The organism is Burkholderia sp. Bp9031 (assembly GCF_003857965.1).
GTDB classification, from domain to species: domain Bacteria; phylum Pseudomonadota; class Gammaproteobacteria; order Burkholderiales; family Burkholderiaceae; genus Burkholderia; species Burkholderia ambifaria_A.
This window is the reverse complement of the sequence record NZ_QTPW01000033.1, coordinates 1-57671: the sequence shown is the minus strand read 5'-3', so window position 1 is coordinate 57671 and position 57671 is coordinate 1. Positions and strand designations below refer to the sequence as shown.

At 64.1% G+C, this 57671-nt stretch carries 46 protein-coding genes and 3 pseudogenes (1 of these 49 running past the window's edge); 33 read left to right on the top strand and 16 right to left on the bottom strand.

Annotated features, from left to right (window positions below):
* Positions 1–146: the 5' portion of a hypothetical protein gene (locus tag DIE15_RS37845; RefSeq protein WP_057924308.1), read on the bottom strand. It extends 106 nt beyond the left edge of the window; 146 of the gene's 252 nt are visible here — the first part of the coding sequence; the start codon lies at positions 144–146; its stop codon lies beyond the left edge, outside the window.
* A 201-nt stretch (positions 147–347) separates the two neighbouring features.
* A pseudogene (locus DIE15_RS30465) lies at positions 348–743 on the bottom strand (transposase); the annotation flags it as partial.
* 430 nt (positions 744–1173) lie between these two features.
* Between DIE15_RS30465 and DIE15_RS30460 the strand changes: the two are divergent.
* From DIE15_RS30460 to truB, 9 genes are all read left to right on the top strand, one after another.
* Positions 1174–2076, top strand: coding sequence for a LysR family transcriptional regulator (locus tag DIE15_RS30460; RefSeq protein WP_124835098.1), 903 nt, complete (start codon positions 1174–1176; stop codon positions 2074–2076).
* 64 nt (positions 2077–2140) lie between these two features.
* Positions 2141–3343, top strand: a complete 1203-nt coding sequence (locus DIE15_RS30455) for a pyridoxal phosphate-dependent aminotransferase (protein ID WP_124835097.1) — start codon at positions 2141–2143, stop codon at positions 3341–3343.
* A 272-nt stretch (positions 3344–3615) separates the two neighbouring features.
* A complete protein-coding gene (gene scpB, locus DIE15_RS30450; RefSeq protein WP_124835096.1) occupies positions 3616–4626 on the top strand; it encodes an SMC-Scp complex subunit ScpB in 1011 nt (336 codons plus the stop codon).
* Positions 4627–4686: 60 nt separating this feature from the next.
* A complete protein-coding gene (gene rluB / locus DIE15_RS30445) occupies positions 4687–6399 on the top strand; it encodes a 23S rRNA pseudouridine(2605) synthase RluB (protein WP_057924312.1) in 1713 nt (570 codons plus the stop codon).
* Positions 6400–6830: 431 nt separating this feature from the next.
* Positions 6831–7289 carry a ribosome maturation factor RimP gene (gene rimP / locus DIE15_RS30440; RefSeq protein WP_014897219.1) on the top strand — a complete coding sequence of 153 codons (459 nt, stop codon included), beginning with the start codon at positions 6831–6833 and terminating at the stop codon, positions 7287–7289.
* Positions 7289–8764, top strand: a complete 1476-nt coding sequence (gene nusA, locus DIE15_RS30435; RefSeq protein WP_057924313.1) for a transcription termination factor NusA — start codon at positions 7289–7291, stop codon at positions 8762–8764. Before rimP ends, nusA begins: the two co-directional genes overlap by 1 nt.
* A gap of 91 nt (positions 8765–8855) precedes the next feature.
* Positions 8856–11777, top strand: a complete 2922-nt coding sequence (gene infB / locus DIE15_RS30430; protein WP_057924314.1) for a translation initiation factor IF-2 — start codon at positions 8856–8858, stop codon at positions 11775–11777.
* A gap of 113 nt (positions 11778–11890) precedes the next feature.
* Positions 11891–12289 (top strand): 30S ribosome-binding factor RbfA, encoded by a 399-nt coding sequence (gene rbfA / locus DIE15_RS30425; protein WP_006495346.1) that lies wholly within the window; start codon positions 11891–11893, stop codon positions 12287–12289.
* Positions 12290–12302: 13 nt separating this feature from the next.
* Positions 12303–13235: a tRNA pseudouridine(55) synthase TruB gene (gene truB / locus DIE15_RS30420; protein WP_124835095.1), complete on the top strand. Its 933-nt coding sequence runs from the start codon at positions 12303–12305 to the stop codon at positions 13233–13235.
* Between the two features lie 92 nt (positions 13236–13327).
* On the opposite strand, the gene DIE15_RS30415 is transcribed toward truB, so the two are convergent.
* The 4 genes from DIE15_RS30415 to DIE15_RS30400 form a co-directional block, all read right to left on the bottom strand.
* A complete protein-coding gene (locus DIE15_RS30415; RefSeq protein ID WP_057924316.1) occupies positions 13328–14887 on the bottom strand; it encodes a DHA2 family efflux MFS transporter permease subunit in 1560 nt (519 codons plus the stop codon).
* Between the two features lie 28 nt (positions 14888–14915).
* Positions 14916–16133, bottom strand: coding sequence for an efflux RND transporter periplasmic adaptor subunit (locus tag DIE15_RS30410; protein WP_057924317.1), 1218 nt, complete (start codon positions 16131–16133; stop codon positions 14916–14918).
* A gap of 52 nt (positions 16134–16185) precedes the next feature.
* A complete protein-coding gene (locus DIE15_RS30405; RefSeq protein WP_057924318.1) occupies positions 16186–17682 on the bottom strand; it encodes an efflux transporter outer membrane subunit in 1497 nt (498 codons plus the stop codon).
* A gap of 87 nt (positions 17683–17769) precedes the next feature.
* The gene (locus DIE15_RS30400; protein ID WP_124835094.1) at positions 17770–18261 is read right to left on the bottom strand and encodes a MarR family winged helix-turn-helix transcriptional regulator; all 492 of its coding nucleotides are present in this window, start codon (positions 18259–18261) and stop codon (positions 17770–17772) included.
* Positions 18262–18585: 324 nt separating this feature from the next.
* On the opposite strand from DIE15_RS30400, the gene typA reads away from it, so the two are divergent.
* The 6 genes from typA (at position 18586) to DIE15_RS30365 (ending at position 28268) form a co-directional block, all read left to right on the top strand.
* Complete coding sequence (gene typA, locus DIE15_RS30390) at positions 18586–20412, top strand: translational GTPase TypA (protein WP_057924320.1); 1827 nt, start codon at positions 18586–18588, stop codon at positions 20410–20412.
* Positions 20413–20730: 318 nt separating this feature from the next.
* Positions 20731–23595: a 2-oxoglutarate dehydrogenase E1 component gene (locus DIE15_RS30385; protein ID WP_124835093.1), complete on the top strand. Its 2865-nt coding sequence runs from the start codon at positions 20731–20733 to the stop codon at positions 23593–23595.
* Between the two features lie 135 nt (positions 23596–23730).
* A complete protein-coding gene (gene odhB / locus DIE15_RS30380; RefSeq protein WP_057924322.1) occupies positions 23731–25005 on the top strand; it encodes a 2-oxoglutarate dehydrogenase complex dihydrolipoyllysine-residue succinyltransferase in 1275 nt (424 codons plus the stop codon).
* A gap of 81 nt (positions 25006–25086) precedes the next feature.
* On the top strand, positions 25087–26517 hold the full coding sequence (lpdA, locus tag DIE15_RS30375) for a dihydrolipoyl dehydrogenase (protein WP_057924323.1): 1431 nt from the start codon (positions 25087–25089) through the stop codon (positions 26515–26517).
* Between the two features lie 99 nt (positions 26518–26616).
* Positions 26617–27714 carry a cell division protein ZapE gene (gene zapE / locus DIE15_RS30370; protein ID WP_057924324.1) on the top strand — a complete coding sequence of 366 codons (1098 nt, stop codon included), beginning with the start codon at positions 26617–26619 and terminating at the stop codon, positions 27712–27714.
* Positions 27715–27857: 143 nt separating this feature from the next.
* Positions 27858–28268 (top strand): transposase, encoded by a 411-nt coding sequence (locus DIE15_RS30365; protein WP_185734573.1) that lies wholly within the window; start codon positions 27858–27860, stop codon positions 28266–28268.
* Between the two features lie 90 nt (positions 28269–28358).
* Here the strand turns inward: DIE15_RS30365 and DIE15_RS30360 are convergent, their stop codons facing one another.
* From DIE15_RS30360 to DIE15_RS30345, 4 genes are all read right to left on the bottom strand, one after another.
* Complete coding sequence (locus DIE15_RS30360; protein WP_057924326.1) at positions 28359–28820, bottom strand: DUF2147 domain-containing protein; 462 nt, start codon at positions 28818–28820, stop codon at positions 28359–28361.
* A 164-nt stretch (positions 28821–28984) separates the two neighbouring features.
* Entirely contained in the window at positions 28985–30670 is a 1686-nt protein-coding gene (locus DIE15_RS30355) for a ShlB/FhaC/HecB family hemolysin secretion/activation protein (protein ID WP_124835091.1), read from the bottom strand.
* 148 nt (positions 30671–30818) lie between these two features.
* Positions 30819–32246 carry a collagen-like triple helix repeat-containing protein gene (locus DIE15_RS30350; protein ID WP_124835090.1) on the bottom strand — a complete coding sequence of 476 codons (1428 nt, stop codon included), beginning with the start codon at positions 32244–32246 and terminating at the stop codon, positions 30819–30821.
* 40 nt (positions 32247–32286) lie between these two features.
* On the bottom strand, positions 32287–33663 hold the full coding sequence (locus DIE15_RS30345; RefSeq protein ID WP_124835089.1) for a collagen-like triple helix repeat-containing protein: 1377 nt from the start codon (positions 33661–33663) through the stop codon (positions 32287–32289).
* A 664-nt stretch (positions 33664–34327) separates the two neighbouring features.
* Between DIE15_RS30345 and DIE15_RS30335 the strand changes: the two genes are divergently transcribed.
* The 14 genes from DIE15_RS30335 to DIE15_RS30270 all read left to right on the top strand — a co-directional run bounded on the left by DIE15_RS30335 (position 34328) and on the right by DIE15_RS30270 (position 48031).
* Entirely contained in the window at positions 34328–34519 is a 192-nt protein-coding gene (locus DIE15_RS30335; protein WP_057924330.1) for a Flp family type IVb pilin, read from the top strand.
* Positions 34520–34611: 92 nt separating this feature from the next.
* Entirely contained in the window at positions 34612–35109 is a 498-nt protein-coding gene (locus tag DIE15_RS30330) for a prepilin peptidase (protein ID WP_124835108.1), read from the top strand.
* Entirely contained in the window at positions 35109–35639 is a 531-nt protein-coding gene (locus DIE15_RS30325) for a TadE/TadG family type IV pilus assembly protein (RefSeq protein ID WP_124835088.1), read from the top strand. Before DIE15_RS30330 ends, DIE15_RS30325 begins: the two co-directional genes overlap by 1 nt.
* 91 nt (positions 35640–35730) lie before the next feature.
* Positions 35731–36666 (top strand): Flp pilus assembly protein CpaB, encoded by a 936-nt coding sequence (gene cpaB, locus DIE15_RS30320; RefSeq protein ID WP_124835087.1) that lies wholly within the window; start codon positions 35731–35733, stop codon positions 36664–36666.
* Positions 36667–36730: 64 nt separating this feature from the next.
* The gene (locus DIE15_RS30315) at positions 36731–38062 is read left to right on the top strand and encodes a type II and III secretion system protein family protein (protein ID WP_124835086.1); all 1332 of its coding nucleotides are present in this window, start codon (positions 36731–36733) and stop codon (positions 38060–38062) included.
* A gap of 60 nt (positions 38063–38122) precedes the next feature.
* On the top strand, positions 38123–39397 hold the full coding sequence (locus DIE15_RS30310) for a fimbrial protein (protein WP_124835085.1): 1275 nt from the start codon (positions 38123–38125) through the stop codon (positions 39395–39397).
* Positions 39398–39400: 3 nt separating this feature from the next.
* Positions 39401–40768 (top strand): CpaF family protein, encoded by a 1368-nt coding sequence (locus tag DIE15_RS30305; RefSeq protein WP_124835084.1) that lies wholly within the window; start codon positions 39401–39403, stop codon positions 40766–40768.
* The gene (locus DIE15_RS30300) at positions 40761–41753 is read left to right on the top strand and encodes a type II secretion system F family protein (protein WP_124835083.1); all 993 of its coding nucleotides are present in this window, start codon (positions 40761–40763) and stop codon (positions 41751–41753) included. The genes DIE15_RS30305 and DIE15_RS30300 overlap by 8 nt, the downstream gene beginning before the upstream one ends.
* Before the next feature lie 4 nt (positions 41754–41757).
* Positions 41758–42750, top strand: a complete 993-nt coding sequence (locus DIE15_RS30295; RefSeq protein ID WP_124835082.1) for a type II secretion system F family protein — start codon at positions 41758–41760, stop codon at positions 42748–42750.
* 18 nt (positions 42751–42768) lie between these two features.
* On the top strand, positions 42769–43611 hold the full coding sequence (locus tag DIE15_RS30290) for a tetratricopeptide repeat protein (RefSeq protein WP_124835081.1): 843 nt from the start codon (positions 42769–42771) through the stop codon (positions 43609–43611).
* Between the two features lie 20 nt (positions 43612–43631).
* Positions 43632–43958 carry a DUF3613 domain-containing protein gene (locus tag DIE15_RS30285; RefSeq protein ID WP_057924339.1) on the top strand — a complete coding sequence of 109 codons (327 nt, stop codon included), beginning with the start codon at positions 43632–43634 and terminating at the stop codon, positions 43956–43958.
* 11 nt (positions 43959–43969) lie between these two features.
* On the top strand, positions 43970–45859 hold the full coding sequence (locus DIE15_RS30280; RefSeq protein ID WP_124835080.1) for a TadG family pilus assembly protein: 1890 nt from the start codon (positions 43970–43972) through the stop codon (positions 45857–45859).
* 15 nt (positions 45860–45874) lie between these two features.
* Positions 45875–47269: a sigma 54-interacting transcriptional regulator gene (locus DIE15_RS30275; protein WP_124835079.1), complete on the top strand. Its 1395-nt coding sequence runs from the start codon at positions 45875–45877 to the stop codon at positions 47267–47269.
* Positions 47270–47323: 54 nt separating this feature from the next.
* Positions 47324–48031: a DUF2968 domain-containing protein gene (locus DIE15_RS30270; RefSeq protein WP_124835078.1), complete on the top strand. Its 708-nt coding sequence runs from the start codon at positions 47324–47326 to the stop codon at positions 48029–48031.
* Positions 48032–48114: 83 nt separating this feature from the next.
* On the opposite strand, the gene hfq is transcribed toward DIE15_RS30270, so the two are convergent.
* Complete coding sequence (gene hfq, locus DIE15_RS30265) at positions 48115–48705, bottom strand: RNA chaperone Hfq (protein WP_057924342.1); 591 nt, start codon at positions 48703–48705, stop codon at positions 48115–48117.
* Positions 48706–49000: 295 nt separating this feature from the next.
* On the opposite strand from hfq, the gene DIE15_RS30260 reads away from it, so the two are divergent.
* Positions 49001–49279, top strand: a complete 279-nt coding sequence (locus tag DIE15_RS30260; protein ID WP_057924343.1) for a PXPV repeat protein — start codon at positions 49001–49003, stop codon at positions 49277–49279.
* A 27-nt stretch (positions 49280–49306) separates the two neighbouring features.
* On the opposite strand, the pseudogene DIE15_RS30255 reads toward DIE15_RS30260, so the two are convergent.
* The 4 genes and pseudogenes from DIE15_RS30255 to DIE15_RS30240 all read right to left on the bottom strand — a co-directional run.
* Positions 49307–49490 (bottom strand): annotated as a pseudogene (locus DIE15_RS30255) (DUF1571 domain-containing protein); the annotation flags it as partial.
* A 182-nt stretch (positions 49491–49672) separates the two neighbouring features.
* Positions 49673–51427 carry an AMP-binding protein gene (locus DIE15_RS30250; RefSeq protein WP_124835077.1) on the bottom strand — a complete coding sequence of 585 codons (1755 nt, stop codon included), beginning with the start codon at positions 51425–51427 and terminating at the stop codon, positions 49673–49675.
* Between the two features lie 282 nt (positions 51428–51709).
* A complete protein-coding gene (locus DIE15_RS30245) occupies positions 51710–52528 on the bottom strand; it encodes a TetR/AcrR family transcriptional regulator (RefSeq protein WP_057924345.1) in 819 nt (272 codons plus the stop codon).
* Positions 52529–52744: 216 nt separating this feature from the next.
* Complete coding sequence (locus DIE15_RS30240; protein ID WP_057924346.1) at positions 52745–53965, bottom strand: MFS transporter; 1221 nt, start codon at positions 53963–53965, stop codon at positions 52745–52747.
* Positions 53966–54246: 281 nt separating this feature from the next.
* Here DIE15_RS30240 and DIE15_RS30235 point away from each other — a divergent pair, with 281 nt between their 5' ends.
* From DIE15_RS30235 to DIE15_RS30225, 3 genes are all read left to right on the top strand, one after another.
* The gene (locus DIE15_RS30235) at positions 54247–54789 is read left to right on the top strand and encodes a GNAT family N-acetyltransferase (protein WP_124835076.1); all 543 of its coding nucleotides are present in this window, start codon (positions 54247–54249) and stop codon (positions 54787–54789) included.
* 134 nt (positions 54790–54923) lie between these two features.
* Positions 54924–55550 carry a ParB-like protein gene (locus DIE15_RS30230; RefSeq protein WP_057924347.1) on the top strand — a complete coding sequence of 209 codons (627 nt, stop codon included), beginning with the start codon at positions 54924–54926 and terminating at the stop codon, positions 55548–55550.
* Positions 55551–55574: 24 nt separating this feature from the next.
* Entirely contained in the window at positions 55575–57302 is a 1728-nt protein-coding gene (locus DIE15_RS30225; RefSeq protein WP_124835075.1) for a SulP family inorganic anion transporter, read from the top strand.
* Between the two features lie 235 nt (positions 57303–57537).
* Here the strand turns inward: DIE15_RS30225 and DIE15_RS30220 are convergent.
* Positions 57538–57671, bottom strand: a pseudogene (locus DIE15_RS30220) (ABC transporter); the annotation flags it as partial.

Genomic DNA, 57671 nt, shown 5'->3' with positions numbered 1-57671 from the left:
GACGTGACGGGCGGTTGCTGGCGAAGGGTGTTCCGGTGCTCTTGCTGGCGGTGAGGCGGCTTTGTGCGATCGTCGGCGCGAGCGGGGGCGGTCAGCGCCAGCGAAATGACAATGCCGCATGCGACGAGCAGTGACATTGGTTTCATGGCGGGGCTCCCTTCAAGCCGTCGGCGAGGCTTGTTGATATGTCGCTAAGGTAAGCGCGGGAGTGCAGGCTTGCTGTAAATAATAGTAAATAGATGTATCGCGGCACGACAGCGGTAATCGACGACGACGCGAGCGCCGCGCAACGGGCGTGGCGATGAAAGAAACCGGGCGGCCGAAGCCGCCCGATCGAGCATGCGTTACGCCATCTTCACGGGGGCGCGCCAGGATTCCGGATTGGTCCAGAAGGCGCCGCGCAGCCGATCGCGGCTCGGCGGTGCCGGCGGCTTCGTCGCGCTTGCCCCGATGCGACCGCGCAATGAGATCTGGCGGCCGCTCGTGCCGAGTCGCTTGACGATTTCGGCGAGCGTACCGTCTGCCTGCCATTCGTCGAAACGACGGCGGCAGGTCGGCGGCGACGGATAGCGGCCCGGCAGCTTCGACCAGCCTTCACCCGTCGACAGTACCCACAGCACGGCGTTGACTACCGAACGTGCTTCCACGCGCGGACGGCCGCGCCGTTCGCTCCGTGCGGGTTCCGAGCAAAACAGACCTTCGACCAGCGCCCACTCGTTATCTCTCAAATCGTCGAACAGCATCATGTCCTCACCTCAGCGAAGCTAACTCCGGTGCGCTGCCCTGCGCCGCGCACTCTTCAAGCACTCGAACGTCGAGTGCCGGGTGGGGGCGTCCGGTCGGCCGGCAGCGGCATCTCTGCCTTCCGTCCGACGAAAACCTGCGCCCTGTGCGTCAGGTAATGCACGATGTGTGCCATGTCGGAGGCGATCCCCTCGAGAGCCGCTTGGCAGCGGGCTAACGGCTAAGTCAGCTAGGGGCGTATAAGACGCCAAAATAACCCGCCAGCAAATCGGGACAATCACCAATCTTGTGCAATTCGCCCGTGCCACGTGCGTTTGCGCGAATATTGCACCGCAGCGAAACATGTGCGATCGATGCCGGATTCGCACATCGGGGCTGTTTCGCGCATTAAAATCGTGCATTGATGTCGACGATTGATGAGGTGAGGGGATGAACGTTACGCTGCGCCAGCTTCGCGTATTCATCGAAGTCGCGCGGCTCAGGAGCTTCAGTCGCGCGGGCGACGAGATCGGACTCACGCAGTCCGCGGTCAGCCGTTGCGTGCGTGAGCTCGAGGCCGAACTCGGGCTGAAGCTGATCGACCGGACGACGCGCGACGTACAGTTGACCGACGTCGGGGCGAACCTGATCGCGAGCGTGTCCCGACTGATCGACGATCTCGACGACACGTTGCGCGAGATTCGCGAGATCGGCGAGCAGCGGCGGGGGCGCGTGATCGTTGCCGCGAGCCCGACGATCGCGTGCCGGCTGATGCCGCGCGTCGTCGCGTCGTGCGAGCGCCAGTTCCCGTTCGTCACGCTCGGCCTGCGCGACGACGTGCAGAGCGACGTGCTGCGCAAGGTGAAGTCGAGCGAGGTCGATTTCGGCGTCGTCATCGGGCCGCTCGCCGTCGCCGATCTCGTGTGCGAACCGTTGATGACCGACTCGTTCTGCCTGGTCGCGCGCGCCGATCATCCGCTTGCGGCGCGGGCGGAGGTGCCATGGACGGCACTCGACGGCGAGCGTCTCGTGCTGCTCGATCATGCGTCCGGAAGCCGGCCGCTGATCGACGCTGCGCTGGCCGCCCATCGGGTGAATGCGACGGTCATGCAGGAACTCGGGCATTCGGCGACCGTATTCGGGCTCGTCGAGGCCGGTGTCGGCGTGAGCGTGCAGCCGTGGCTATCTCTGCCGCTGCCGGCCGGATCGACGCTGGTCGCGCGGCCACTGACGCCCCGTACCGAGCGTACCGTCGAACTGGTGCGCCGCCGCGACCGGTCTCTGTCGCCGGCCGCGCAGGCGATCTGGGAGCTTGTGCGCCAGATGCCGGCACGGGCGGAGGATCTCGACTGAGGGTGCGAATCCGCCGCGCACGCCGGTACACTAGGCGGACCGTGTTCCTCAGTGGCGATTCTCGATGAGGCATTTCGCAGAGGTCGGCCCGGCGACGGGCGAGCCGGCGGCACGCAGCGCAGTCCATGCGCTGCGTCCGTCACTGATCAGGGAAGTGGTGAACGCCGGCTTCGGCGTGCCCGACGTGCTGCCGTTCTGGTTCGGCGAATCCGATCGGGTGACGCCTACATTCATTCGTGACGCAGCCGCGGCGGCGCTGCGCGACGGCGCAACCTTCTATACGCACAACCTCGGCACGGTCCCGCTGCGCGACGCGATCGCGGACTACGTGAGCGTGCGGCACGGCGCGACGGCGGCCGAGACGATTGCCGTGACGAGTTCGGGCGTGAGCGCGCTGATGCTCGCTGCGCAACTACTGGTCGGTCCGGGCGATCGCGTCGTCGCGGTCACGCCGCTCTGGCCGAACCTCGTCGAAATTCCGAAGATCCTCGGTGCGCAGGTCGAATGCGTACCGCTCGGCCATGGCGACGCGGGCTGGCGGCTCGACGTCGACCGGCTGCTCGCGGCACTGACGCCCGACACGCGGATGCTGTTCGTCAACTCGCCGAACAATCCGACCGGCTGGACGATGTCCCGCGACGACCAGCAGGCCGTACTCGCGCATTGCCGACGTCACGGCATATGGGTGGTCGCCGACGAGGTGTACGAGCGGCTCGCGTTCGGCGCGGTCGGTGCGTCGTCGTTCCTCGACATCGCATCGCGCGACGAGCGGGTGATCGTCGTGAATTCGTTCTCGAAGGCCTGGGCGATGACGGGCTGGCGGCTCGGATGGCTGGTCGCGCCAGCGTCGGTCATGGGCGACCTGTCGAAGCTGGTCGAATACAACACGTCGTGCGCGCCGGGTTTCATCCAGTCCGCGGGCGAAGTCGCGCTGCGCGACGGCGAACCGTTCGTGCAGTCGTTTGTCACGGCGCTGCGCGGCGCGCGTGATCATCTGGTCGCCGCACTGCACACGCTGCCGGGCGTCGACGTGCCGCCTCCGCCGGGCGCGATGTACCTGTTCCTGCGCTTGCCGGGCGCGGACGACAGCTTCGCGTTCTGCAAGTCGCTGGTGCGCGAGGCAGGGCTGGGACTGGCGCCGGGGCGCGCGTTTGGCCCGGAGGGCGAAGGGTTCGTGCGCTGGTGCTACGCATGCGATCCGGTGCGGCTCGATGCGGGCGTCGAGCGCTTGCGCCATTTCCTCGCTCGCGGCGCGTGCCTGCGCTGAAGCGGGGACGGAGCGCCCGAGGCGTGCTGACGGCGAGCCGTTCGGCGAATCTTTACGCACCGGGCGATTTTGCGTAATATGGCGCTCAGTCACGCGGTTCCGTCGTTGAGCCGTGCTGTTCCGTCCGGTTTGGGCCTGGCTTGAAGTTGGTTCGCCGCCCCCGGTTCGTGCTCCCATCAATATGACCGATCAGAATCGGGCGAGCGCGTCTTCCGTTCCTTTCGTCTGTTTGTTGATCCGGTTCGTTTGACCACAGGGTCTGGCCTAGCTGCATGAATACCCAAGAGGCGAAGATCGTCCTCGAGACTGCTTTGATCTGCGCGCAGGAACCGCTGAAGCTCGGCGATTTGCGCAAGCTCTTTGCCGACGGCGTGTCGGCTGACACGGTCCGCACGTTGCTCGAAGATCTGAAACAGGATTGGTCCGGCCGCGGCGTCGAACTGGTGGCGCTGGCAACCGGATGGCGCTTTCAGAGCAAGCCGGCGATGCGTCACTTTCTGGATCGACTGCATCCCGAGAAGCCGCCGAAATATTCGCGCGCGGTGCTCGAAACGCTCGCGATCATCGCGTATCGGCAACCCGTCACGCGCGGCGACATCGAAGAGATTCGTGGCGTCACGGTCAATACGCAGGTGGTCAAGCAGCTCGAGGATCGAGGCTGGATCGAGGTGATCGGGCATCGCGACGTGCCGGGACGTCCGGCGCTGTACGCGACGACCAAGCAGTTCCTCGACGATCTCGGCCTGAAGGCGCTCGACGACCTGCCCGCGCTCGAGGAGCCCGCCGCGAACATCGAGGCCGCGCTGCTCGCGCAGCAGGCGATGGACTTCGACGGCGATGCGCCGGCGGCGGAAGCGGTGCCGGACGCTGGCGAAGCGGCGGCCGACGAGCCATACGAATTGCCGGGCGACGCAGCGACGGACATCGCGTCGACGCAGGAAATGCCGAACCGCGATACGCTGGAAGCTGATCGCGTTCAAGCCGAACAGGGCGGCGCCGAAGCAGCGCCGGCCGGCGGGCCATCCGAGCCGCTGCATGCGGAATGGAACGAGGAAGATCGCAAGCCGGCCGCCGACGCGGTTGCCGGAGACGGAGCGGAAGCGGCCGGCGAGATGCCGGGCGAGGCTGGCCAGGCCGACGCCTCACGCTCCCGTCCCGCGGACGGCGAGATGCTGGACGATACGTCTGACAGTCTTGCCGACGCCGTACGCAGTGCCAGCGCGCCCATCGGCGCCGACGCGCTGCCGGACGACGAAGCAGAACCCGAACAGCGCCGCGCCTGATCGCGGCCGACTTCTTGCCGCGCCCGCGCCGGGCGCGAGACCTGACATTTTGAGGTTGTTTTGACAGATATCCACGATATTGAATCGTCCGCGCCTGCCGTGCAGGCCGCGCGTGCCGACGATGCGCCGGAGCAGGACGCTCCGGCCGCGGGTGGTGACGAGCGTCCCCGCCGCGGCTTGCGGCGCGGCCCGCGCAGCCTGATCGCGCGTCGCCGCGCGGCGGCCAAGTCGAAGGGCGCCGATGGCGAGTCGCAGGGCGGCGAAGGCGCGGACGCGCAGCCGGCCGAGGCCGCGGAAGCGCAACCCACCGCACGCGCGCCACGCAAGGAAGGCGCGGCCAAGGGCGGCCGCAAGCCGGCCGGCAAGCGTGAAGGTACAGCCAAGGGTGCCCAGGGCGGGCAAGGCGGCCAGGGGCGGCGCGGTTCGCCGAAGGGTGAAGGCGGCGCGGCGAAGGCCGATGGCGATGCGGCATCGCAGGACGATCTGTTCGCCTATGTGACGTCGCCGGCCTTCGACGCGGACAACTCGGCGGGCGGCAGCGGCGTACGTGCGCCGATGTTGCGCCGCGGCCGCAGTCAGCCGACGAACAAGCGCGTGCTGTCGCCGGACGATGACGCGCCGAAGCTCCACAAGGTGCTCGCGGAAGCCGGCATGGGCTCGCGCCGCGAAATGGAAGAGCTGATCGTTGCCGGCCGTGTGTCGGTGAACGGCGAGCCTGCGCACATCGGCCAGCGCATCATGCCGACCGACCAGGTTCGTATCAACGGCAAGCCGGTCAAGCGCAAGCTGCCGAACAAGCCGCCGCGCGTGCTGCTGTACCACAAGCCGACGGGCGAAATCGTCAGCCATGCGGACCCGGAAGGTCGTCCGTCGGTGTTCGACCGCCTGCCGCCGATGAAGACGGCGAAATGGCTCGCGGTGGGCCGCCTCGACTTCAACACCGAAGGTCTGCTGATGCTGACCACGTCGGGCGATCTCGCAAACCGCTTCATGCATCCGCGTTACAGCGTCGAGCGCGAGTACGCGGTGCGCGTTGTCGGCGAGCTGTCCGAAGGGATGCGGCAGAAGCTGTTGCATGGCGTCGAGCTCGACGACGGCCCGGCGAACTTCCTGCGTATCCGCGACGGCGGCGGCGAAGGCACGAACCACTGGTATCACGTTGCGCTGGCCGAAGGCCGCAACCGCGAAGTGCGCCGGATGTTCGAGGCGGCCGGCCTGATGGTGAGTCGCTTGATCCGTACGCGCCACGGCCCGATCCCGCTGCCGCGCGGCCTGAAGCGCGGTCGTTGGGAGGAGCTCGACGAGGCGCAGGTGCGCAAGCTGATGGCGACGGTTGGCCTGAAGGCGCCGTCCGAGGAGAAGGGCAAGCGCGGTGGCGGTGGGCAGGCCGAGCGCCGCCAGCCGGATCCGATGCAGACGTCGATGGGTTTCATCGGTCGTGAGCCGGTGCTGACGACGCATGGCCAGCTCGACCAGCCGCGTCGCGGCGGTGGCCGGCGCGGTGCCCCTGGCCTGCCGGGCCTGAGCGGCTACGGCAGCCTGCCGGTTTCGCCGTCGGGCTATGGCAATCGTTCGGGCGGTCGCGATGTCGACGGCAATCGTGCGTCGTATGGCGCTGGTCCGAAGCGCGAAGGTGCTGCGGGCGGCAAGCGAGGTGGCAACAAGGGCGGCAACCGCAATCCCAACGGCAATCGCGCGGAAGGCGCCGGCAACGGCGGTGGTGGCGCACGCGGCGGCCAGCGTCCGCAACGCAATCGCTCGCGCGGCCGTTGAGCGTTTCTGGCGTACGGCGGTGCAAGCCGCCGGTGTGCCGACGAGACTGGCGTGAATCTGGTTGGGTCGGCATCTCGCCTTATGCGGTTTGCTTTCGACTGCATATTTTTGACTGCATATATATTGCGCTGCCGGATTGTGCCGCCAGGTCGGACAGTCCGGTTTCGCATTTTTGGTCGGTAAAGGCGGGCTGGACGCTGCTTTTACCGGCTGGCTTGGCGTTTGCGCCAAAAATCGCTATAATCGCGGAGTCGCTGGGCGTACGGATTCAATGTGCGGCTCAGGTGCGACCACCAGTAAGAAGATGGGCGTTCCGCCCATTTTTTTTTGCTGAAACGGTTAGGCATCTCGGGTAGCGCTTCCTGCGCCGGCTAAGGCGCGCGCCCGCGGGTGAATCGCGAGCGGCGGGCGCGAACACCTGAGAGGACACTGTGCAACTGACGGAACTGATAGAAACCACGGTCACCGGGCTCGGCTACGAGCTGGTGGATCTCGAGCGCACCGGGCGCGGCATGCTTTGCATCTATATCGATCAGCCTGCCGGCATCTCGCTCGAAGATTGCGAAAAGGTCACGCGTCAGCTCCAGCACGTCTTGACGGTCGAAAACATCGATTACGAACGGCTCGAAGTCTCGTCCCCGGGGCTCGACCGCCCGTTGAAGAAGCTGGCCGACTTCGAGCGCTTCGCCGGCAGCGAAGTTTCCGTGACCTTGAAAAAGCCGCTGGACGGGCGCAAGACGTACCGGGGCATTCTGCACGCGCCGAATGGCGAAACGATCGGTTTGGAATTTGAGAGGAAGAAGGGCGAGGCGGCCATGCTGGATTTCACGCTGGCCGATATCGACAAAGCCCGCCTGATTCCGCAAGTTGACTTTAGGAGCCGCAAATAATGAGTCGCGAAGTGTTGATGCTGGTGGATGCGCTGGCGCGCGAGAAAAACGTCGACAAGGATGTGGTGCTGGGCGCCCTCGAGGCTGCGCTCGCGTCCGCTTCCAAGAAGCTGTTCGACGAAGGCGCCGAAATCCGCGTCCATATCGATCGCGAAAGCGGCGAGCACGAAACCTTCCGTCGCTGGCTCGTCGTGCCCGATGAGGCGGGCTTGCAGGAGCCGGATCGCGAGATCCTGCTGTTCGAAGCACGTGAACAGAAGCCCGGCGTCGAAGTCGGCGAATTCATCGAGGAGCCGGTGCCGTCGATCGAGTTCGGCCGTATCGGCGCGCAGGCTGCCAAGCAGGTGATCCTGCAGAAGGTGCGCGATGCCGAGCGCGAACAGATCCTGAACGACTATCTCGAGCGCGGCGAAAAGATCATGACGGGCACGGTGAAGCGCCTCGACAAGGGCAACTTCATCGTCGAATCGGGCCGTGTCGAAGCGCTGCTGCGCCGCGACCAACTGATCCCGAAGGAAAACCTGCGCGTGGGCGATCGCGTGCGTGCGTACATCGCGAAGGTCGACCGCACCGCGCGCGGCCCGCAGATCGAGCTCTCGCGCACGGCGCCCGAGTTCCTGATGAAGCTGTTCGAGATGGAAGTGCCGGAAATCGAGCAGGGCCTGCTCGAAATCAAGGCAGCCGCTCGCGATCCGGGCGTGCGCGCGAAGATCGGCGTGATTGCCTACGACAAGCGGATCGATCCGATCGGCACCTGCGTCGGCATCCGCGGTTCCCGCGTGCAGGCCGTGCGCAACGAGCTCGGTGGCGAAAACATCGACATCGTGCTATGGTCGGAGGATCCCGCCCAGTTCGTGATCGGCGCGCTCGCGCCGGCAGCCGTCCAGTCGATCGTCGTCGATGAAGAAAAGCACTCGATGGACGTCGTCGTCGACGAGAACGAGCTGGCTGTCGCGATCGGCCGCAGCGGTCAGAACGTTCGCCTTGCCGGCGAACTGACCGGCTGGCAGATCAACATCATGACGCCGGACGAATCTGCCCTGAAGCAGGGTGAAGAGCGCGACCGACTGCGTGCGCTGTTCATGGCGCGTCTCGATGTCGACGAAGAAGTTGCCGACATCCTGATCGACGAAGGCTTCACGAGTCTTGAAGAAATCGCTTATGTGCCGCTCAACGAAATGCTCGAAATCGAGGCATTCGACGAGGATACCGTGCACGAGCTGCGCAACCGCGCCCGCGACGCATTGCTGACGATGGCGATCGCGAATGAAGAAAAGGTCGAGAATGCAGCGCTGGATTTGAAGGGCCTCGACGGCGTCACGCCGGAGTTGCTCGCGAAGCTGGCCGAACATGGCATGCAGACGCGCGACGATCTCGCCGAGCTGGCTGTGGATGAACTGGTCGACATGACCGGGATGGAAGAGGATGCCGCTAAGGCGTTGATCATGAAAGCACGTGAACATTGGTTCCAGTGAGAAATGACCATGGCGCACTGATTTGATGGCGGCCGTATGGCCTGACCCGATGCTAACAGCAAGGAATCGGTCCTTGCACTAAGAGGAATGAATGGCGAGTAACAACGTAGCCCAATTTGCCGCGGAACTGAAAATGCCTGCTGGTGTGCTGCTCGAGCAGCTGCAGGCAGCGGGCGTCCAGAAAGCGAGTGAAGACGATGCGCTGTCCGAAGCGGACAAGGCGCGTCTGCTCGATCATTTGCGCAAGTCGCATGGCGCAACCGACGGCGACAAGCGCAAGATCACGCTGACCCGCAAGCATACGTCGGAGATCAAGCAATCTGACGCGACGGGCAAGGCTCGCACCATTCAGGTCGAGGTCCGCAAGAAGCGCACGTTCGTCAAGCGCGACGAAGTGAGCGAGGGTGCGGAACAGGGTCAGGCGCAGGTCGCCGAAGCGGACGACGACGCAGAACTGAAGCGTCGCGAGGAAGAGGCGCGCCGCGAGGCCGAGCTGCTCGAGAAGCAGGCGCAGGAACTGCGCGAGCGTCAGGAGCGACTCGAGCGCGAAGAAGCAGAGCGTCGTGCTCGCGAGGAAGCGGCTGAAGCCGAGCGTCGTCGCGCCGAGGAAGAAGCTGCGGCGAAGCGCGTCGCGGCCGAAGCCGCCGCAGCTCAGCAGGCTGCTGCCCAGCAGGCCGCCGAGGCCAAGCAGGAAGCGGCAGGTGCGCAGTCCGCGCAGGATGAAGCACGCGCAGCCGCAGAACGTGCGGCACAGCGCGAAGCGGCGAAGAAGGCCGAAGACGCTGCCCGCGAGGCGGCGGACAAGGCGCGCGCCGAGCAGGAAGAGATCAGCAAGCGTCGCGCGGCGGCAGAAGCCGAAGCACGCGCGATTCGCGAAATGATGAACACGCCGCGCAAGGCAGTGGTCAAGGCAGTCGAGCCGCCGAAGCCGGTGGAACCGCCGAAGCCGGCTGAAGCGAAGGGCACGCTGCACAAGCCGGCGAAGCCGGCGGGTGCAGGCGCTCAAGCGCGTCCGGCCGTGAAGAAGCCGGCAGGTGCAGCGCCGGCGACGACGCAGGCTCCGGCAGGTGCGGGCGACCGCAACAAGAAGCCGGGCGGCGGCAAGGGCGGCTGGCAGGACGACGCGGCCAAGCGCCGCGGCATCAAGACGCGCGGCGATTCGAGCGGCGGCGTCGACCGCGGCTGGCGCGGCGGCCCGAAGGGTCGCGGCCGTCACCAGGACAGCGCATCGTCGTTCCAGGCGCCGACCGAGCCGATCGTCCGTGAAGTGCACGTGCCGGAAACCGTTTCGGTTGCCGATCTCGCGCACAAGATGTCGATCAAGGCCTCCGAAGTCATCAAGGTGATGATGAAGATGGGCCAGATGGTCACGATCAACCAGGTGCTGGACCAGGAAACGGCGATGATCGTCGTCGAGGAACTGGGCCACCGTGCGGTTGCCGCGAAGCTGGACGATCCGGAAGCGCTGCTGGTCGAAGGCGAGACCGGTACCGATGCGGAGCAGCTGCCGCGTCCGCCGGTCGTCACCGTGATGGGTCACGTCGACCACGGCAAGACCTCGCTGCTCGATCACATCCGCCGCGCGAAGGTTGCAGCGGGTGAAGCGGGCGGCATTACGCAGCACATCGGCGCTTATCACGTCGATACGCCGCGTGGCGTCATCACGTTCCTCGATACGCCGGGTCACGAAGCGTTCACGGCAATGCGTGCACGCGGCGCGAAGGCGACCGACATCGTGGTGCTGGTGGTGGCAGCTGACGACGGCGTGATGCCGCAGACGAAGGAAGCCATCGCCCACGCGAAGGCGGGTGGCGTGCCGATCGTCGTCGCGATCAACAAGATCGACAAGCCGGAAGCGAACCCGGACCGCGTCAAGCAGGAACTGGTCACCGAAGGCGTCGTGCCGGAAGAATACGGTGGCGATTCGCCGTTCGTGCCGGTGTCGGCCAAGACGGGTGTCGGTATCGACGACCTGCTCGAGAACGTGCTGCTGCAAGCCGAAGTGCTGGAACTGAAGGCACCGGTCGAAGCGCCGGCGAAGGGCATCGTGATTGAAGCGAAGCTCGACAAGGGCAAAGGCCCGGTCGCGACGATCCTGGTGCAGTCGGGTACGCTGAACCGCGGCGACATCGTGCTGGCAGGTACGGCTTATGGCCGCGTGCGTGCGATGCTCGACGAGAACGGCAAGCCGACGAAGGAAGCCGGGCCGTCGATCCCGGTCGAAATCCAGGGTCTGTCGGAAGTGCCGGGTGCTGGCGAGGAAGTGATCGTGCTGCCGGACGAACGCAAGGCACGCGAGATCGCGCTGTTCCGCCAGGGCAAGTTCCGCGACGTCAAGCTGGCGAAGCAGCAGGCCGCGAAGCTGGAAAGCATGCTCGAGCAGATGGGCGAAGGCGAAGTGCAGAACCTGCCGCTCATCATCAAGGCAGACGTGCAGGGTTCGCAGGAAGCGCTCGTGCAGTCGCTGCTCAAGCTGTCGACCGACGAAGTGCGCGTGCAGATCGTGCACAGCGCGGTGGGTGGCATCAGCGAAAACGACGTCAACCTGGCAACGGCATCGAAGGCGGTCATCATCGGCTTCAACACGCGTGCGGATGCACAGGCGCGCAAGCTGGCCGAAGCAAACGGTATCGACATCCGCTACTACAACATCATCTACGACGCAGTAGATGAGGTGAAGGCCGCGATGTCGGGCATGCTGGCGCCGGAGAAGCGCGAAGTTATAACCGGCATGGTCGAGGTACGCCAGGTGTTCAAGGTGCCGAAGGTCGGTACGGTTGCCGGATGTATGGTCACCGACGGTATCGTCAAGCGCTCGTCGTCGGTTCGCGTGCTGCGCAACAACGTCGTGATCTTCACGGGCGAACTCGAATCGCTGAAGCGCTTCAAGGACGACGTGAAGGAAGTCAAGCAAGGCTTCGAGTGCGGTATGTCGGTGAAGAACTTCAACGACGTCATCGAAGGCGACCAGTTCGAAGTCTTCGAAGTGACCGAAGTCGCACGTACGCTGTAATCATCGCGTATCGACTCATGGGGCGGGGCAGGCTTGGGCTTGTCCCGCCCATTTTCATGGCGGCGTGCTAACGGCTCGCCGCTTTATCCTGATAAACGGATCACGGATCGATCATGTCCAGGAAACGTACTTCCCCCAATCGCAACGTTCAGATTGCTGACCAGATTCAGCGCGATCTGTCCGAACTCATCATGCGCGAGGTCAAGGACCCGCGCATCGGCATCGTGACCATCCAGAGCGTGGAGCTCACGCCGGACTACGCACACGCGAAGGTTTATTTCACGGCGCTCACCGGCGATCCGGACAAGACGCAGGAAGCGCTGAATCACGCGTCGGGCCACCTGCACAACCTGCTGTTCAAGCGTCTGCACATTCATACGGTGCCGACGCTGCATTTCCATTACGACCAGACGATCGAGAAGGCCGTGGAGATGTCGCGCCTGATCAAGGAAGCCAACTCGACGCGCGCGAAGGACGACGACGAAGCAGACGCGCCCGCGAAGGACGATTGAGCGCGCGCGCCCTATGACGACTGCAGCTCCTCAGCGTCCACGCGTGCCGCGGCGCGCGCTGGACGGCGTCCTTCTGCTCGACAAGCCGGTCGGCTTGTCGAGCAACGACGCCCTGATTCGCGCGAAGCGCCTGCTTCTCGCGAAGAAAGCCGGCCATACCGGTACGCTCGATCCGCTGGCCTCGGGCCTGTTGCCGCTGTGTTTCGGCGAGGCGACGAAGTTCTCGCAGGACTTGCTGGAAGCGGACAAGACCTACGAAGCGACGATGCGTCTCGGTGTGCGCACGACCACCGGCGACGCGGAAGGCGACGTGCTCGACACGCGCGCCGTCGAATGCGACCGGGCGGCGGTGGAGGCGGCGCTCGCGCACTTTACCGGCGAGATCGTGCAGGTGCCGCCGATGTATTCGGCGCTCAAGCGTGACGGCAAGCCGTTGTACGAATATGCGCGCGCGGGCCAGACCGTCAAACGGGAAGGCCGCAATGTGACGATCCATGCACTCGAGCTGCTCGCCTGCGAGCTGCCGGACGTGACGTTTCGGGTGACCTGCAGCAAGGGCACGTATGTGCGCACGCTGGCCGAAGATCTCGGCGAAACGCTCGGTTGTGGCGCGCATCTGACGATGCTGCGTCGCACGGGCGTCGGCGCGCTGACGCTCGAGCATGCGGTGACGCTCGACGCGCTGTCCGACGCTGCCGAAGCGGCGCGCGACGCGTGGCTCCAGCCGGTCGACGCGCTGCTGTCGACATTTCCGCTGGTGCGTCTCGACGAAGCCAGCGCGAAACGATTCCTGCACGGCCAGCGCCTGCCGCTGTCTGCGCTTGATTCGATCGACGCGGCAGAGGGAGAGCGCGTGCGGGTGTACGACGCGGAGCGACTGCTCGGTGTGGCGCGCAAGGCCAACGGCGTGCTCGCGCCCGAACGCCTCGTCGTGACGGCTGCATGATGCGCGGCGCGCAAGCGCCGTCGTCGGAACGAAAAAAGCCCGGTCGAAATCGACCGGGCTTTTTGTTTGGCGCGCTCGTTCGAGCGTGGTGCTCAGTGCGCAGCTGACGCCGCCGCACCCGCATCGCCGCCGCCCGCGCGTTCGGGCTTCGTGATCCAGATCAGTCCGATCAGCAGCACGAAGATCGCCGCCGAGATGTAGAACAGATCGTTCACGCCGAGTTGAGCCGCCTGCTGCGTGGCCATGTTGTTGATGAGGCCGTGCGCCTGGTCCTGCGTCAGCCCCAGGTTGCCCATCTGCGTGACGGCCTGGTTGAACGTCGGGTTGTACGGGTTGGTCTGCTCGACCAGTTGCGCGTGGTGGAAATTGTTCCGGTGATCCCACGCGGTCTGGAAGATCGACGTGCCGATACCGCCGCACATGATCCGCACGAAGTTCGACAGGCCCGATGCCGCGGGAATGCGGTGGCCGGGCAGGCCGGACAGCGTGATCGACACGAGCGGGATGAAGAAGCCGGCCATCGCGATGCCTTGCACGAGCGTCGGCAACGTCAGCGACCACTCGTCGACACCGGTCGTGTAGCGCGAGCGCATCCAGAAGCACAGTGCGAACGTCAGGAACGCGGCGGTCGCGATATAGCGCGGATCCGTGCGCGGCAGGAACTTGCCGGTGAGCGGGGACAGCAGGATCGCGAACAGTCCGACGGGCGCCATCACGAGGCCTGCATCGGTTGCCGTGTAGCCGATCTGGGTTTGCAGCCACAGTGGCAGGAGCACGAGGTTGCCGAAGTAGAGCCCGTAGCCGACCGCGAGCGCGATCGTGCCGCCCGTGAAGTTGCGCATGCGGAACAGCGACAGGTCGACGACCGGGTGCTCGGCGGTCAGCTCCCAGATCACGAAAAACGCGAACGAGATGACCGCGATCAGCGCGAGCGCGATGATCGTCGTCGACGCGAACCAGTCGAGATCCTTGCCCTTGTCGAGCATGATCTGCAGCGAGCCGACCCACAGCACCAGCAACGCGAGGCCGACGCCGTCGATCGGCGCGCGTCGCACCGTCGATTCGCGCGTGCGATAGATCGACCACGTGGCCAGCGCGGCAGCGATGCCGACCGGGATGTTCACGTAGAAGATCCACGGCCACGAATAGTTGTCCGAGATCCAGCCGCCGAGGATCGGGCCCGCGACCGGTGCGATCAGCGTCGTCATCGACCATAGCGCGAGCGCCATCGGCGCCTTCGCGCGCGGGTAGCTCGACAGCAGCAGCGATTGCGACAGCGGAATCATCGGCCCCGCGACCGCGCCCTGGAGCACGCGCGACGCGAGCAGGAACGGCAGGCTCGGCGCCAGCCCGCACATCCACGACGAGATGACGAACAGGATGATCGATGCGAGGAACAGGCGAACCTGTCCGAAGCGATCGGTCAGCCAGCCCGTCAGCGGCACGGAGATCGCGTTCGCGACCGCGAACGACGTGATGACCCACGTACCCTGGTCGGACGACACGCCAAGGTCGCCCGAGATGGTCGGGATCGCGACGTTCGCGATGGACGTGTCGAGCACGTTCATGAACACCGCGAGCGATACTGCGATCGTCCCGAGCACGAGTTGCCCGCCCTGCAGGGGCGGGTGGGAGACAGGAGCCTGTGCCATGTCGGTAGTTTTTCCGGAATCGTAGCCGTTACATCATCTTGGCGACGCCGTTCGACTTCGCCGCGGCCGGTGCCGGCGCATTGCCGCCGGCGTTCTCGGCGATGATGCGCGCGATCTCCGCGTCGGCTTCGTCGCCGTACTTCGCGAACACGTTGGTCTCGTAGACGGTGTTCTGCGCATTGGCGAGCTGATCGCCGCGCTCGTCCTTGATGTCGACGTCGACCTGCATCGACAGGCCGATGCGCAGCGGATGCTTCTGGAGGTCCTTCGGATCGATCTCGATACGCACCGGCAGGCGCTGCACGACCTTGATCCAGTTGCCCGTCGCGTTTTGCGCCGGCAGCAGCGAGAATGCCGAGCCCGTGCCGGCCGAGAAGCCGACGACCTTGCCGTGGTAGACGGCCGACGAGCCGTAGATGTCGGCCGTCAGTTCGACCGGCTGGCCGATGCGCATGTGCTTGAGTTGGACTTCCTTGAAGTTCGCGTCGACCCACACTGCGTTCAGCGGCACGACCGACATCAGCGGATTGCCCGGCGACACGCGCTGGCCGACCTGCACCGAGCGCTTCGCGACATAGCCGGTGACCGGCGCCGGCAGCACGTTGCGTGCGTTCGCGAGGTACGCGTCACGAACCTTCGCGGCAGCAGCCATCACGTTCGGGTGCGACGCGATCGTCGTGTTCGTGGTCAGCGCGCGGTTCGATGCGAGCTGCTGTTGCGCTGCGTCGACCGACGCCTGGGCGGCGCGCACCGCGTCGCGCGCGTGGGAGATTTCTTCCTGCGACACGGCGCCCGTCTGCGCGACGGCCATCCGGCGGCGCAGGTCGTCCTGCGCCTTCGACAGGTCGGACTGACGCAGCGCCACTTGTGCGCGGTACTGGTCGTCGTTGACGAACAGGCCGCGTACCTGGCGCACCGTCTGCGCGAGGTTGGCCTCGGCCTGCTGCAACGCGACCTGCGAGTCGGCCGGGTCGAGCACGACCAGCGGATCGCCGGCCTTGACCGTCTGCGTATCGTCGGCCTTCACGGCGATCACCGTACCCGTGACCTGCGGCGTGATCTGCACGACGTTGCCGTTCACGTACGCGTCGTCGGTCTCTTCATGGAAGCGCGCGACGAGGAAGTAGTACAGGCCGTACGCGATGGCCGCGATCACGATGACCGCGATCAGCAGCGTCATCATCCGTTTGCGCTTCCCGTTGTTCTGCGGCTGTGCGCTGGCGGCGTTTTGTTGAGGGTCGCTCATGGCGATTTTCTCCGTCCGTTATTTCGAGTATCTGCGTAGTGGTGGCGCCGGATCAGTTGGCGGCCTGTTTTGTCTGCTTGTCGGCGTCCGGTGCGGCGAGCCGCGTGCCGGTCGCGTCGAACCCGCCGCCGAGCGCCTTGATCAACGCGAGCTGCATGTCGCGCCGGCGCATCTTCAGGTTGGTCACCGTCTGTTCCGATGCGAGGCGGTTGCTGTCCGCGGTCAGCACCTGGAGCTGCGGCGACAGGCCGGCCTTGTAGCGGATCACGGCGAGGTCGTACGCACGCGTCGACGCATCGAGCGCACGCTGCGCATCGTCCATCTGGCGATCGACCGCGCGAATCGACGCGACCTGGGTCGCGACGTCGTTCAGCGCGCCGATCAGCGTCTGGTTGTAGTTCGCGACCGACAGGTCGAAGTCGGCGTAGCGGCCCTTGAGCTGCGCGCGCAACGCGCCGGCATCGAAGATAGGCAGGTGGATGGCCGGGCCGAACTGCGCCTGGCGGCTCGCGAAATTCAGGAATTTGCCCCAGCCGAACGCATCGAAGCCGAAGCCGGCGGCGAGGTTCACGTCCGGGAAAAACTCGGCCTTCGCTTCCTTCACGTCGTGCATCGCGGCCTCGACCTGCCAGCGTGCGGCGACGATGTCGGGGCGGCGCGACACGAGGTCGGCCGGCAGGTTGCCGGGCAGTGCGACTTCGCCGGTCGGGTTCATCACCGGCGCGGCGATCTGCAGCCCGCGGTCCGGACCCTTGCCGAGCAGCGCGGCGAGCTGGTAACGCACGGTCGTGATCTGGCCGTCGAGGTCGGACAGCGACGCCTGGGTCGTCGCGATATTGCCGCGCGCAGTCTGGCGTTCAACATTGGTGTCGAGGCCGGCGGATACGCGGCCGTCGGTGATCTTGCCGACCGTCTGGCGATTGGTGATCTCGCGCTGCGCGATGTCGCGCAGCGCATACAGTTGCGCGAGCGAGTTGTAGGTGCGTGCGACCGACGATGCGAGCGTGATGCGCGCCTGCTGCATGTCGGCTTCGGCGGCCTTTTCCTGCGACACGGCCGTGTGCAGGCGCTCGCGGTTCTTGCCCCACAGATCGAGATCCCATGACGCGCTCGCGAGCGCGTTGTTCTCGCTGTACCACTGTCCGCCGTACGGGGGCGGGAACAGCGCGTTCGACGAATACAGCTCGCGCGTCCACGAGTAGCTGGCTTCGGCCTTCGGCATCAGGTTCGAGCGCGACGATTCGATGTACGACGACGCCTTCGCGATGCGCGCCTGCGCCTGCGCGATCGACGGGTTGCCCTGGAGCGCCTCGTCGATCAGCTTCGGCAGCTGCGGATCCCCGAACTGGTTTGCCCAGTCGAGCGCCGGCCACTGGCCGCCCTGGGCCGGCAGGCTCTGGGCGGTTTCGAATTGCGACGCGGGAGCGATCTGCTTGTCGCTTTTGATGCCGATGTAGTTTGCGCAGCCCGCCAGTGCCAGCGCGGCAACCGCGGCGGCGACGGCGGCGCGGCACGACCCGGCGCGCACGAACAACGGGGAGGATTTCATCGCGCTGTTCCCTGACTCGGAATGAATGATGGACACTGCAAGGATTTCCTTACACTAATCTGTCAAAAGTAATTGTTATGGCAACTATTACGTGATGCTACTGCCCGCGGTCTCGCAATAGTTGCTGAGAATGCGGCGCAGCATGCTCTTCAGGAACCCGACTTCTTCCGGCGTAAACCCGTCCAGCAACTCGTCGAGCACGCTGCGGAACACCGGCGGCAGTCGCTCGGCAAGCGCACGGCCTTCGTCGGTCAGCTCGAGGCGCACGACCCGCCGATCCTCGATGCTGCGCACGCGGGACAGCAGGCCGCGCTTCTCGACGCGATCGAGCAGGCGCGTGACCGCGCTTGCGTCGATCCCGTATTCCCGCGCGAGTTCGGCGGCCGTCGAGCACTTGCCGACCGCGATCATGAACAGCATGCTCGCCTGCGTGCCCGTGATGCCGAGCTCTTCCTGCGTGCGTTGCGTGACGAGGTTGGTCATCACGGACTTCACGCGTGACATCAGATAACCGACGCTGTCGTTCATCTGATACGAGGACAGTGGCGAAACAGGCGATTGAGAAGGAGAATCCGGCATAAAACCCTGAAGCTGCAATAGTTGACTAGGCAGCAGTATAGACACAATTGCTTGCCTCGGCAAATGTTAATCGAACGGGCGAGGGCGCGCTCCGTGGGCCGGAATTCCCTTGTCGCGGTAAGGGTTTTCGGTCGATTGGCGGCAGCTTTGAGGGATCGATTCAGCGCGCAAGGGAAGGGGCGGGGGCGCTGTTTGTTGCGTTGCAGCGGGCAGTCCGGCTCTCGACATTCGCACGTGCTATAATTCGTGGTTTCCAAGCTGCAACGCGCGCGCACGTGTCGAACGAGCGTGCGCGTTTGCGCGTTCAACGATTTCCAGGTTTCTATGACCCGCGCCCTTCGCAACATCGCCATCATCGCTCACGTCGACCACGGCAAGACCACGCTCGTCGACCAACTGCTCCGCCAGTCCGGCACCTTCCGCGAGAACCAGCAGATTGCCGAACGCGTGATGGACTCGAACGACATCGAAAAAGAGCGCGGGATCACGATTCTCGCGAAGAACTGCGCGGTCGAATACGAAGGCACGCACATCAACATCGTCGACACGCCGGGGCACGCGGACTTCGGTGGCGAGGTCGAGCGCGTGCTGTCGATGGTCGACTCGGTGCTGCTGCTCGTCGACGCCGTCGAAGGCCCGATGCCGCAGACGCGCTTCGTCACGAAGAAGGCGCTCGCGCTCGGCCTGAAGCCGATCGTCGTCGTCAACAAGATCGACCGTCCGGGCGCGCGGATCGACTGGGTCATCAACCAGACCTTCGACCTGTTCGACAAGCTCGGCGCGACCGAAGAGCAGCTCGACTTCCCGATCGTCTACGCGTCGGGCCTGAACGGCTACGCGTCGCTCGACCCGGCCGCTCGCGAAGGCGACATGCGCCCGCTGTTCGAGGCGATCCTCGCGCACGTGCCGGTTCGCCCGGCCGATCCGGAAGCGCCGCTGCAGCTCCAGATCACGTCGCTCGACTTTTCGACGTATGTCGGCCGGATCGGCGTCGGCCGCATCACGCGTGGCCGCATCAAGCCGGGTCAGCCGGTCGTGATGCGCTTCGGCCCGGAAGGCGACGTGCTGAACCGCAAGATCAACCAGGTGCTGTCGTTCAAGGGCCTCGAGCGCGTGCAGGTCGAGTCGGCCGAAGCCGGTGACATCGTGCTGATCAACGGTATTGAAGACGTCGGCATCGGCGCGACGATCTGCGCGGTCGATACGCCGGAAGCGCTGCCGATGATCACCGTCGACGAGCCGACGCTGACGATGAACTTCCTCGTCAACTCGTCGCCGCTCGCCGGCCGCGAAGGCAAGTTCGTGACGAGCCGCCAGATCCGCGACCGCCTGATGAAGGAACTGAACCACAACGTCGCGCTGCGCGTGAAGGACACGGGCGACGAAACGGTGTTCGAAGTATCGGGCCGCGGCGAACTGCACCTGACGATTCTCGTCGAGAACATGCGCCGCGAAGGCTATGAGCTGGCCGTGTCGCGTCCGCGCGTCGTGATGCAGGAAATCGACGGCGCGCGGCACGAGCCGTACGAACTGCTGACCGTCGACGTCGAGGACGAGCACCAGGGCGGCGTGATGGAAGAGCTCGGCCGCCGCAAGGGCGAAATGCTCGACATGGCGTCGGACGGCCGCGGCCGCACGCGTCTCGAGTACAAGATCTCGGCGCGTGGCTTGATCGGCTTCCAGAGCGAATTCCTGACGCTCACGCGCGGCACGGGCCTGATGAGCCACATCTTCGATTCGTACGCGCCGGTCAAGGACGGCTCGGTCTTCGAGCGTCGCAACGGCGTGCTGATTTCGCAGGACGACGGCGCTGCCGTGGCCTACGCACTGTGGAAGCTGCAGGATCGCGGCCGCATGTTCGTGAAGCCGGGTGATGCGCTCTATGAGGGCATGATCATCGGCATCCACAGCCGTGATAACGACCTCGTCGTGAACCCGATCAAGGGCAAGCAGCTGACGAACGTGCGTGCGTCGGGTACCGACGAAGCCGTGCGTCTCGTGCCGCCGGTCCAGATGTCGCTCGAGTACGCGGTCGAATTCATCGACGACGACGAGCTCGTCGAAGTGACGCCGCAGTCGATCCGCCTGCGCAAGCGCTTCCTGAAGGAGCACGAGCGTCGCCGCGCGAGCCGCGAAGGCGCGGTCGACTAAGCGTTTCGACCGTTCGCTGCATCACGGAAAAGGCTGCCTGCGGGCAGCCTTTTTTGCATCTGCGCGATGTGCAATCGGACTGTCTGCAAAACACTGTTCCCGCGGGTCGTGGCAATCCGGCAAAACCCCGTCGCGTGGTGCTTTCAGGCACATTTCGTCGTGAACTCCGGTAACGGTTCTGTGATATGCTGCGCGCACGCAAGTTTTAGGTCCTTCCAAGCAAGACTTGATTCGCAATCCGCTAAACGGTCAGGCCGTGTCGCGGAAGGTTGAGTAACCCGCTATTTCTCGAGAAGCTCGAAGAAAGGTGAGCGTAAAATGTCAGATGTAATGAAGCAGTTTCAGCTGAACTCCTATCTGTTCGGCGGCAATGCTTCGTACGTTGAAGAACTGTACGATGCATACCTCAACAATCCGGCATCCGTGCCGGAGAACTGGCGAGAGTATTTCGACGCGCTGCAGAACGTGCCTGCAACGGACGGTTCGAATGCCAATGACGTCGCCCATTTCCCGATCGTCGAATCGTTCGCCGAGCGTGCGAAGGCCAATGCCTTCATCCCGCGCGAAAGCACCAGCAATCTGGCTGCGGCACGCAAGCAAGTGCACGTCCAGTCCCTCATCAGCGCCTATCGCTTCCTCGGCTCGCAATGGGCCAATCTGGATCCGCTGAAGCGTCGCGAACGTCCCGCCATTCCCGAGCTCGAACCCGCGTTCTACGATTTCTCCGAAGGCGACCTCGACCAGACGTACAGCGCAAGCAACCTGTACTTCGGTTTCGACCAGGCTTCGCTGCGTGACATCGTCAAGGGTCTGCGCGACACGTACTGCGGCACGATCGGTGCCGAATACATGTACATCAGCGACCCGGAACAGAAGCGCTGGTGGCAGGAGCGCCTGGAGTCGATCCGCGCGACGCCGAACTTCTCGGCAAACGAGAAGAAGCACATCCTGAATCGCCTGACGGCCGCTGAAGGCCTCGAGCGCTATCTGCACACCAAGTACGTTGGCCAGAAGCGCTTCTCGCTCGAAGGCGGCGAAAGCTTCATCGCGGCGATGGACGAAGTCGTCCAGCACTCGGGCAAGCGCGGCGTGCAGGAAATCATCATCGGCATGGCCCACCGTGGCCGTCTGAACGTGCTGGTCAACACGCTGGGCAAGATGCCGGCCGACCTGTTCGCCGAATTCGAAGGCAAGCACGTCGACGACCTGCCGGCCGGTGACGTGAAGTACCACAAGGGCTTCTCGTCGGACGTGTCGACGGAAGGCGGCCCGGTTCACCTGTCGCTCGCGTTCAACCCGTCGCACCTCGAAATCGTGAACCCGGTGGTCGAAGGTTCCGCGAAGGCGCGGATGGACCGTCGCGGTGACGAAGACGGCCTGCAGGTGCTGCCGGTGCAGATCCACGGCGACGCGGCCTTCGCCGGCCAGGGCGTCGTGATGGAAACGCTGAACCTCGCGCAGACGCGCGGTTACGGCACGCACGGCACGCTGCACATCGTCATCAACAACCAGATCGGCTTCACGACGTCCGACCCGCGCGACGCGCGCTCGACGCTGTACTGTACCGACGTGGTCAAGATGATCGAAGCGCCGGTGCTGCACGTGAACGGCGACGATCCGGAAGCCGTCGTGCTCGCGATCCAGATCGCGATCGACTACCGGATGCAGTTCCACAAGGATGTCGTGATCGACATCGTCTGCTTCCGCAAGCTGGGTCACAACGAGCAGGACACGCCGGCCGTCACGCAGCCGCTGATGTACAAGAAGATCGCGCAGCACCCGGGCACCCGTGCGCTGTACGCAGAGAAGCTCGTGCAGCAGGGCGTGATCAGCGCGGAAGACGCCGACAACTACGTGAAGGCGTACCGCAAGGCGATGGACGACGGTCACCACACCGTTGATCCGGTCCTGTCGAACTACAAGAGCAAGTACGCGGTCGACTGGGTTCCGTTCCTGAACCGCAAGTGGACGGATGCAGCCGACACTGCCGTGCCGCTCGCCGAATTGAAGCGCCTTGGCGAACGCATCACGACGGTTCCGGAAAACTTCAAGGTTCACCCGCTCGTCGAGCGCGTGATCAACGACCGCCGCAACATGGCGCGCGGCGACCAGCCGCTCGACTGGGGCATGGGCGAACACCTCGCATTCGCGTCGCTCGTCGCGTCGGGCTACTCGGTGCGCCTGACGGGCCAGGACTCGGGCCGCGGCACGTTCACGCACCGTCACGCGGTGCTGCACGACCAGAACCGCGAGCGCTGGAACGACGGTACGTACGTGCCGCTGCAGAACATCGCCGAAGGTCAGGCGAAGTTCACGGTGATCGACTCGGTGCTGTCGGAAGAAGCGGTGCTGGGCTTCGAATACGGTTATTCGACCGCCGAGCCGAACACGCTCGTGCTGTGGGAAGCCCAGTTCGGCGACTTCGTGAACGGCGCGCAGGTCGTGATCGATCAGTTCATCTCGTCGGGCGAAGTGAAGTGGGGCCGCGTGTCGGGCCTCACGATGCTGCTGCCGCACGGCTACGAAGGCCAGGGTCCGGAACACTCGTCGACCCGTATCGAGCGTTTCCTGCAACTGTGTGCCGATCACAACATGCAGGTCGTTCAGCCGACGACGCCGGCGCAGATCTTCCACCTGCTGCGTCGCCAGATGATCCGTCTGTTCCGCAAGCCGCTGATCGTCGCAACGCCGAAGTCGTTGCTGCGCCACAAGGAAGCGGTGTCGGACCTGTCGGAACTCGCGAAGGGTTCGTTCCAGCCGGTGCTGGGCGAAACCGACGGCGGCATCGACGCGAAGAAGGTCAAGCGCGTGCTGGCGTGCTCGGGCCGCGTGTATTACGACCTCGTCGCACATCGCCGCGAAGCGAAGGCGAACGACGTCGCGATCATCCGTATCGAGCAGCTGTATCCGTTCGCGCACAAGCAGTTCGAAGCCGAAATGAAGAAGTACGAGAACGCGACTGAAGTGGTCTGGGTGCAGGACGAGCCGCAGAACCAGGGCCCCTGGTTCTACGTCGAGCACCATCTGAAGGAAGGCATGAAGGAAGGGCAGAAGCTGGCATACAGCGGCCGTCCGGCTTCGGCCTCGCCGGCGGTTGGCTACTACGCGAAGCACTACGAGCAGCAGAAGGCCCTCATCGAAGGTGCTTTCGGCCGCTTGAAGAGCGCATCGATCGCGAAATAACCGACGGAAGCGAAACGGGAAGGCGCGTGGCGCTTTCCCGTCTCTTTTGGCCTGCCGGGCGCGTTGCGCGCCGCACCGGCCGAAGGAGTCGCACGAACCTCGTCATTACCCAGATTAAGCATCCAGGAAAATCACATGGCTATCGTAGAAGTCAAAGTCCCCCAGCTTTCGGAGTCGGTTTCGGAAGCCACCATGCTGCAGTGGAAGAAGAAGCCGGGCGAAGCAGTCGCTCAAGACGAAATCCTGATCGAACTCGAGACCGACAAGGTCGTGCTCGAAGTGCCGGCACCGGCCGCGGGCGTGCTTGCGCAAGTGCTGCAGAACGACGGTGACACCGTGGTCGCCGACCAGATCATCGCGACGATCGACACCGAAGCGAAGGCCGGTGCTGCCGAAGCAGCGGCAGGCGCCGCCGAAGTGAAGCCGGCGGCAGCGCCTGCTGCAGCCGCACCGGCAGCACAGCCGGTTGCCGCAGTTGCATCGTCGGCAACCGCATCGCCGGCCGCAGCCAAGCTGCTGGCCGAGAAGGGCCTGTCGGCAGGCGACGTCGCAGGTTCGGGCCGCGACGGCCGCGTCACGAAGGGCGATGCGCTGGCCGCAGGCAGCGCACCGAAGGCCGCTCCGGCCGCCGCACCGGCGAAAACCGCCGCTGCGAAGCCGGCGCTGCCGGAAGTGAAGGTGCCGGCGTCGGCAGCGACGTGGCTGAACGACCGTCCGGAACAGCGCGTGCCGATGTCGCGCCTGCGTGCGCGTATCGCCGAGCGTCTGCTCGAATCGCAGCAAACCAACGCGATCCTGACGACGTTCAACGAAGTGAACATGGCTCCGGTCATGGAACTGCGTAACAAGTACAAGGACAAGTTCGAGAAGGAACATGGCGTGAAGCTGGGCTTCATGTCGTTCTTCGTGAAGGCGGCCGTGCACGCGCTGAAGAAGTTCCCGCTCGTGAACGCGTCGATCGACGGTAACGACATCGTCTATCACGGCTACTTCGACATCGGTATCGCGGTCGGTTCGCCGCGCGGCCTGGTCGTGCCGATCCTGCGCAATGCGGACCAGCTGAGCCTCGCCGAGATCGAGAAGAAGATCGCCGAATTCGGCCAGAAGGCGAAGGACGGCAAGCTGTCGATCGAGGAAATGACGGGCGGTACGTTCTCGATCTCGAACGGCGGCGTGTTCGGCTCGATGCTGTCGACCCCGATCATCAACCCGCCGCAGTCGGCCATCCTCGGCGTGCACGCGACGAAGGAGCGCCCGGTTGTCGAGAACGGCCAGATCGTGATCCGTCCGATCAACTACCTGGCACTGTCGTACGACCACCGGATCATCGACGGCCGCGAAGCAGTCCTGTCGCTCGTCGCGATGAAGGATGCGCTGGAAGATCCGGCACGCCTGCTGCTCGACCTGTAAGCCAAGTCTCACCGCATTGATCCGCTCGGCACGCTCGCGTCTACGCGCGAGCGTGCGGGTGTACAAGTAGAAAGGATTGTCATGTCCAAGGAATTTGACGTCGTCGTGATCGGCGCCGGCCCCGGCGGCTACATCGCCGCGATTCGCGCCGCGCAGCTCGGCAAGACCGTTGCCTGTATCGAGAAGTGGAAGAACCCGGCCGGCGCGCTGAAGCTCGGCGGCACCTGCCTGAACGTCGGCTGCATCCCGTCGAAGGCGCTGCTCGCGTCGTCGGAAGAGTTCGAGAATACGTCGCACCACCTGGCCGACCATGGCATCACGGTTGACGGCGTGAAGATCGACGTCGCGAAGATGCTCGGCCGCAAGGACGCGATCGTCGAGAAGATGACGAGCGGTATCGAGTTCCTGTTCAAGAAGAACAAGATCACCTGGCTGAAGGGCCACGGCAAGTTCACCGGCAAGACCGACGCCGGCGTGCAGATCGAAGTGAGCGGCGAGGGTGAAGCCGAAGTCGTCACCGCGAAGAACGTGATCATCGCGACGGGCTCGAAGGCGCGTCACCTGCCGAACATCCCGGTCGACAACAAGATCGTGTCGGACAACGAAGGTGCGCTGACGTTCGACTCGGTGCCGAAGAAGCTCGCCGTAATCGGCGCAGGCGTGATCGGCCTCGAGCTCGGCTCGGTGTGGCGTCGCTTGGGTGCCGAAGTGACGGTGCTCGAAGCGCTGCCGGCGTTCCTCGGCGCAGCCGACGAAGCGCTCGCGAAGGAAGCGGCCAAGCTGTTCAAGAAGCAGGGCCTCGACATTCATCTCGGCGTGAAGATCGGTGACGTGAAGACGACCGCGAACGGCGTGTCGATCGCTTACACGGACAAGGACGGCAACGCGCAGACGCTCGATGCCGACCGCCTGATCGTGTCGGTCGGCCGCGTGCCGAACACCGACAACCTCGGCCTCGAGGCAATCGGCCTGAAGGCGAACGAGCGTGGCTTCATCGACGTGGATGACCACTGCCGTACCGCAGTGCCGAACGTCTACGCGATCGGCGACGTGGTGCGCGGCCCGATGCTCGCGCACAAGGCGGAAGACGAAGGCGTGCTGGTCGCGGAAGTGATCGACGGCCAGAAGCCGCACATCGACTACAACTGCATTCCGTGGGTGATCTACACGTACCCGGAAATCGCATGGGTCGGCAAGACGGAGCAGCAACTGAAGGCCGAAGGCCGCGAGATCAAGTCGGGCAAGTTCCCGTTCTCGATCAACGGTCGCGCGCTCGGCATGAACGCACCGGACGGTTTCGTGAAGATGATCGCCGACGCGAAGACCGACGAACTGCTCGGCGTGCACGTGATCGCGGCGAATGCGTCGGACCTGATCGCGGAAGCCGTAGTGGCGATGGAGTTCAAGGCGGCGTCGGAAGACATCGCCCGTATCTGCCACCCGCACCCGTCGATGTCGGAAGTGATGCGCGAAGCGGCGCTCGCCGTCGACAAGCGCTCGCTGAACAGCTGAGCGCGGTATAGTGCCGGCCGGCCGTCGGCCGGCGCAGCCGTCTCATGACGAAGGCGGGCGGGGGTTTTCCGCTCGCCTTCGTTTTTTCCGGTTTGCCCGATGAACGTCACCGAATACTACACGCGCGAATTGACCACGCGCGGCTATCAGTCCGATCCCGCCCAGCGCGTGGCCGTCGATCGCCTGCAGCACTGCTTCGACGAGTGGGTCGACTACAAGGCGCGCCGCTCGAACGCGTTCAAGAAGCTCATCAATCATCCGGACCTGCCGCGCGGCGTCTACATGTGGGGCGGCGTCGGCCGCGGCAAGAGCTTCCTGATGGACAGCTTCTACGCGGTGGTGCCCGTGCAGCGAAAGACGCGCCTGCACTTCCACGAATTCATGCGCGAAGTGCACCGCGAACTCGAGGAACTGAAAGGGCAGGCCGATCCGCTCGACGAGCTCGCGCGACGCATAGCGAAGCGCTACCGGCTGATCTGTTTCGACGAATTCCACGTGTCGGACATCGCGGACGCGATGATCCTGTACCGGCTACTCGATCGCCTATTCAACAACGGCGTGCAGTTCGTGATGACGTCCAATTACGATCCCGACGACCTGTATCCCGATGGCCTGCATCGCGACCGCATGCTGCCGGCGATCGCGCTGATCAAGCAAAAGCTCGACGTGCTGAACGTCGACGCGGGCGTTGACTATCGCCAGCGCACGCTCGCGCAGGTGCAGATGTATCACACGCCGCTCGGTGCGGATGCCGATCGCGAACTGCGTCATGCATTCGCGAAGCTCGCCGCGGTGCCGGACGAAAGCCCGATCCTGCATATCGAGAAGCGCGAGCTGAAGGCGTTGCGCAAGGCCGACGGGGTCGTTTGGTTCGATTTCGCGACGTTGTGCGGCGGCCCGCGTTCGCAGAACGACTATCTCGAGCTGGCCAGCCGTTTTCACGCGATCGTGCTGTCCGAAGTGCCGCAGATGTCGCCGCGCATGGCGTCCGAGGCGCGGCGCTTCACCTGGCTCATCGACGTGCTGTACGATCACAAGGTCAAGCTGCTGATGTCCGCGGCGGTGCCGGCGGAGCAGTTGTACGTCGAAGGGCCGATGGCGAACGAGTTCGCACGCACGGTATCGCGGATCGTCGAGATGCAGTCAAAGGAGTATCTCGAAACGCCGCGCCGCATCGTCGATACTTCGTTGACCTGATCGCGGTCTTCGGCAGGTGGCGGCTTCAACCGTCAATTCCGGTCAAATTCTGGCGATCTCCGGGCATTTTCGGACATGTCTTATATTCATCGTTGAGGCCAGCCGATATCGTTGTGTCATGGTTCCTAAGGCTGGAGATGTCCATGACACCGTATCGCGATCTGACAAACCACGAGTGGCACTGCGTCGTGCCGCTTCTGCCCGAAATGCAGCCGCGCACCGAGTTGCGCGGCCGACCGTTGGCCAACACCCGCGCGGTCCTGAACGGCGTACTCTGGGTCATCTATAGCGGTGCGACGTGGTCTGCGATGCCGCGTCGTTACCCTTCGTACCAGACATGCCATCGCCGCTTCAAGGTCTGGCACGAGACCGGCACGTTGATGCAGGTGATGCGCGAGCTGTATGGCGACGTAGGCGCGAATCTGTGCAACGAACTGTCCACGCGGATGCGCAAGCATGCGCAATCGAAAGCGGCCGAGGTGAGGAGTGCCGCAGCGCCGGTATATCGTGCACCGGGCGGCTATGCGTCGGACACGCTGAAGCACGCAGCGTGATGTCGTTCGATTTCATTCACGCCCACACCAAAACAAAATCGGCCTGACGACGACGTCGCAGGCCGATTTTTCATTGCGTCGAGCGTCGCGTTATTGTGCGCGAACCCAGGTCTGCGATCGGCCGAGCAGCGATACGCCGATGTAGCCGCGCACGACGAGCTTCTGGCCGCCGTCCTCAAGCGACATCTTGCACTTATAGACCTTGCCGTTTTCCGGGTCGAGAATGTTGCCGCCGTCCCAGTGGTCGCCGTCCTTCTTCATCGCCTTGATGATCGTCATGCCTTTGATGAGCTGATCCTTGCGCTCGTCCGTGCATGCAGTGCAGCGACGATCGGGCGTGTCGTTGGCGCCGAGGCCCTTGACGACCTTGCCCGACAGCGAACCGTCGCCGTCGTCGGCGATCTGCACGAGTGCCTTCGGCTGATGCGTGTTGTCGTCGATGGTCTGCCACATGCCGATGGGGTTATCGGTCTGGGCGAACGTGGGGGCGGCGCAAGCGAGCAAGGCACTTGCGACAGCCAGTGCGCGCAACGGGCGGGTCAGTTGAATCATCGTCTTCCTCCTTGTTTCATGTCGTGTTCGATGCGCCCGCACGACCGTCTGCATGGGGCGGTCATGTTGCGAGCTTTGCCAGAATACGTGAAACCGCGCGCTGCGTTTGATAGAGGGGACTCTAATCGAAACAGCCCGCAAGACACGGACTGTTTGGTGACTGATCAGTTGAGCTGATACGAGAATGCAGCATTCACGCGCGGGCTGCGCGATGCGCTTTCAACCGGTGCATCGCCGACAGGCTTCGCGATATTCAGGTCGAGACTGTAGTAGCGGCTGTCCGAAAACCGCACGCCGATACCGACCGACGACAGGCGGCTCGGCGACGGCGTGCCCGTGTGCAGGTATACGCGCGCCATATCGTATGCGATGTACGGCGTAATCGACTTCATGTACGTCCAGCCCGGCGTGAAGCCGCGGTTCACCTCCAGCGACATGCCCCAGCCCGAGTCGCCCGACGTTTCGCCAGGCTGGTAGCCGAGCGCGTAGCGCGTCGAACCGAACGAGATTTGTTCCGACGTCGGCAGTGAGTCGGGGCTGTACTGGCCGGTCAGCGAGACCGACGTGCCGATCTTGAACGGCCATTCGTTGGTCTGCGTGAAGGTCGCGCCGGTGCGCACGAACGTCAGCGAGATCGGGCTGTCCCCCGACGTCGTGTTCGAGCCGATCGTAATGTCCTGCGATTTCGACGCGCCGAGAATGTTGAAGCCCTTCGCGACGTTGACGCTGAGTTTCTGTACCTGCTTGGCCGACACGCTCGTGTAGTCGAGCTGCATTTGCAGCACGCGTACCTGCGATCGCGTGTCGATGCTGTTGCCGGTGATCTTGTTCTGGTAGCGGTCTTCGTTGTGCGACGCATAGCCCGACACGGTGCCGAGCAGGCTGCGCTGGTTGTTCAGCAGCAACGGATAGGATGCCGAAAGACCGAGTTTCTCGTTCTTGACTGTGCGCTCGACGGTCGACGGCAGGCCCGGGTTGTCGGTCGGCTTGCCGCGATACGTGCTGGCGTCGAGGCGTGTGACCAGGCCGCTGCTGCCGACCGGCACCGCGCCGCTGAATGCGACGTAGGTCTGCTTGTCGCGTCCGGGCGGCACCAGCGCGGAAATGCTCAATTGCTCGCCGAACGAGGTGAGGCCGTTCTCCGTTGCGGTGATGAGTCCCTGGACGCCCGGGTGATTGAAATCGATGCCGGTGCTGACGTTGAATGCCTTGCGGTCGACGGCCAGTTCGAGCGTCGTCGCACCGTCGGTCGTCTGCGGCGGTGGCACGTTGGCCTTCACCGTGACGCCGGGCAGGAGGCCAAAGGTATTCACGTAGCGTTCGAACGTCGCGCGGCGCAGCGGGCGATCGGCCGTGATGTGCGCGGCGATCGCGCGGATCTTCGATTCCATCGCGCCGGGTTTGCCGGTGACCTTGACGTCCGACACGTAGCCTTCGACGACCGTGACGCGCACGACGCCATTCTCGAACGTCTGCGCGGGAATGAATGCGAACGACAGCGCATAGCCGCGATCCTGGTACAGCTTGGTCACGCCGTTGGCGGTTTCGATCAGATCGCCGATCGTGATGTCCTTGCCGACGAGGGGCGTGAAGCGACGCGAGATTTCGTCGAACGGCACCGACTTCACGCCTTCAACCTGGAACGTCCTCGGCGTGAGGTGCCGCGACAACAGTTCCTGCAGTTGCGGTGCCTGTGGCGCGACCTGCACGGTGACGCTCGGGCCTTTCTTCGGCGCGTTGATCTGGGGGAGGGAATCGAGCGGGTTGCCCGCCGCGCGCGTCTGTGCGTGTGCCGTGCCTGCTGCCGCGATGGCGAGCAGCATCATCCATCTGTCGAGTCTGGATTTCATTGTTCTTCCTCGTAGGCCTTGTTTTTCGTCTTCTTTTCTAATGCGGGCGCGCAACACCGAGGTGTCGCGCCGCGTGCCGCATTGTGCCGGTTGTGTCTGTACGGCCGCGCCTCCCGCTCCGGCTGCAAAGGCGCGACCGTCCTCCTTCTTACTTGCCAACGCTACCCAGCGTGCCCAACAGTCCCGTTACCGGTGCCAGGAGACTCGTCGAGTTGCCAGACGATGCCGTCCCCGACACGCCGCCGATGAGCGACGTGACCGGCGCGAGCGGACTCGACGAAGCCCCGGATCCTGCTGCACCGCCGACTGCTCCGGTGACAGTATTCAGCAAACCGGTGACAGGCGCGAGTGGGTTTGCACCGCCCGTGCCACCCGTTGCGCCACCGAGTGTGCCCGTCACCGTCGACACGAGGCCCGTGACCGGCGCGAGCGGGCTGCTGCCGCTCGAACCGCCGACGCCGCCCAGCGCGCCGGTGACCGTCGAGACCAGGCCGGTGACCGGCGCGAGCGGATTGCCGCCCGAGTTGCCCGTTGCACCGCCAACTGCGCCCGTGAGCGAACCGAGCGGCGTCGCGCCGAGACCGGACAGCAGGCCGCCGAGCGGATTGGTCGAACTGGAGCCCGACGACGAACCGTTCTGGACGGTAGTCGTCGAGCCGCCGACGAGGCTCGTGATCAGGCCGGGGATCGGTGCCGCACCGTTCGGGCCGTTGGGGTTCACGAGGCCGCCCGCGTTGGTGACGGTGTTGCCGACCGTGGTGACGAGCTGGCCGACATCGCCGACGAGCGGCTGATTCGACGTGCTGCCGACCTGCTTGCCTGCCGAGCTGATTGCGCCGCCAACCTGGCCGAGCAGGCCCGACACCGGTTGTCCGAGGCCCGTGGTCGTGCCGACCTGCTGCGTGACCTGACCCGCGGTAATCACCAGCGGCGTGATTGCCGAACTGAGCGGCTGCGTTACTTGCTGCACGGCACCCGACGACAGCGTCGAGCCGATCGTCGTGCCGGCGGCCCCGAGGCCGTTGGCTACGGTGTCGAGCACGGTGCCGACCGGCGTCGTCACCGGGGCGAGCGGCGCGAGCTGCCCCGTGCCGAGTGCCTTGACCGTCGAGCTCAGGCCGGACACGGTGTTGCTCGTCGCACCGACGACATTCCCGAGGCCGGCGACCGTCGTGCCGACCGGATCCTTCGTTGTGCCGATCTGTCCCAGGCCGTTGCTGACAGCATCGACGGCTGCGCCGACGATCGTGCCGGTGCTGGCCAGGGTGCTGCCGACGCCCTTTGTCACGCCGTCGCCGAGGCCCGGCACGCTGATGTTGCCGACCGTGCTGCCGAGATCGGTAGCGGTCTGGCCGACCGTGCTGATGACGCCCTTGGTGCCGGTCGTCGTACCGCTGGTGCCGCTCGTGCCACTGGTCCCGCTCGTGCCGCTGGAGCTGCCGCCGTTGCTGCTGGTCGGCGGTGTGCTCACGCTGTTGCCGCCGCATGCGGCGAGCAGGCAGGCTGCTGCGAAGGCGGTGAGTGGTACGCGCCACTGGCGCGGGGCGGCCGTCGTAATGGAACGTTGCTGGGACATAAAGGACTCCTTGCTGTCTTGTCGATGAATGGATGCCTGATTACTTGCCGTGCGTGCCGCCGAGCAGGCCGCCGATCAGCGACGTGACAGGCGCGAGCGGATTCGAACCCGAGCCCGAGTTCGTGACGGCGCCTGTGGTGCCGCTCAATGCCGGTACGCCGACCGTGCTGGTGACAGCGGAAACCGCGCCCGTCACGGGAGCGAGCGGGTTGCTGCCGCCGGTGCCCGTTGCGCTGCCGAGCGCACCGGTGACCGTGGAGACCAGGCCCGTGACCGGGGCGAGCGGGCCACTGCTGGTGCCGCCAGTTGCGCCGCCGAGCGTGCCGGTGACCGTCGTGAGGAGGCCAGTGAGCGGCGCGAGCGGGTTGGTCGCGCCGCCGGTGCTGCCCGTCAGCAGGCCACCGACGGTCTTCACGGTATTACCGGTCGACGAGACGGTGTTGCCGAGGCCGGTCGTGACGGGGTTGCCGCCCGTCGATGCGATCAGCGCGCCGCCCTGGTTCGCGCCGTTGCCGATCGTGCCGAGCAGCATGTTGACCGGGGCGCCGAGGCCGGTGGCCGTCCCGATCGTTTGCGTCGTCTGGCCGACCATCGTCGTGATCGGCGTGATCGCCGAGCTGACCGTCTGCGTGACTTGCTGGATCGGGCCGGTCGACAGCACGTTGGACAGCGTGGTGCCACCGTTCGATACCGCATTGCCGACTTGCGTCACGAGGCCGCCGACCGCGCCGGTGACAGGGGCGAGCGGCGACAGGGGGCCGCTGCCGAGGCTCGTGACCAGGTTGCCGGTCTGCGTGACTGCGCCGCCGAGCTGGTTCACGACACCGCCCGTGCTGGCGACCGTGACGCCGACCGGGTCTTTCGTCGCGCCGAGCTGGCCAAGGCCGTTGCCGAGGCCATTGCCGAGCGCCGTTACCGCGCCGCCGACGTTCTGCACGATGCCGCCTGCCGCTTGCGTCGTGGCCGGGTTGACGCCGGGCAGCGACTGGCCGGCGATCACGGAGCCGAGGTTCGACGCGGTGCCGCCGACATCCGTGATGAGGTTGCTGCTGCTTGCGAGGACCTTTCCCACCGCGTTCGACGACACACCGGAGGTGCCGCTTGTGCCGCTGCTCGTTCCGCTCGTCGTCCCGCTCGTCGTCCCGCTGGTGCTGCCGCTCGTCGAACCGGACGTGCTGCCGCTGGTCGAGCCGCTGGTGCTACCCGAGGTGCTGCCGCTCGTCGAACCGGACGTGCCGCCCGAGGTGCCGCCACCCGACGTGGAGATCGAGTCTCCACCGCCGGCGCTCGAGCCGCCGCTGAGCCCCTTGCTGATGGACCCGGAGCCGCCGCATGCGGAGAGGGAAAGCATGGCTGCCACGGTGGCCGCGATCATAGTCGTCCGGAGCGTGCCATGAGGGATAACCTGAATGTCCATTTCGTCCTCGCATTGAAGCTGATGTTGTGTTGAGTGATGCGGGGATTACTCTGCAACTGTCGTGCCATTTCGATGATCGATGATCCGACGATCGGTTTTAAACGCGGCAATTCCTTGTCGGGAAAGGAGTTTGTGTAATTGAAAGATTGTTGAGATTGTTTAAAAAAGGTCGAGCGAGAACGGTTTCGGCCGTTTTGTAACGTAACGTCACATCATTGGCGTTACGCGTGCGGCGTAACGTAGGGCTGATAAAGACCCTGCGAGTGGTCCGGTTTTTTTACTGGTGGATTAGGCGTGCACATCTAACCTATCGTAAGTCCTATGTGTAAGTCGTACCGAAACGCCGTACAAGTGCGCTGTGCTCCGGAAATTTTTTTCGATTCATTCTTAAAAGAGGTTGGAATTCAAATAGGATCGGATATAGAATCCGGAGCAGATGTAAGCAAATGTACAATTCGGTACACTGCGTTCGAGGAGGGCACTATCGCGAATGTTAACTTGCATCAAATAGTGATACATGCCCCTCGGGGTGACATATAAAGAAAGCGCACTCGGTTGTCGTTATACAGGTGTAACGAACGACGCGGGGCAAGGGCCGGATATGCGGGGATGTACAACGTATAAAAGGCCAAAAAACGTACATACAGGCACGAGGAATTAAAAAATGAAAGCACTCATCAAGCGCTTCCTCAAGGAAGAAGACGGGGTTACCGCGATCGAGTATGGGCTGATTGCGGGTCTTATTGCCGTGGCAATCATAGGTGCCGTTTCGGGGTTGGGCACCGATCTCAGCTCCACATTTACCAAAATTGGTACCTGCATGACGACGCCAAGCAAGGACTGCTGGGGCACGTAAAGCACGGATCTTTATTGTCGTCTTTCGACTCGGGGCGGGCGGATAGTCTCAGTGATTCGCCTGCTTTTCTGGTTGTGGTCGGTTGCGGCGTCATGACACGTCTTGTTTTCATTGGGGTATTTCTGATCTGGACGATACTCGTTTCGGTCAGCGATATCCGTTTCCGGCGTATTCCAAATTCGCTTGTTTTGGCGGGGCTCTGCGGTGGGATGGGCGGTGCTTTTCTAAACGCAAATCCTTTCGCTGTCTCCCCAATGCAGGCGCTGATCGGCATGTTGGTCGCGCTAATCGTGTTTTTCCCGCTGTTCTTGTCGCGCGTTATGGGCGCTGCAGACGTGAAAATCTTTGCCGTGCTTGGCACGTGGTGTGGCGTGTATGCGCTGCTATGGCTGTGGGTTATCGCGAGTTTGGCCGCGGGTGTTCATGTACTCGTTTTGATTCTGCTGGCGGATGCACCGTTCGGGGCACTGTGGCGGCGTGGTACGCCCGCGATGGCGCTCGGCGGTCGGCGGGCTACGCCTTACGCAGCGTTTCTCGTACTGCCTGCTGCCGCATGGCTTTTGCATCTGATGCTTGTAAGGGGAACGTGATGGCCCGCTGGCAGCAAACGCGCCAATCCTGCAATTGGCGACGGCAACGGGGGGTAGCGGCAATCGAGTTCGCATTCGTATTTCCGCTGTTCTTTCTGATTTTTTACGCGATTGTCACGTTTGGGATGATTTTCGTCATTCAGCAGAACTTGACGTTCGCGGCGTCCGAAGGTGCGCGCGCCGCCTTGAACTACACGTCGTCGCCATGCGACCGCTTGAAAGTGGCAGCTGCTACCGCTTGCACGGCGATCAATGGTGGCAACACGCCGTGGGGAAAATTCGCGACCGTTGCCACGCAGGTGAACGGGGCGGGGGCGACGACGGCGGCGAATTGTGATGCGTCGTTCACGCCATCGTCACCGGATTCCTGCAGCACCACGTTTACGCCATCGTCAACATCCACGTTCAACGTGATGGTGACGATGACGTACTCGTACGCGGACAAACCGCTGATCCCGTGGCTATTCATATTCTCGGCGCCCCAATTGCAGAGCAGTGCGACGGTGCAAATTTCGCCGAACTTTCTTTGATATGCATGAACGTTCCGTCTTTCCCAATATAAACGTAGTCCCTCGACCGTCCGCACGCGCCAGAACTTGACTCCGGCATTCCAATACCAACATGGCCAACAATCTGACAAAGATCATCGCGGGGTTGCTGATTGCAATCGCTATTCTGCTCGGAATTTATGCATGGATGCTTGGGCGCAGTACGTCGCGTCCACCTCCTGCACAACAGGCCGTCGCCTTGAACCCGGTGCCGGTGGTCATCGCGACCCGCATACTGCCGGTCGGTCAGCCGATTGCTGCCGATGCATTGAAGGTTCAACCGACTGCTCCTGCGCCGGCTGGTGCGTTTGTCGATCCGGCCCCCCTCGTCGGTCGCGTTCCTGCGAGGGACATTCCGGCGTCGGCGCCGGTCGTGTCGGATGCACTGGTGTCCGGGCTTGCCGAGGACGTTCAGCCAGGCGAACGCGCGATTGCGGTTCGCGTCGATGAGACCAATGCGGTCGGCAACCGCCTGCGGCCCGGCAACTTCGTCGACGTCTTCGTGAACCTGAAGCGGGAAGCGGGCGCGGGGATGCTCGATGGCGAAGTATCGCAGACGCAAGCGAGACTCCTGATGTCGAAGGTGCGCGTGCTGTCGTTCGGCGACGCGACGCCGGAGCGTGACAGCGGCAGCAACACGAACGGCAATAACGGCCAGCCGAGCAACACGCGCATCGCGGTACTCGCGGTACCGACCGCGCAGGTCGATGCACTGACACTCGGTGAGTCGAGCGGCCGGCTGACGCTCGCGCTGCGCAACCCGCGCGACGACGAGCTTGCGACGCAGACGGTAGCGGTGCGCACGGACAACAAGCTGTCGCCGTCGGCGCTTGCCGCGGCCGGCGTTTCGCTGCATCAGCTGTCCGGCACGCCGAGGACCGCCGTGGTCAACGTGAATGTGCCGCCGCTGCCGTCGCGCTTGCCGCTGGCGGTGCGCTCAGGCGGCAGCGGAGGCGGGGGCAACATCGAGGTAATCCGCGGCGGCCGCTCGGAAACGGTTTCGTATTGAACAACATCGATGGCCATCGATATCAGCGACGACAAGTAACGGCCGTGCCACGGTCCAACAAACAATGAAAAACACACTGACTGCATTCGCGATTGCTCTCTGGGCCCTGACATTCGCCTCCATTGCAAGCGCGAGCGGTACGATCGAGCTGGCGGTTGGCGCGCAGCGGCAGATTTCCGCAGGCCGCGCGCTGCAGCGGGTCGCAGTCGGCGATCCGGCGATCGCCGACGTACTGATCATGAAGGGCAGTCGTTCCGGTTCCGTGCTGTTGACCGCGAAAGCGCCGGGTGCGACGAACGTGATGTTGTGGGAACGCGGGCACGACGAGCCGACGGTCTGGAGTGTCGAAGTCGTCGACGCCGCGGCACATGCGGTACTCGACGGTTCGACGCCGCAGGTGAAGGCATACGGCGGGACGTCGGTGCTGCGGGGAACGTCGGCATCGCTCGACGCTCACGAACGGGCCGTCGCGGTCGCCAAGAATATGAGCCCGAAAGGCACGGTGATCGATCGCTCGACGCTGGCCGGCAAGAACGTCGTGCAGGTCGATGTGCGGGTGGTCGAATTCAGCCGCTCGGTGCTCAAGCAAGTCGGCTTCAACTTCTTCAAGCAGAGCAACGGCTTTTCGTTCGGCTCGTTCTCGCCGGGCGGCGTGCAGTCATACAACGGTGGGTCGGGTCCGGGCACGGGGGGATACATTCCGACGCTTGGCGCACCGATGGCGTCTGCATTCAATCTGGTTGTAAACGCAGCGGGACATGGCATCTTTGCCGATCTGTCGCTGCTCGAAGCGAACAACATGGCACGCGTGCTCGCAGAGCCGACGCTCGTCGCACTGTCCGGCCAGAGCGCCAGCTTCCTCGCCGGCGGCGAGATTCCGGTACCGTCGCCGCAGGGGCTCGGCTCGACCGCGATCCAGTGGAAGCAATACGGCGTCGGGCTGTCGCTGACCCCGACGGTGCTGGGCCCGAACCGGATCGCGCTGAAGGTCGCGCCGGAATCGAGCCAGCTCGACTTCGTGAACAGCGTGACGATCAGCGGCGTCGCGGTGCCGGGCATCACGACGCGTCGTGCCGATACGACGGTCGAACTCGGTGACGGCGAGAGCTTCGTGATCGGCGGTCTGATCGACCGCCAGACGATGTCGAACGTGAACAAGGTGCCGCTGCTCGGTGACCTGCCGATCATCGGCACGTTCTTCAAGAACCTGAACTATCAGCAGAACGACAAGGAATTGCTGATCATCGTGACACCGCATCTCGTCGCACCGATCGCGAAGGGGGCGGTATTGCCGGCGACGCCCGGCGAGTTGTCCGAGCAGCGTGACGGGCCGGTCTGGCGATCCTACCTGGGCGGCGCGGCGTCGCCGGATGCTGCACCGGGGTTTTCGAAATGAATGTGAAGCACTGCGCGTTGCGGCACATCGCTATGCCTTGCGTAATCGGGGGTGTTCGACATGAATGCACGGACCCAATCATTGTGTGAACCCGCCGTGACCGACTACTTCGTGTGTGCATCGACAAAGGAAGCGCATGTGCGCTGGCTGGCCGACACGCTGGTGTCGGCCGGTGCGGTCGAGGCAGCATCGCTGGAACCGGGCGTGCTTGCGCAGCGCATCACGGGGCTCAATCCGGCGCTTGTGTTCATTGACTTCTCCGAACGCAGCGATGCGGCGAGCGTCGCTGCTGCCACGGTGCGCGCAGCGCATCCGGGTCTGCCGATCGTCGCGCTCGGTTCGCTCGCACAGCCGGAGAGCACGCTTGCCGCACTGCGTGCCGGCGTGCGCGACTTCATCGACGTGTCGGCATCGACCGAGGATGCGCTGCGGACGACACGCGGATTGCTGTCGCACGTCGGCGAGCCGACGAGCCGTCACGGCAAGGTCGCCGCGTTGCTCGGGGCGCGTGCCGGCATGGGCGTCAGCACGCTTGCCGCGAATCTCGCGGTCTGGTTGCAGAAGCGGGCGCTCGGCCCGGGGGCGACGGGCGGCCCGGACGGCAGCGCGCCGGTTGGTCGTCAAACCGCGCTGATCGATCTGGGCCTGCCGGCCGGTGACGGCGCGCTGTTCCTGAACACGCGCTGCGAATTCCATTTCATCGACGCCGTTCAGAATCTGCGCCGCATCGACCGCACGTTCGTGAACACAGCGCTCACGCGGCACCAGAGCGGCGTCGCACTGACGACGCTGCCGCCGGACCTCGGCGGGCTGCGCGACGTGTCGTATGCGTCGTGCATCGGCTTGCTGAACCGCTTCCGCGCGTTCTTCGACCAGCAGGTCGTGGATCTCGGCGGGTTCTCGAATCGCGAGTTCGTCACGCAGATCGCTGCAGCGGCTGACGAGGCGTGGCTCGTGTGCGATCAGGGCGTCGCATCGATCGTGTCGGCGGCCGACCTGCTCACCGGGCTACGCGATGCGGGTGTCGATACCGACCGCGTCAAGCTCGTGGTCAACCAGTACGATCCCGCTCTGAATCTGATGCCCGGGCAGATCGCGGAGCGTCTCGGCCTGGCGCTGGCCGGCACCTTGCCCGCGCGTCGCGTCGCGATCGGCCATGCCGCGAACCAGGGGCGGCTCATTGTCGATGCGGCGGAGCGCGATCCATATGTCCGCGCACTCGAATCCCTCGCCGCGCGGCTGCCCGGCGTATCGGGCATGGCAGGCGCGTCGCGCGCCACGCCGGGCCTGTCCGTGCTCAAGCGTTTCATTCAACCCTCGTCCAAGCGGTCATAACCGATGGCACACGACATTCAATTCGCCGACGGCACAGCGCCGTTTTCCCAGACGCAGCAGTTCCACGACATCAAGAATGCCGCGCACGAGCATTTGCTGACGCGCATCGAGGAACTGGGCGCCGAGTTCGGCCGATGGTCCCGCCAGGCGATCAATCAGTTCGTCGATCTCGAGATCGACAGCTTCGTGCGCCTGCGCCGCATTCCGCTCAACGAGAACGAGGTGCGTGCGATCGCGGAAGCGCTGACGAAGGAACTCGCGGGCTTCGGGCCGATCGAGGATCTGCTCGCGGATCCGGCCGTCGAGGATATCCTGATCAACGGTTACAACGACGTGTACGTGTCGCGTCACGGGATCCTCGCGAAGCTGCCGGTACGCTTCACCGACAACGCGCATTTGCTACGCATCGTGCGCCGGATCCTCGCGCCGATCGGGCGCCGCCTCGACGAGTCGAATCCGATGGTCGACGCGCGACTGCCCGATGGCGGACGCGTGAACGTCGTGATCGAGCCGCTGTCGATCGACGGCCCGATCGTGTCGATCCGGAAATTCCGCAAGGATCCGCTCAAGCCCTCGGACCTGCTCGGCAACGGCACGTACAACGAAGAGATCGGCGCGCTGCTCGAGGCGGCGGTCGAGGCACGCTGTAACGTGCTCGTGTCGGGCGGCACGAGTTCGGGCAAGACGTCGCTGCTCAACGCGCTCGCATTCCACATTCCGGAGGCCGAACGTGTCGTGACGATCGAGGATACGGCCGAGCTGTCGCTTAATCACCCGCACGTCGTGCGGCTTGAAAGCCGACCGGGCGGGTTCGACGGCACTGGCGTCGTGACGATTCGCGACTTGTTGCGCAACACGCTGCGGATGCGTCCGGACCGGATCATCGTCGGCGAAGTGCGCGGCGGGGAAGTGCTCGAAATGCTGCAGGCCATGAATACGGGCCACGATGGCTCGATGGGCACCGTGCACGCGAGCTCGCCGCGCGAGTGCCTGTACCGTCTCGAGATGCTTGCCGGTTTCGCGGGATTCCAGGGTACCGAGTCGAGCCTGCGTCGCCAGATCGCGAACGCGATCGACTTCATCGTGCAGATAGGACGGCTGTCGAATGGACGCCGCCGGATTCTGTCGATCACCGAAGTGACCGGGCTGTCCGACAACATCATCGCGACGCAGGAACTGTATCGCTACGAAGCGCGCGTGACGCCGGAGGGCGAGGAAGTCGATCACTGGGAATCGTTGGGTATCCATCCGCATTCGCCGAAGCTCGTACGTTTCCGCCAGGCGTTGACGAATAGCGGAATGAGCGGCGGTGGGTTCGGCGGCGGCTTTGGCGGCAGCGGTTTCGGTCGCGGCGGAGGCTTCAATGTATAGCGCGATGATTGGGGTGCTCGCGGTCGCGATGCTGTGCGTGGCATCGGCACTGATGCTGTGGCGACATGCGGAAACCCGGCGCGTGCGCACCGATGCGAAGCGCTTCATCGACAGTCGGCTTGAACCCGGTGCACGTGCGGCCGCACCGGCCGCAAGACCGGTCGTATCCACTGCGTCGCGGACTGTGTCGCCATCCGGTGGCGTGGGCAATGCGGTGTCCCGTGCATTCTGGATGCACGGGTATGAGGTCGCAACCGAGTATCTGGCCAACCTCGTGAATCGTGCCGGGATCGAGGGCGCGCGCGGCAAGGCGATCGTCGCGCTGACCGTGCTCGTCGCGATTGCGGCAATTGCTGGCAGCCGCGGCGGCGCGCTCGCGTGTTTCGCTGCGCTTGTTTGTGGGAGTGCGATTTTCGGCATCTGGCTTACCTCGCGAATCCAGCGGCGGCGACTGAAAATTGTCCGGCAGATTCCGTCGTTTCTCGACGGGATTGTGCGACTGGTGACCCTTGGCAACAGCGTCCCAGCCGCATTTCAGGCGGCACTGCTGACGACGGAGGAGCCGCTGCGGGGGTGTCTCGATCACGTGTCCCGGATGTTGCGTACGGGTGTCGAGATCGATCGCGCGATGCTTCATATCGCGAAGATCTACCGGACGCAAGAATTCGAACTTCTCGGATCGGTGCTGCGCTTGTCGGTCAAGTATGGCGGTCGTGCGGACGTGATGCTCGAACGCATGGCCGTGTTCATGCGCGACCTCGAACAGGCGGAACGCGAGCTGACGGCGATGTCGGCGGAGACGCGGTTGTCGGCGTTCGTGCTCGTGATGCTGCCGATCGCGATCGGCAGTTTTGTCGTGATGACCAATCCGAAGTACCTGGAAGGAATGTGGATTGATCAGGGCGGACGAATGTTCCTCATCTTCGCGTTCCTGCTGCAGGTTGCAGGTAGCGTGTGGTTGTATCGAATGGCTCGACTCAGGTGATGCGATGACGGCAACTCAGATCGGATCGGTTGCTCTGGCGCTCGGTGCGCTGGGCGTGCTGTTGCTTGGAATGATCGCATTGCTGCGCGCGAGCGCCGCGTCGCGTGCCGAACGTGCGCTGGCCGATGCGCTCGACCGGCGTATGGCAGCACTCGAAGCGGCCAAGGTACGGACCGCGGTGGAGGATGGTGGCGACACGAAAATGGTAACGCCCGGCCGCCAGCGCATTGAGCGCCTGCTTGCACGATTGTCGGCGGCGGGGATGCGCTGGCTCGATACCGGGTTTGGCAAGCACATTGTCGCGGAAGAGGACCGACGTATTCTCGAGCAATGCGGCTACGTCGACATGCGCACGCGCGGACTGTTTCTGACCGCGCGGCTCGTTTGTGCGATCGGGTTGCCGCTTCTGTTCGCGATATTCGCCAGCGGACACATGAAGGGCGGACACTGGACGATCGGGATGTTCGCGGCATTCGGGCTCGGCTTCATGCTGCCGAAGCTTTACTTGCGACGCCGTGCTGCCACCCGTCGCCAAAGCGTCGTCGATGAACTGCCGCTGTTCGTCGACATGCTGCGCCTTTTGCAGGGCGTCGGACTGTCGCTGGATCAAAGCCTTCAGGTCGTGACGAACGATTTCCGCGGGATGATGCCGGTGCTGTCGTCCGAGGTCGGAATCGCGCAGCGTCAGTTCGCGGCGGGCCGCACGCGCGATCAATCGATGCAGAGGTTGTCGGGCGGGTTCGACAACGAGGACTTGCGTGCGATTACCCGGTTGATGGTGCAGGTCGACAAGCACGGCGGCGCGGTACAGGAGCCGCTCAAGCAGTTCGGCGACCGGCTGCGCGAGACGCGCCGCGCGATGCTCCGCGAGCGGATCGGTCGATTGACCGTGAAGATGACGGGTGTCATGGTCCTGACGCTGTTGCCCGCACTGCTGATCGTGACGGCGGGGCCCGGGTTTCTGGCAGTGATGCATGCGCTGTCGGCGCATCATTGATGGGTGGAAGGAAAGACGATGAAACGGATCAGCAGGATGGCGAGGCACGCAAGTATGGCGACAGCGGTACTGCTGCTTGGCGCTTGTGCGACCAAGGAAAGCGGGTACGGCGTCGGTGCACAGGCCGAGCGCGCTGCGATGATTCAGGCGGCCGACCAGAAACAGGCGGTGCCGGATACGCCCGCGATGTATCTCGGTTTGGTCCAGCGAATGCAGGTACAGGGTCTCTATTACGCGTCGCTCGCGCACATCGACGCTTACGACAAGGCGTACGGCGTGTCGCCAGACACGATCTTGCTGCGGGCGGATGCACTGCGCATGACAGATCAGCCGGCTGCCAGCGCCGCAGCTTATACGCAGTTGCTGAAGACGCCGCTCGCCGCTCGTGGTTACCGAGGGCTTGGATTGATCGCCGGTGCGGCCGGTGACTTCGGTCAGGCGGTACAGGCACTGACACAGGCGTCCGAGCTCGCGCCCACGGACGCGTCGCTGCTGTCAGATCTCGCCTATGCAAAATTGCGTAACGGCGACGTGGTCGGCGCGCGGGTACCGCTGATGAAGGCGGCGGAACTGGATCAACGCAATCCGAGGATCGTTAGCAACCTCACGCTGTATCTGCTTGCCGCCGGGCGCATACAGGACGCGCAGCGGCTGATGAATCAGCAGCATCTGCAGGCGGATATCCGCAAGGACATCCTTGGCGATGCCGCGAAAATTTCAGCCGCGGCACGCGCGCGGCAGCGTGCGGTTGCGACGCCACCGGTGGTGTCGCGGCACGCCGCGACCGAGCCGATCACGCCGATGGCAAACAATTTCGGCTATGACCAGACCGTGCCGCTGCTGCAACGGTTTGCACAATGAACAGACAGGTGGGGAACGACATGAATAACAACCATCATCGAGCCACGCGCGCGGGGCGGATCGCGGTGCTGGGCACAATCATTTGCATGGCAATGGGCACTGTAGCGGCACATGCGCAACAGAGGACGGCACCAGCCGCATCCGACGTCGATCGTTCGACCAAGGAATGGCTTTCGATGCAACGAGACAATCGCGCGGCGGCACCGACGCAGCCGATGCTCGGCGACGTCGCGTCATTGGTCTATCAACGCTATCTTGATTCGTTCAAGAACAAGATTCCGGATTCGATGAGTACGCAGCTCGGCTCTTCGGGCGGCATGTCGGCTGGCGGGCAGGGCGCTCAGTAGGTTACGTGACGATGCGTGCAGATCAAACATATGGATCTCGCCGGCCGGCGAGGCGACGTCAGCGCGGCTCCATTGTTGTCATGGCTGCGATTTGGGTAATGGTTGCGATGGTGGTGTTGGGGGTGATTGACGTCGGGAATCTGTATTTCCAGAAGAGAGATTTGCAGAGGATCGCGGACATGGCGGCATTGGCTTCGGTCGCAAATATGAACGACGAATGTTCGCAACCGACTTCGCCGGCAAATGCAGCGGCCCAGGCGAATGCTCTGGCAAACGGCTTTGACTCTCAAGCGACAGGGCAATCATTGTCGCTGGAGTGCGGTCGGTGGGATACGTCGAGCACGCCATATTTCGGTTCTACGTCCGGACCGTTAAATGCCGCAAGGGTGACGGTTTCCAGGCAGGTTCCGTATTTCTTTCTTGGGCGCTTTTTTAGTGCATCGAATAACTCAGGATCAACTATAGAAGCATTTTCGACTGCAAAGGCGGTCAATCCGGATGCATTTACAGTTGGTACAACGCTAGCCACTCTTCAGGGAGGGGTGTTGAACAACGTGCTGGGCTCATTGCTCGGTGCAGATCTTTCAACGGTTGCAGTGTCATATCAAGGACTAGCTGCAGCACAAGTTAAAGTTGGCGATCTCGTCCTTGCTGCGAAAAGTTTGCCGCAGGGTGAAAACGTAAATACTGTCAGTGATCTCGCCAATTTATCAGTCACTGCCGGTCAATTTATTACATTGATGGCGAATGCGTTATCGAAAACGCAACTCCTGAATGTTGGCACGAATCTTTTGATCGGGCAATTGAATGCGATCGCATCTCTTGCCACCAACGGAACTACGTTAAATGTGCTGGGTCAGGGATCTAAGGTTGGTGCGATATTGATCGGATTGGCTGATCAGCAAGCCGCCGCCGATGCGCGCATTAATGTGCTGGATGCTGTAATGGTTGCGGCGGAAGTTGCATCGGCAAACGCGGCAGCACAAGGAAAATCTCCAGTTATCCTTAATACTGGGATAGCACTCGGTTTACTAAACGCGACAGTCGCGGTGCAAATCATTCATCCGCCTGTTCTGGCGGTTGGGGAAGGAGGGCATTTGCCTGCCGCGCAAGGTGGTGGGTGGCGTACTCAAGCGAGTACGGCGACTGTACGACTATTTCTGGATGTAGACCTGGGCACTACCAATTTGAAGGCTACATTGATTAATCCACTGGCGCCTCTGCTCGCACTTCTTGGCGCAATCATTCCCGTCGAGGTTCATCTCCCCATATATCTCGAGGCTGGCGGCACTGGAACCGCATGGCTGGAGTCGACCTACTGTGCACCCACCGCCGCCGCAAGTCGTGCAATCATCGGTGTACAACCGGGAATTGCGAATCTTTGTATCGGCGACCCACCGAGTCCGCCGCTTACCTCGAAACAACCGTTCAGTTGTACAAATCCTGCAACTCTCGTTAATGTTAAAGTGGTTGATGCCTCTGTTCTTCAGGTGAAAGCGAATGTTGCGATTCCGGCAACGGTGCCCATGGACAAGAATAGTGCGTCACCGCTGGTGTTTGATGGAATTGCTGGAAATTCGGATGACTATCAATCAGGTAATTCGAATGCCATAGGTTCAGTGCTGACAAACGCATTATCGGGAGTGCCGCAGGGACTCGCCAATTCGAGCAGTTTGACGCTATATGTCTTGGGGGCGCCCGTGCTGCCGGTACTAATCGGGACGCTGCTCTCACCTGTTGTTGATTTGCTGAATGCGACACTCTTTAGTCTATTGCCGAATCTGGATAAGGTGATTGTCCCGTTGCTCAATGCTCTGGGCGTGCAAATCGGGGTGGCGACGGTACACAATGAGGCGTTGACTTGTGGCATTCCACAACTTGTCGGCAACACCGGAAATTGATGCTTGACTGAAAGAATGAGAATTCATCCCCCCGCAATCGCAGAACTCGACCTCTACGTCTGGGAAGGCAAGGCGGACATTGTCGACCGCGTTGCCCGCTGTATGGCGAGCTTCGACGTCGAAGTGATCCGCGCCGACAATGCGGAAATCTCGCCGGAACGTGCCGCCTTGCGGCCGTCGCTCGCGATCATCAGCGTGACGATGATCGAAACCGGCGCGGCGTTCCTGCGCGACTGGCAGGCCAACATCGGCATGCCGGTCGTCTGGGTCGGCGCGGCGCGCGGCCACGACGCGTCGCAGTATCCGCCCGACTATTCGCACATCCTGCCGCTCGACTTCACCTGCGCCGAACTGCGCGGGATGATCGGCAAGCTGGTCACGCAGCTGCGCGCGCATGCGGCGGAAACGCTTCAATCGTCCGAACTCGTCGCGCACTCGGAGTCGATGCAGGCGCTGCTGCATGAAGTCGACACGTTCGCCGATTGTGACACCAACGTGCTGCTGCACGGCGAAACCGGAGTCGGCAAGGAGCGCATCGCGCAATTGCTCCACGAAAAGCATTCGCGCTACCGGGACGGCGAATTCGTGCCGGTCAACTGCGGTGCAATTCCGGACGGCCTGTTCGAATCGCTGTTCTTCGGGCATGCGAAGGGCTCGTTCACCGGCGCGGTTGTTGCGCATAAAGGCTATTTCGAACAGGCGGCGGGCGGCACGTTGTTTCTCGACGAAGTGGGCGACCTGCCGTTGTACCAGCAGGTCAAGCTGTTGCGCGTGCTGGAGGACGGCGCGGTGCTGCGGGTTGGCGCGACGACGCCGATCAAGGTCGATTTCCGTCTCGTCGCGGCCAGCAACAAGAAGCTGCCGCAACTCGTGAAGGAAGGCCTGTTCCGCGCGGATCTTTACTATCGGCTCGCGGTGATCGAGCTGAGCATTCCGTCGCTGGAGGAACGGGGCGCTGTCGACAAGATCGCGCTGTTCAAGTCGTTCGTCGCGGAGGTGGTGGGCGACGAGCGGCTTGCGCAGTTGTCCGACCTGCCTTACTGGCTCGCGGACGCGGTCGCGGACAGCTATTTCCCCGGCAACGTGCGCGAGCTGCGCAATCTTGCGGAGCGCGTCGGCGTGACGGTGCGGCAAACGGGCGGCTGGGATGCCGCGAGACTGCAGCGGCTGGTCGCGCATGCGCGCAGTTCCGCGCAGCCGGTGCCGGTGGAGAGCGCGGCGGAAGTGTTCGTCGACCGCAGCAAATGGGATATGAACGAACGCAGCCGCGTGATTGCAGCGCTCGACGCAAACGGTTGGCGGCGCCAGGATACGGCGCAGCAGCTCGGCATCAGCCGCAAGGTATTGTGGGAAAAGATGCGTAAATATCAGATATTCGACGAAGAGCCCGAGACCCGCGAAAGCGAGTAATTAATGGGATAAAATCGCGCTGAATTACAACGACACGGGCGGGTATCAAAGTTCATGAGCCATATGACGGGGTTGGGGCGGGCGTGTGTGTTGCTCGCCATGATGGGAGGCATGCAGGGCGCGGTCGCGCAGGGGTTGGCAGGCAATGCATCGCCGGCGGTACAGCAGGCATCGGCACCGGTGGCGGCGATTCCGGTGATCGATCAGCAGGCACAGACGTCGGCGCAGCCACAGGCGGGCGAAACGACCGGGCCGAGCACGGTCGACGAGTTGCAGCGTCAGATCCAGGCGCATTCGCTGACGGAAATGCGCACCAACTATAACGGCAGCTACGGCGCGAGCATGCTGTTCAGCGTGAAGGACGGTTCCTATTTCGTCGCGCTGTTCCAGCAGAAGGCATTCTGGCGCGTGATCAAGACTTACGACGAAACGCGGGCGGAAGCGATCTATCGCGATTTCTCGCGGCAGGCGGAACGGCTGGCCGTCAACGAGCTGCGTGCGGCGAAGCTGGAATCACAGAAGGCACAGATGGACCGGCAGATCGAAGTTACGCAGGAGCGGGCGCGGCGTCTGCAAGCCGACATCTCGATCGCACGCGAGCAGCAGGCTGCGGTCGCGGATCGCCAGAAGAGCGTCCGCAATGAAACGGCGGCGCTGCAGGCGCAACAGGCGGAACTTCAGTCGCAGTTGCGCGCATTGCAGCAGCAGGTGCGTTCGCTGCAGCGCGAGGCCGATGCGGGGTTGCCGACGACGGCACGCTGAGCGACCACGGCACGGCCGGTGCGGCGACATGCCGCGCCGACCCACCAGGAAAAAGGGCAAGCCGGTTGGCTTGCCCTTTTGTTTTACTGGCCGTCCGGCACGATTCGCCGGCGGCGCGTGACGATGACCGGGCCGTTGCCGCCGCGCGCATCGGACGGTGACGAGTTGCCCGATGCGTCGCCGGCATCGCGCGGCGCGCCGTAGCTTTCACGCGGTGCGCCGTAGCCTTCGCGGGGCTCGCGCGGTGCGCCATAACCCTCGCGCGGTTCGCGGGAGCCATAGCCTTCACGCGGTTCACGCGAGCCGTAACCTTCACGTGGCTCGCGGGAGCCGTAGCCGCCGTCGCCGCGCGATTCGCGGGAGCCGCCGTGCGAGCCGTACGGGCTGTGGCCGCCGCCTTCGCGGCCGCCCGGCCGACCACCGGTACGCGGGCCGCGGGGGCCACTGCCGCCCGGGCGCGAGCCGCCCGTGTCGAGCTGGATCGTCGAAATCGCACGCTTGTAGATGCCTTGCAGACCCACGGGGGTGCGCAGCATCACCAGGTACTGGTCGAACGACTCGATACATCCCGTCAGACGAATGCCGTTGACGAGATAGATTTCAACACGCTTACGTTCCTTGCGCGCCGAATTGATGAAGTCGTTTTGCGGATGGGATTCTGCGGGATTGGCCATTGAGGTGCGGCAGGAGCCTGCGTCAGAGAATATGTTGTGCGTGTGTGTGGCGTGTTCGCCCACCAAGTGTTTGGCGGGATTTTACCCTGTTCGTTCCGCCAGCGCGCGGTCGTGATTGTGTCGAACCGTAACCCACTATAGACGTTCCCGCGCGTTTTCGCGATTCGGTCAAATGGCTAGCGTCGTTTCGTTACGCCGCGTTACGACTCTCGCATCGGCGTAGCACCTGGCGGCGCGCGGCGGGATTACATTCACCGCGCATGCCGGGCAGGCCGGCGGATCAGGGAACAGGAACATGAACAAGAGGGGATTGGTGGTGTGGATCGGGAGCGTCGCGTTGCTCGCTTCCGGCAGTGCAATGGCGCACGTCGACCTGTCGGTGGGTATCGGCGTGCCGGTCGCGCCGGTCTATGCCGAGCCGGCACCGGTCTATGTGGCGCCGCAGCCGGCGGTGGTTGCGTATCCGGGTTATGGATACGATTACTACGGTGACGAGGACGACGACGGCTACCGGAAATGGCGCAAGCACTATTACAAGCATTGGCGCAAGCATCACGACGATGACGACGATTGAGCGCGACGGGTGTGGTGCCGATGACGATCAGAGCGCGTAGTCCGGGTTTTTTGGGGCGAACGCGGATTCGTCGAGCGTCGGCGGCGCGATTTTCTCGATGATGAGCCGCTCGAAGAGCTTGCCACGGCCGTCATGGGACTCGACGGTCCGGAAGCAGGGCGTGCAGGTCGAGCCCGAGGATTTCCTTCTTCGCGCAGAACTGTGGCCGGCCGGCGCCAGCTCCGCCGGCAGCGCGGCCCCCTGCGTCGCACTCGCGCCATCGGCCGCTTCGTGCGCATGCAGGCCCGGGCTGTGCGAGCAACAGCATTCAGGCGACTGCAGCGGCGGCGGCATCCGCCGTGCGGCGCTTGATTCTTTCGTTCATCGACAGGGTCTCCCGGAGCGATGCGGCGTTCAGCCTTGCTTCGCGGCCTTGATCCTGGCAAGTTCCTCGTCGCGCAGTGCGCGGCGCAGGATCTTGCCGACGCTCGTCTGCGGCAGCGCGTCGCGGAACTCGACGAACTTCGGCATCTTGTATCCGGTCAGGTTCTTGCGGCAGTGCGCGAGCACATCATCGACCGTCAGCGTCGGGTCGCGGCGCACGACGAAGACCTTGATCCGCTCGCCCTGCACTTCGTCCGGGATACCGATCGCAGCGGCTTCGCTGATGCCCGGATGCATGACCAGCACTTCCTCGATCTCGTTGGGGTACACGTTGAAGCCCGAGACGAGGATCATGTCCTTCTTGCGGTCGATGAGGCGGATGAAGCCGCGCTCGTCCATCACGCCGATGTCGCCGGTGCCGAGCCAGCCGTCGGCGTCGATCACCTTCGCGGTCTCGTCGGGCCGCTGCCAGTAGCCGCGCATCACTTGCGGACCGTGCACGCATAGCTCGCCCGGCTCGCCGATGGCGGCCCAGGTGCCGTCCTCGCGGCGAAAGCGCACGAGCGTCGACGGTGCGGGCAGGCCGATCGAGCCGCTGAACGCGGCCATGTCGTTCAGGTCCACCGGGTTCATCGTGACGATTGGCGAGCATTCGGTGAGCCCGTAGCCTTCGACGACCGGCCGGCCCGTAACCTGCTGGAAGCGCTCCGCGACCGCGCGCTGCATCGCCATCCCGCCCGCCATCGCGAGCTTGAGCTTCGAGAAGTCGCGCTTGCGGAATTCCTCGTTGTCGAGGAACGCGTTGTACAGCGTGTTGATGCCGGTGATGCCAGTGAACGTTTCGTTGCGAATGATCTTCATCACCATCTTCATGTCGCGCGGGTTCGCGATCAGGATGTTGCGCCCGCCGAGCCCCATGAAGATGAACGCGTTCACCGTGAGCGAATAGATGTGATACAGCGGCAGCGGCGTCAGCACGGTCTCGACGTCGCCGGAGACCTGGTCGGCGATCCACGCCTTGGCTTGCAGCAGGTTCGCGATCAGGTTGCCGTGCGTGAGCATCGCGCCTTTTGCGACGCCCGTCGTGCCGCCCGTGTATTGCAGGAACGCGAGATCGTCGCGCGTCGTCTGCATCGGCTGCGGTTTGCCGCGTGCGCCGAGCGCGAGCGCGGAGCGCAGCCGGATCGATTGCGGCAGGCTGTAGGCCGGCACGAGCTTCTTTACGTGCTTGAGCACGAAATTGATCAGGCGTCCCTTCGCATTGAATCCGTCGGCGAGCAGATCGCCGAGCGCGGTGACGACGATGTTCTTCACCTGCGTTTCCGGCAGTGCGTCCTGCAGCGTGTGTGCGAAGTTCTCGAATACGACGATCGTCTGCGCGCCGCTGTCCTTCAGCTGGTGTGCGAGTTCGCGCGCGGTGTAGAGCGGATTGACGTTGACGACGATCGCGCCGGCCTTCAGCGTGCCGAACAGCGCCACCGGGTACTGGAACGTGTTCGGCAGCATGATCGCGACGCGATCGCCTGGTTTCACGCCGGTGCTTTGCAGATACGACGCGAACGCATCGACTTTCTGCGCGAGCGTGCGGTAGGTCATCGATGCGCCTGCGCTCACGTAGGCGACCCGTTCAGCGAAGCGCGTCGTGCATTCGTTGAAGAACTGCACGAGCGATGCGTATTGCGTGACGTCGATCTCGTGCGGTACGCCGGGCGGATACGACGCGTACCAGATACCGTCGCTGTTCGGCGGGAGCTGGGCCGTTGTGGTTGCTGCGGATGATGACATGATGTGTCTCCGGTGTCGGTGAGAGTTAGCGCTTTAGCGCTTACTCTCACCCCATGCTTTGCGGTCGGTGAGAGTCAGTGCTTTAGCGCTAACTCGTACCCCATGCTTTGCGGTCGGGCAGATTTAGCGCTTCAGTGCTTGCACGCACCCCATGCTTTTCGTCGACGAGCGCAAGCCAGCCGTGGCTCCCGCCGCATGACATTCGTTCGGCCCGGGCCCGCGCATCAACGCCAGCCCGGGCTGCGTATATCCGTGAGTCGCCGCGTGTGTGGCCTGACGCGATCAGCTCGCCGAATGCGCCGCCGCCGTGTCGACAGCGGCCGTACCCGATGGCAGTCCGAACGCTTCGCTCGCGCCCGCATCGTCGAGCACGGCCGCGAAGATCGACAACTGCGCGCTGTCGGGCATCGGCGCCTTCAGCGCGGCGACGATCAGCGAGGACAGCCGCGCGATCATCTGCACGTCGTTCATCGTGCGGCCTTGCGAGAATTCGTCGATCAGGCTTTCGGTTTCGGCACCGGCCAATGCGCCGGACAGCGCGCCGATCGCGAAGTGCAGTCGCCAGCCGAGCTCCGTGCGCGGCAGATGCGGCAGCGCGCGCTGGAACGCATCGAAGAAGCGGCCCGCGACGCTCGCATAGTGCGCGGTCAGGAAGTTGCGCACGAACGGCGACGGGTCGGTGTACGCGCGGCCGATCAGACGGAGGAACGCGGGGCCGCCGCGATCGGGGTCGCGCGACGCCTTCAGCGCGGGAATGAACATCGCGCCGAGCACGTGCTCGCAGGTGATGTGCGCACCGAGTTGCGCATCGAAGCGGTCGAGGATGCCGAGGCGTTCCTGGTTGAGCTGATCGAGCCGACGCGACAGCATCGCGTGGATCAGCGCTTCCTTGCTGCCGAAGTGGTAGTTGACCGCGGCGAGGTTGACCGCCGCGCGTGACGTGATCTGCCGCATCGACATCGCTTCGAAGCCGTGTTCGATGAACAGATCCTCGGCCGCATCGAGAATGCGTGCCTTCGTCCCGCCGGTCTGCCGATTGCCGGATGACCGCGTCCCGGACGGCCGTCCTGCGGGCTGCCGCCCCTCCTGACTTACTGCCATGTCCCGCCTCCCAATGCCGGTCGCCCGGCCGCGAACAGGTGATTTGTTTGTCTGATTCAAACAGTCGTTTTTATTAAGATAAAAAAACGCGGGCGGCGCGGGCAAGCGGGGAATCTGGACAAATTCCTCTAGTTCGATGTGCGGGTGCGAAAACCATCGCATGCCGCCCCGGCGGGGCGGGGCGCACGCGATGATGCAGTGCGGCAACGCGCGGGTTCAGCCGACGGTGGTACGCGTATTGACCGATTGCGTCATGTCGATACCGCGCCGTTCCCGGCTGAACAGGATCAGCACGGCGATCACGACGGCCACGATGCCGGCCACGAGCGCCAGCGCGAAACTGTAGTCGTTGCCCTGCGAAACTGCGAGCGACGCCTGCATCGTCGCGTTACCGGACGCGAGCAGGTTGCCGAGCTGGTAGACGACGCCAGGGAAGGTCGCGCGGATCTCGTCGGGCGAGATCTCGTTCAGATGGACGGGGATCACGCCCCACGCGCCCTGTACCGAGATCTGCATCAGGAACGCGCCGGCGGCGAGCGCGACCGGGCCGCTCGAGAACGCCCACAGCGGCAGCACCGGCAGCGCGATCAGTGCCGCGATGAAGATCGCGCGACGGCGGCCGATCCGCTCCGAGATTGCGCCGAACGACAGGCCGCCGACGATCGCGCCGATGTTCAGCACGATCGTGATCCACGACACCGTGTGCGGATCGAAGTGATGCTGTTCGCGCAGGAAGGTCGGGTAGAGATCCTGCGTACCGTGCGAGAAGAAGTTGAATGCGGTCATCAGTACGATGGCGTAGATCGTGAGCTTCCAGTTCTGCTGCAGCGTGGCGCCGAGGCTCGGCCGCGAACGCTTCTCCATCTGCTTCCAGGCCGGCGATTCGGGCACGTGCGCACGTACGTACAGCACGAGCAGCGCGGGCAGCACGCCGACCATGAACATCCCGCGCCAGCCGATGTACTGGTAGAACAGGCCGAACACGACGGACGCGAGCAGATAGCCGCTCGGATAGCCGGCCTGCAGCAAGCCCGACACGAAGCCGCGCGCGTGGGTCGGCACGGTTTCCATCGTCAGCGCGGAGCCGACGCCCCATTCGCCGCCCATCGCGATGCCGAACAACGCGCGCAGCACCAGCAGCGCGGTCAGGCTTGGCGCGAAACCCGACGCGAGCTCGAGCAGCGAATAGCACGCGATGTTGACCATCAGCGTCGGGCGGCGGCCGAAGCGATCGGCGAGCCGGCCGAAGATCAGCGCGCCGATCGGGCGCATCGCGAGCGTCAGCGTGAGCGCGAATGCGACGGCGGGGATCGTCGATGCGAATTCGGCGGCGATGTCCTTCAGCACGAAGACCATCAGGAAAAAGTCGAACGCGTCGAGCGTCCACCCGAGATAGGCGGCGATCGTGACGTTGCGTTGTTCGCGGGTCCAGCTCATGTCCGAGGTCTCCTCGTTGGCTTGCGCGCTCACGATCTGCAGGCGGATGCCAGCCCGGCTGGCGCGCGGCGCGGGGGCATGGATCGAGTGTAGGCCGCGGCGCCGTCCGATGTGGGGCGCGATAATCGCGAATCGGGAATAATCCCTATGAAATGAACTGTTGAGAAAGCGGAAATGGTGGCGCGCGAGACAAGCGTCAGGCGTCTGTATCATTCTGGAAGGCTTTCTGTATCAGTTTCGTAATGCGCGCGATGCGCAACGCCATCGAATCAGGAGTCCAGATGACTGAACCATCCGTTGCCACGTTGCCCGTCCTCGAGACAGAGCGGCTGGGGCTGCGCCCGCGCATCCTGGCCGACCTGGACGCGAGCATCGAGATGGATCGCGATCCCGAGGTGACGCGGTACATAGCCGGCCCGTGGCATGACCCGGACCAGCATCACCGCTTCGTCACGCACCGGATCACGCGCGAGTATCCGCCAGGGCTCGGCTACTGGTCGATCTTCGAGAAGGCCGCGCCCGACGCGTTCATCGGCTGGATCCTGCTGATTCCCGACTATGCGGACGGCGCACGCGACGTCGAGATCGGCTGGCGGCTCGTGCGCGCGGCATGGGGGCGCGGCATCGCGTGCGAAGCCGCCGCGGCTGTCGTGCGCCATGCGTTCGACACCGTACGGCTGCCGCGCGTGATCGCCGATATCGCCGAGGCGAACACGGGCTCGCTGAACGTCGCACGCAAGCTCGGGATGCGGCGCGTGAGCGTCGTGCACGATGGAATTCCGTACGTGCGTCATCGTCTCGAGCGCGACGACCTGCGCGCATGACGCGGTAACGCGACGCGGCTGCGCGGCTTGTTGTCGGAGAGAGGTCAAACGCTTGCGTTTCGAGGCCGCGACGTATTAACGGTTCGCACGATCAGGAGTATCGTTGCCGGAAATTCGCAACATGGGGTACGACCATGGCACTCGGCAACGACGTTCATCTCATTCCGGTCCGGCTCGATGCACTGCGTCCGACGCAAATGACGGTCGGCTATCGCGAAGTGAAAGCGAAACGCAAGCACTGGAAGGCGCTCGACAAGCGCGCACGCAAGGCCGCGATCGAATCGCACTGGTTTCCGGCCGTCCTCGGCCCGGGTGGTCTGCACTACATCACCGATCATCACCATCTCGGCCTCGCGCTGATCGAGGAAGGGGAGACGCGCGTGAACGCGATGCTGCTGAAGGATCTGTCCTGGCTCGACGACACGATCTTCTGGCGAATGATGGAACACAACCAGTGGGTGCATCCGTTCGGTGCGGACGGCTCGCGTCGTGACTACGCGCATCTGCCGAAGGCGTTGACGGGGCTCGAGGACGATCCGTACCGGAGCCTCGCGGGCGAATTGCGCACGGCCGGCGGCTATGCGAAGGATGCGACGCCGTTCAGCGAGTTCCTGTGGGCCGACTACCTGCGTCAGCACGTGACGCTCGACCAGATCCGCAAGAGCTTCTCGAAGGCGCTCGATATCTCGCTGCGCCGTGCACACGACCAGGACGCGCGCTATCTGCCCGGCTGGTCGGGTGTCATCGCCGTCAAACCCTGATACGGGCCCGGCGCCTGCCGCTTCATGACGACCGCCTCGACCCGTCCGGATGCCGGCCCGCAGCATCCCGAGCATTTCGCTGCACTCGATGCGGCAACGCCGCCGACGACGCGGCGCATCGCCCTCGATGCGCTGGCCGGCCTGTCGATCGCCGGGCTGTTGATTCCCGAAGCGGTCGCGTATGCGGGGCTCGCCAACCTGGCGCCGCAGGCTGGCCTCATCGCGTTGCTGTCCGGGCTCGTCATCTATGCGCTGACCGGCAGCAGTCGCTTTGCGATCGTGTCGTCGACTTCATCGTCGGCGGCGGTGCTCGCGGCGACCGTGCTGGCCGAATCGGGGATGGCGCTCGCCGCGCAGCTCGCGCTGGCGGCCGCACTCGTCGCGATGACCGGTGTGCTGTTCATCCTGGCGGGCCTCGCGCGACTCGGCGGCATGTCGGATTTCGTCGCGCGTCCGGTCCTGCGCGGTTTCACGTTCGGACTGGCGCTGACGATCGTCATCAAGCAACTGCCGAAGATTCTGGCGATTTCCGTGCGGCACAGCGATGCGCCACATGTCGCGCTCGAGCTCGTCACGGGTGCGCCGCATGCGAACCTCGCAAGCGTTGCGCTCGGCGCGACCGCGCTTGCGCTGTTGTTCCTGCTCGGGCGCAGCAAGCGCGTGCCGGCCACGCTCGTCGTGATCGTGCTGTCGATCGCGGCCGGCTATGTGCTCGACTGGCAGCACTACGGGATCGCGATCGTCGGACACATCGATTTACGGCACCTCGAATTCGGACTGCCGCATCTCGACCGCAACGCGTGGATGCAGACGATCGAGCTCGCGTTCGCGCTGATGCTGATCCTGTATGCGGAGTCGTACGGGTCTATCCGCAACTTCGCGCTGAAGCACGGCGACAGCGTGTCACCGAACCGCGACCTCGTCGCGATCGGCTGCGCGAATCTCGTGTCGGGGCTGCTGCACGGGATGCCGGTCGGCGCCGGCTATTCGGCGACGTCGGCGAACGAGGCGGCCGGCGCGCAATCGCGCCTCTCGAGCCTGTGGGCAGCCGGCGTGGTCGCGCTGATCGTGTGGCTGCTGCTGCCTCAGCTCGCGCGCACGCCGGAGCCCGTGCTGGCGGCGATCGTGATCTTCGCGGTCAGCCACTCGCTGCATCCGTCTGTATTCCGGCCGTACTGGGTGTGGCATCGCGACCGGCTCGTCGTGATCGCCGCGCTGCTCGCGGTGCTCGTGCTCGGCGTGCTGCACGGGCTGCTCGCGGCCATCGGCGTGAGCCTGTTGCTGACGCTGCGCAAGTTGTCGGAGCCGAACGTCAGCGTGCTCGGCCGGCTGCGCGACGGGCACGACTTCGTCGACGTCGCGAATCACGCCGACGCGAAGCCGGTGCCCGGTGTGCTGATCGTGCGGCCCGAGGCACAACTGTTCTTCGCGAACGCCGATCGGATGCTCAATCGTGTGCGCGCGCTGATGAAGGCCGCGCCCGATACGCATATTGTGCTGCTGAGTCTCGAAGAAACGCCGGACGTCGACGGCACGACGATCGAGTCGTTGCGTACGTTCGCGGCGGAGTGCGCGGCACGCGGGCTGCAGCTCGCGATCGTGCGGCTCAAGGAGCACGCGCTGCGTGCGCTGCGGCGCGCGGCCGACGATACGCTGCGCGACGATGCGATGTCCGAATTGAGCGTCGACGAGAGCCTGCAATTGCTGCGGGCGCGCGGTAACGGCGGTACTGTCGGGAAGGCCGGCGCGTGACGATGCGGCGCGTATGCACCGCTTGGTGCTTTCGGATGTCGCCTGGTGCGATAGCGCGGCGTCGGCTGGCTCGGTGCTCGCGCGGGCGGCCACGACATCGGCTACTTCGGCAGCCGTCGCCGTATACCCTTGTGCCGCGGCGGTGCTGCGGTTGAGCCAAGCGGGCGGGCAGGGCCGGCGTCGCGCGCGGCGGCGCAGCCCGGCACCGCCCGGGGTGGTTGGTCGCGTAGCGCGATCAGCGCGGGCTGCTCCAGCCCTTGTAGCTCTTCACGTTGTCGCGCGTGACGAGCGTCGGCTCGATCAGGATCATCGGGTTGGCCGGCTTCTGGCCGTTCATGATTCCGTAGCCGACGTTGACGGCCTGCTGCG

Bases quoted from the DNA above. Each gene is read 5' to 3' on its own strand.
- DIE15_RS30360 (WP_057924326.1), bottom strand. From the start codon at position 28,820: ATGATTCAACTGACCCGCCCGTTGCGCGCACTGGCTGTCGCAAGTGCC.
- DIE15_RS30305 (WP_124835084.1), top strand. From the start codon at position 39,401: ATGGCACACGACATTCAATTCGCCGACGGCACAGCGCCGTTTTCCCAG.
- DIE15_RS30280 (WP_124835080.1), top strand. From the start codon at position 43,970: ATGCGTGCAGATCAAACATATGGATCTCGCCGGCCGGCGAGGCGACGT.
- scpB (WP_124835096.1), top strand. From the start codon at position 3,616: ATGAATACCCAAGAGGCGAAGATCGTCCTCGAGACTGCTTTGATCTGC.
- DIE15_RS30245 (WP_057924345.1), bottom strand. From the start codon at position 52,528: ATGGCAGTAAGTCAGGAGGGGCGGCAGCCCGCAGGACGGCCGTCCGGG.
- zapE (WP_057924324.1), top strand. From the start codon at position 26,617: ATGAACGTCACCGAATACTACACGCGCGAATTGACCACGCGCGGCTAT.
- DIE15_RS30240 (WP_057924346.1), bottom strand. From the start codon at position 53,965: ATGAGCTGGACCCGCGAACAACGCAACGTCACGATCGCCGCCTATCTC.
- DIE15_RS30225 (WP_124835075.1), top strand. From the start codon at position 55,575: ATGACGACCGCCTCGACCCGTCCGGATGCCGGCCCGCAGCATCCCGAG.
- DIE15_RS30290 (WP_124835081.1), top strand. From the start codon at position 42,769: ATGAAACGGATCAGCAGGATGGCGAGGCACGCAAGTATGGCGACAGCG.
- DIE15_RS30455 (WP_124835097.1), top strand. From the start codon at position 2,141: ATGAGGCATTTCGCAGAGGTCGGCCCGGCGACGGGCGAGCCGGCGGCA.
- DIE15_RS30405 (WP_057924318.1), bottom strand. From the start codon at position 17,682: ATGAAATCCTCCCCGTTGTTCGTGCGCGCCGGGTCGTGCCGCGCCGCC.
- rbfA (WP_006495346.1), top strand. From the start codon at position 11,891: ATGTCCAGGAAACGTACTTCCCCCAATCGCAACGTTCAGATTGCTGAC.
- DIE15_RS30460 (WP_124835098.1), top strand. From the start codon at position 1,174: ATGAACGTTACGCTGCGCCAGCTTCGCGTATTCATCGAAGTCGCGCGG.
- DIE15_RS30385 (WP_124835093.1), top strand. From the start codon at position 20,731: ATGTCAGATGTAATGAAGCAGTTTCAGCTGAACTCCTATCTGTTCGGC.
- DIE15_RS30325 (WP_124835088.1), top strand. From the start codon at position 35,109: ATGGCCCGCTGGCAGCAAACGCGCCAATCCTGCAATTGGCGACGGCAA.
- lpdA (WP_057924323.1), top strand. From the start codon at position 25,087: ATGTCCAAGGAATTTGACGTCGTCGTGATCGGCGCCGGCCCCGGCGGC.
- infB (WP_057924314.1), top strand. From the start codon at position 8,856: ATGGCGAGTAACAACGTAGCCCAATTTGCCGCGGAACTGAAAATGCCT.
- DIE15_RS30315 (WP_124835086.1), top strand. From the start codon at position 36,731: ATGAAAAACACACTGACTGCATTCGCGATTGCTCTCTGGGCCCTGACA.
- DIE15_RS30235 (WP_124835076.1), top strand. From the start codon at position 54,247: ATGACTGAACCATCCGTTGCCACGTTGCCCGTCCTCGAGACAGAGCGG.
- DIE15_RS30275 (WP_124835079.1), top strand. From the start codon at position 45,875: ATGAGAATTCATCCCCCCGCAATCGCAGAACTCGACCTCTACGTCTGG.
- DIE15_RS30400 (WP_124835094.1), bottom strand. From the start codon at position 18,261: ATGCCGGATTCTCCTTCTCAATCGCCTGTTTCGCCACTGTCCTCGTAT.
- cpaB (WP_124835087.1), top strand. From the start codon at position 35,731: ATGGCCAACAATCTGACAAAGATCATCGCGGGGTTGCTGATTGCAATC.
- DIE15_RS30300 (WP_124835083.1), top strand. From the start codon at position 40,761: ATGTATAGCGCGATGATTGGGGTGCTCGCGGTCGCGATGCTGTGCGTG.
- odhB (WP_057924322.1), top strand. From the start codon at position 23,731: ATGGCTATCGTAGAAGTCAAAGTCCCCCAGCTTTCGGAGTCGGTTTCG.
- DIE15_RS30415 (WP_057924316.1), bottom strand. From the start codon at position 14,887: ATGGCACAGGCTCCTGTCTCCCACCCGCCCCTGCAGGGCGGGCAACTC.
- nusA (WP_057924313.1), top strand. From the start codon at position 7,289: ATGAGTCGCGAAGTGTTGATGCTGGTGGATGCGCTGGCGCGCGAGAAA.
- DIE15_RS30295 (WP_124835082.1), top strand. From the start codon at position 41,758: ATGACGGCAACTCAGATCGGATCGGTTGCTCTGGCGCTCGGTGCGCTG.
- DIE15_RS30230 (WP_057924347.1), top strand. From the start codon at position 54,924: ATGGCACTCGGCAACGACGTTCATCTCATTCCGGTCCGGCTCGATGCA.
- hfq (WP_057924342.1), bottom strand. From the start codon at position 48,705: ATGGCCAATCCCGCAGAATCCCATCCGCAAAACGACTTCATCAATTCG.
- DIE15_RS30285 (WP_057924339.1), top strand. From the start codon at position 43,632: ATGAATAACAACCATCATCGAGCCACGCGCGCGGGGCGGATCGCGGTG.
- DIE15_RS30330 (WP_124835108.1), top strand. From the start codon at position 34,612: ATGACACGTCTTGTTTTCATTGGGGTATTTCTGATCTGGACGATACTC.
- DIE15_RS30335 (WP_057924330.1), top strand. From the start codon at position 34,328: ATGAAAGCACTCATCAAGCGCTTCCTCAAGGAAGAAGACGGGGTTACC.
- DIE15_RS30260 (WP_057924343.1), top strand. From the start codon at position 49,001: ATGAACAAGAGGGGATTGGTGGTGTGGATCGGGAGCGTCGCGTTGCTC.
- DIE15_RS30250 (WP_124835077.1), bottom strand. From the start codon at position 51,427: ATGTCATCATCCGCAGCAACCACAACGGCCCAGCTCCCGCCGAACAGC.
- truB (WP_124835095.1), top strand. From the start codon at position 12,303: ATGACGACTGCAGCTCCTCAGCGTCCACGCGTGCCGCGGCGCGCGCTG.
- typA (WP_057924320.1), top strand. From the start codon at position 18,586: ATGACCCGCGCCCTTCGCAACATCGCCATCATCGCTCACGTCGACCAC.
- DIE15_RS30350 (WP_124835090.1), bottom strand. From the start codon at position 32,246: ATGTCCCAGCAACGTTCCATTACGACGGCCGCCCCGCGCCAGTGGCGC.
- DIE15_RS30310 (WP_124835085.1), top strand. From the start codon at position 38,123: ATGAATGCACGGACCCAATCATTGTGTGAACCCGCCGTGACCGACTAC.
- DIE15_RS30355 (WP_124835091.1), bottom strand. From the start codon at position 30,670: ATGAAATCCAGACTCGACAGATGGATGATGCTGCTCGCCATCGCGGCA.
- DIE15_RS30365 (WP_185734573.1), top strand. From the start codon at position 27,858: ATGACACCGTATCGCGATCTGACAAACCACGAGTGGCACTGCGTCGTG.
- DIE15_RS30345 (WP_124835089.1), bottom strand. From the start codon at position 33,663: ATGGACATTCAGGTTATCCCTCATGGCACGCTCCGGACGACTATGATC.
- DIE15_RS30410 (WP_057924317.1), bottom strand. From the start codon at position 16,133: ATGAGCGACCCTCAACAAAACGCCGCCAGCGCACAGCCGCAGAACAAC.
- DIE15_RS30270 (WP_124835078.1), top strand. From the start codon at position 47,324: ATGAGCCATATGACGGGGTTGGGGCGGGCGTGTGTGTTGCTCGCCATG.